54 protein-coding genes and 1 pseudogene (2 of these 55 cut by a window edge) are annotated in these 57226 nt (G+C 64.1%); 31 read left to right on the plus strand and 24 right to left on the minus strand.

Features of this window, described 5'->3' with window-relative positions; genetic code table 11:
- The 10 genes from RFM68_RS00280 to phnE (RFM68_RS00325) all read left to right on the plus strand — a co-directional run.
- Positions 1 to 808, plus strand: the 3' portion of a protein-coding gene (locus tag RFM68_RS00280) for a carbon-phosphorus lyase complex subunit (protein WP_320230662.1). Its footprint begins 305 nt before the window's first position; 808 of the gene's 1113 nt are visible here — the last part of the coding sequence; its start codon lies beyond the left edge, outside the window; the stop codon is at positions 806 to 808.
- On the plus strand, positions 805 to 1785 hold the full coding sequence (locus RFM68_RS00285; protein WP_320230663.1) for an alpha-D-ribose 1-methylphosphonate 5-phosphate C-P-lyase PhnJ: 981 nt from the start codon (positions 805 to 807) through the stop codon (positions 1783 to 1785). Before RFM68_RS00280 ends, RFM68_RS00285 begins: the two co-directional genes overlap by 4 nt.
- Positions 1782 to 2558 (plus strand): phosphonate C-P lyase system protein PhnK, encoded by a 777-nt coding sequence (gene phnK, locus RFM68_RS00290; protein ID WP_320230664.1) that lies wholly within the window; start codon positions 1782 to 1784, stop codon positions 2556 to 2558. The genes RFM68_RS00285 and phnK overlap by 4 nt, the downstream gene beginning before the upstream one ends.
- 175 nt (positions 2559 to 2733) lie before the next feature.
- Positions 2734 to 3441, plus strand: a complete 708-nt coding sequence (gene phnL / locus RFM68_RS00295) for a phosphonate C-P lyase system protein PhnL (protein ID WP_320230665.1) — start codon at positions 2734 to 2736, stop codon at positions 3439 to 3441.
- Positions 3438 to 4055: a DapH/DapD/GlmU-related protein gene (locus RFM68_RS00300; RefSeq protein WP_320230666.1), complete on the plus strand. Its 618-nt coding sequence runs from the start codon at positions 3438 to 3440 to the stop codon at positions 4053 to 4055. Before phnL ends, RFM68_RS00300 begins: the two co-directional genes overlap by 4 nt.
- Before the next feature lie 103 nt (positions 4056 to 4158).
- On the plus strand, positions 4159 to 4869 hold the full coding sequence (locus RFM68_RS00305; protein WP_320230667.1) for a DUF1868 domain-containing protein: 711 nt from the start codon (positions 4159 to 4161) through the stop codon (positions 4867 to 4869).
- Between the two features lie 175 nt (positions 4870 to 5044).
- Positions 5045 to 5902 carry a phosphonate ABC transporter ATP-binding protein gene (phnC, locus tag RFM68_RS00310; protein ID WP_320230668.1) on the plus strand — a complete coding sequence of 286 codons (858 nt, stop codon included), beginning with the start codon at positions 5045 to 5047 and terminating at the stop codon, positions 5900 to 5902.
- 140 nt (positions 5903 to 6042) lie between these two features.
- Entirely contained in the window at positions 6043 to 6951 is a 909-nt protein-coding gene (gene phnD, locus RFM68_RS00315) for a phosphonate ABC transporter substrate-binding protein (RefSeq protein WP_320230669.1), read from the plus strand.
- 55 nt (positions 6952 to 7006) lie between these two features.
- Positions 7007 to 7960 (plus strand): phosphonate ABC transporter, permease protein PhnE, encoded by a 954-nt coding sequence (phnE, locus tag RFM68_RS00320; RefSeq protein ID WP_320230670.1) that lies wholly within the window; start codon positions 7007 to 7009, stop codon positions 7958 to 7960.
- 68 nt (positions 7961 to 8028) lie between these two features.
- Complete coding sequence (gene phnE / locus RFM68_RS00325) at positions 8029 to 9396, plus strand: phosphonate ABC transporter, permease protein PhnE (RefSeq protein ID WP_320230671.1); 1368 nt, start codon at positions 8029 to 8031, stop codon at positions 9394 to 9396.
- A gap of 106 nt (positions 9397 to 9502) precedes the next feature.
- Here the strand turns inward: phnE (RFM68_RS00325) and RFM68_RS00330 are convergent, their stop codons facing one another.
- The 3 genes from RFM68_RS00330 to RFM68_RS00340 form a co-directional block, all read right to left on the minus strand.
- Complete coding sequence (locus RFM68_RS00330) at positions 9503 to 10354, minus strand: sugar phosphate isomerase/epimerase family protein (protein WP_320230672.1); 852 nt, start codon at positions 10352 to 10354, stop codon at positions 9503 to 9505.
- A 217-nt stretch (positions 10355 to 10571) separates the two neighbouring features.
- Positions 10572 to 11759: a Gfo/Idh/MocA family protein gene (locus RFM68_RS00335; protein WP_320230673.1), complete on the minus strand. Its 1188-nt coding sequence runs from the start codon at positions 11757 to 11759 to the stop codon at positions 10572 to 10574.
- 148 nt (positions 11760 to 11907) lie between these two features.
- Positions 11908 to 12963, minus strand: a complete 1056-nt coding sequence (locus RFM68_RS00340) for a sugar phosphate isomerase/epimerase family protein (RefSeq protein WP_320230674.1) — start codon at positions 12961 to 12963, stop codon at positions 11908 to 11910.
- A gap of 402 nt (positions 12964 to 13365) precedes the next feature.
- On the opposite strand from RFM68_RS00340, the gene RFM68_RS00345 reads away from it, so the two are divergent.
- The 5 genes from RFM68_RS00345 to RFM68_RS00365 are packed head-to-tail and all read left to right on the plus strand — an operon-like array spanning position 13366 to position 17468.
- On the plus strand, positions 13366 to 14253 hold the full coding sequence (locus tag RFM68_RS00345) for a sugar phosphate isomerase/epimerase family protein (RefSeq protein WP_320230675.1): 888 nt from the start codon (positions 13366 to 13368) through the stop codon (positions 14251 to 14253).
- Between the two features lie 57 nt (positions 14254 to 14310).
- Positions 14311 to 15480 (plus strand): mandelate racemase/muconate lactonizing enzyme family protein, encoded by a 1170-nt coding sequence (locus tag RFM68_RS00350; protein WP_320230676.1) that lies wholly within the window; start codon positions 14311 to 14313, stop codon positions 15478 to 15480.
- 2 nt (positions 15481 to 15482) lie between these two features.
- Positions 15483 to 16199, plus strand: a complete 717-nt coding sequence (locus RFM68_RS00355) for a FadR/GntR family transcriptional regulator (RefSeq protein ID WP_140545878.1) — start codon at positions 15483 to 15485, stop codon at positions 16197 to 16199.
- Positions 16200 to 16203: 4 nt separating this feature from the next.
- Entirely contained in the window at positions 16204 to 17184 is a 981-nt protein-coding gene (locus RFM68_RS00360) for a hydroxyacid dehydrogenase (RefSeq protein WP_320230677.1), read from the plus strand.
- A gap of 41 nt (positions 17185 to 17225) precedes the next feature.
- Positions 17226 to 17468 (plus strand): hypothetical protein, encoded by a 243-nt coding sequence (locus RFM68_RS00365; protein WP_320230678.1) that lies wholly within the window; start codon positions 17226 to 17228, stop codon positions 17466 to 17468.
- Between the two features lie 163 nt (positions 17469 to 17631).
- On the opposite strand, the gene RFM68_RS00370 is transcribed toward RFM68_RS00365, so the two are convergent.
- The gene (locus tag RFM68_RS00370; RefSeq protein WP_320230679.1) at positions 17632 to 18927 is read right to left on the minus strand and encodes an amidase; all 1296 of its coding nucleotides are present in this window, start codon (positions 18925 to 18927) and stop codon (positions 17632 to 17634) included.
- 115 nt (positions 18928 to 19042) lie between these two features.
- Here RFM68_RS00370 and RFM68_RS00375 point away from each other — a divergent pair, with 115 nt between their 5' ends.
- Entirely contained in the window at positions 19043 to 19390 is a 348-nt protein-coding gene (locus RFM68_RS00375) for a GFA family protein (protein WP_320230680.1), read from the plus strand.
- 100 nt (positions 19391 to 19490) lie between these two features.
- Here RFM68_RS00375 and RFM68_RS00380 read toward each other — a convergent pair whose 3' ends face one another.
- Positions 19491 to 20705, minus strand: a complete 1215-nt coding sequence (locus RFM68_RS00380; RefSeq protein ID WP_320230681.1) for an MFS transporter — start codon at positions 20703 to 20705, stop codon at positions 19491 to 19493.
- 171 nt (positions 20706 to 20876) lie between these two features.
- Between RFM68_RS00380 and RFM68_RS00385 the strand changes: the two genes are divergently transcribed.
- Together RFM68_RS00385 and RFM68_RS00390 are read left to right on the plus strand one after the other, a co-directional pair.
- Positions 20877 to 21845: an AraC family transcriptional regulator gene (locus RFM68_RS00385; protein ID WP_320230682.1), complete on the plus strand. Its 969-nt coding sequence runs from the start codon at positions 20877 to 20879 to the stop codon at positions 21843 to 21845.
- A gap of 107 nt (positions 21846 to 21952) precedes the next feature.
- Entirely contained in the window at positions 21953 to 22384 is a 432-nt protein-coding gene (locus RFM68_RS00390; RefSeq protein WP_320230683.1) for a DUF4437 domain-containing protein, read from the plus strand.
- Between the two features lie 38 nt (positions 22385 to 22422).
- Here RFM68_RS00390 and RFM68_RS00395 read toward each other — a convergent pair.
- From RFM68_RS00395 to RFM68_RS00430, 8 genes and pseudogenes are all read right to left on the minus strand, one after another.
- Positions 22423 to 23205, minus strand: a pseudogene (locus RFM68_RS00395) (ABC transporter ATP-binding protein); the annotation flags it as partial.
- A gap of 107 nt (positions 23206 to 23312) precedes the next feature.
- On the minus strand, positions 23313 to 23753 hold the full coding sequence (locus tag RFM68_RS00400; RefSeq protein WP_320230684.1) for a hypothetical protein: 441 nt from the start codon (positions 23751 to 23753) through the stop codon (positions 23313 to 23315).
- Entirely contained in the window at positions 23750 to 24838 is a 1089-nt protein-coding gene (locus RFM68_RS00405; RefSeq protein ID WP_320230685.1) for an ABC transporter ATP-binding protein, read from the minus strand. Before RFM68_RS00405 ends, RFM68_RS00400 begins: the two co-directional genes overlap by 4 nt.
- Position 24839: 1 nt before the next feature.
- Positions 24840 to 25778: a carbohydrate ABC transporter permease gene (locus RFM68_RS00410; RefSeq protein WP_320230686.1), complete on the minus strand. Its 939-nt coding sequence runs from the start codon at positions 25776 to 25778 to the stop codon at positions 24840 to 24842.
- 3 nt (positions 25779 to 25781) lie between these two features.
- Entirely contained in the window at positions 25782 to 26843 is a 1062-nt protein-coding gene (locus RFM68_RS00415; RefSeq protein WP_320230687.1) for a carbohydrate ABC transporter permease, read from the minus strand.
- Positions 26844 to 26923: 80 nt separating this feature from the next.
- Complete coding sequence (locus tag RFM68_RS00420) at positions 26924 to 28357, minus strand: ABC transporter substrate-binding protein (RefSeq protein ID WP_320230688.1); 1434 nt, start codon at positions 28355 to 28357, stop codon at positions 26924 to 26926.
- Between the two features lie 46 nt (positions 28358 to 28403).
- A complete protein-coding gene (locus RFM68_RS00425) occupies positions 28404 to 29516 on the minus strand; it encodes an ABC transporter ATP-binding protein (protein WP_320230689.1) in 1113 nt (370 codons plus the stop codon).
- 437 nt (positions 29517 to 29953) lie between these two features.
- Positions 29954 to 30601: a TetR/AcrR family transcriptional regulator gene (locus RFM68_RS00430; protein WP_320230690.1), complete on the minus strand. Its 648-nt coding sequence runs from the start codon at positions 30599 to 30601 to the stop codon at positions 29954 to 29956.
- Between the two features lie 113 nt (positions 30602 to 30714).
- On the opposite strand from RFM68_RS00430, the gene RFM68_RS00435 reads away from it, so the two are divergent.
- From RFM68_RS00435 to RFM68_RS00445, 3 genes are read left to right on the plus strand one after another with little or no spacing between them, the layout of a single operon-like run.
- Positions 30715 to 31911 (plus strand): Tm-1-like ATP-binding domain-containing protein, encoded by a 1197-nt coding sequence (locus RFM68_RS00435; protein WP_320230691.1) that lies wholly within the window; start codon positions 30715 to 30717, stop codon positions 31909 to 31911.
- Between the two features lie 12 nt (positions 31912 to 31923).
- Complete coding sequence (locus tag RFM68_RS00440) at positions 31924 to 32763, plus strand: phosphoenolpyruvate hydrolase family protein (protein ID WP_320230692.1); 840 nt, start codon at positions 31924 to 31926, stop codon at positions 32761 to 32763.
- A gap of 4 nt (positions 32764 to 32767) precedes the next feature.
- A complete protein-coding gene (locus RFM68_RS00445; protein ID WP_320230693.1) occupies positions 32768 to 33184 on the plus strand; it encodes a cupin domain-containing protein in 417 nt (138 codons plus the stop codon).
- 51 nt (positions 33185 to 33235) lie between these two features.
- Here the strand turns inward: RFM68_RS00445 and RFM68_RS00450 are convergent, their stop codons facing one another.
- A complete protein-coding gene (locus tag RFM68_RS00450; protein ID WP_320230694.1) occupies positions 33236 to 34423 on the minus strand; it encodes a M24 family metallopeptidase in 1188 nt (395 codons plus the stop codon).
- A 332-nt stretch (positions 34424 to 34755) separates the two neighbouring features.
- On the opposite strand from RFM68_RS00450, the gene RFM68_RS00455 reads away from it, so the two are divergent.
- The 6 genes from RFM68_RS00455 (at position 34756) to RFM68_RS00480 (ending at position 40801) form a co-directional block, all read left to right on the plus strand.
- Positions 34756 to 36366 carry an ABC transporter substrate-binding protein gene (locus RFM68_RS00455; protein WP_320230695.1) on the plus strand — a complete coding sequence of 537 codons (1611 nt, stop codon included), beginning with the start codon at positions 34756 to 34758 and terminating at the stop codon, positions 36364 to 36366.
- Positions 36367 to 36645: 279 nt separating this feature from the next.
- The gene (locus RFM68_RS00460) at positions 36646 to 37632 is read left to right on the plus strand and encodes an ABC transporter permease (RefSeq protein ID WP_320230696.1); all 987 of its coding nucleotides are present in this window, start codon (positions 36646 to 36648) and stop codon (positions 37630 to 37632) included.
- Entirely contained in the window at positions 37629 to 38459 is an 831-nt protein-coding gene (locus RFM68_RS00465) for an ABC transporter permease (RefSeq protein ID WP_320230697.1), read from the plus strand. Before RFM68_RS00460 ends, RFM68_RS00465 begins: the two co-directional genes overlap by 4 nt.
- Positions 38456 to 39457 (plus strand): ABC transporter ATP-binding protein, encoded by a 1002-nt coding sequence (locus RFM68_RS00470; RefSeq protein ID WP_320230698.1) that lies wholly within the window; start codon positions 38456 to 38458, stop codon positions 39455 to 39457. Before RFM68_RS00465 ends, RFM68_RS00470 begins: the two co-directional genes overlap by 4 nt.
- Entirely contained in the window at positions 39454 to 40230 is a 777-nt protein-coding gene (locus RFM68_RS00475) for an ABC transporter ATP-binding protein (RefSeq protein WP_320230699.1), read from the plus strand. The genes RFM68_RS00470 and RFM68_RS00475 overlap by 4 nt, the downstream gene beginning before the upstream one ends.
- Before the next feature lie 64 nt (positions 40231 to 40294).
- Entirely contained in the window at positions 40295 to 40801 is a 507-nt protein-coding gene (locus RFM68_RS00480) for an L-2-amino-thiazoline-4-carboxylic acid hydrolase (protein WP_320230700.1), read from the plus strand.
- A gap of 117 nt (positions 40802 to 40918) precedes the next feature.
- Here the strand turns inward: RFM68_RS00480 and RFM68_RS00485 are convergent, their stop codons facing one another.
- From RFM68_RS00485 to RFM68_RS00520, 8 genes are all read right to left on the minus strand, one after another.
- A complete protein-coding gene (locus tag RFM68_RS00485) occupies positions 40919 to 41707 on the minus strand; it encodes a DeoR/GlpR family DNA-binding transcription regulator (RefSeq protein WP_320230701.1) in 789 nt (262 codons plus the stop codon).
- A 318-nt stretch (positions 41708 to 42025) separates the two neighbouring features.
- On the minus strand, positions 42026 to 43321 hold the full coding sequence (locus RFM68_RS00490) for an NAD(P)/FAD-dependent oxidoreductase (RefSeq protein ID WP_320231033.1): 1296 nt from the start codon (positions 43319 to 43321) through the stop codon (positions 42026 to 42028).
- Positions 43321 to 44691 carry a glutamine synthetase family protein gene (locus RFM68_RS00495; RefSeq protein WP_320230702.1) on the minus strand — a complete coding sequence of 457 codons (1371 nt, stop codon included), beginning with the start codon at positions 44689 to 44691 and terminating at the stop codon, positions 43321 to 43323. The genes RFM68_RS00490 and RFM68_RS00495 overlap by 1 nt, the downstream gene beginning before the upstream one ends.
- Before the next feature lie 844 nt (positions 44692 to 45535).
- A complete protein-coding gene (locus RFM68_RS00500) occupies positions 45536 to 46297 on the minus strand; it encodes an SDR family NAD(P)-dependent oxidoreductase (protein ID WP_320230703.1) in 762 nt (253 codons plus the stop codon).
- An 11-nt stretch (positions 46298 to 46308) separates the two neighbouring features.
- Entirely contained in the window at positions 46309 to 47121 is an 813-nt protein-coding gene (locus tag RFM68_RS00505; protein ID WP_320230704.1) for an ABC transporter permease, read from the minus strand.
- Positions 47121 to 47984, minus strand: coding sequence for an ABC transporter permease (locus RFM68_RS00510; RefSeq protein WP_320231034.1), 864 nt, complete (start codon positions 47982 to 47984; stop codon positions 47121 to 47123). The genes RFM68_RS00505 and RFM68_RS00510 overlap by 1 nt, the downstream gene beginning before the upstream one ends.
- A 77-nt stretch (positions 47985 to 48061) precedes the next feature.
- The gene (locus tag RFM68_RS00515) at positions 48062 to 49225 is read right to left on the minus strand and encodes an ABC transporter substrate-binding protein (protein WP_320230705.1); all 1164 of its coding nucleotides are present in this window, start codon (positions 49223 to 49225) and stop codon (positions 48062 to 48064) included.
- Complete coding sequence (locus tag RFM68_RS00520) at positions 49206 to 50342, minus strand: ABC transporter ATP-binding protein (RefSeq protein ID WP_320230706.1); 1137 nt, start codon at positions 50340 to 50342, stop codon at positions 49206 to 49208. Before RFM68_RS00520 ends, RFM68_RS00515 begins: the two co-directional genes overlap by 20 nt.
- A gap of 118 nt (positions 50343 to 50460) precedes the next feature.
- On the opposite strand from RFM68_RS00520, the gene RFM68_RS00525 reads away from it, so the two are divergent.
- Entirely contained in the window at positions 50461 to 51273 is an 813-nt protein-coding gene (locus RFM68_RS00525; RefSeq protein WP_320230707.1) for a helix-turn-helix transcriptional regulator, read from the plus strand.
- A 6-nt stretch (positions 51274 to 51279) separates the two neighbouring features.
- Here RFM68_RS00525 and uxuA read toward each other — a convergent pair whose 3' ends face one another.
- Entirely contained in the window at positions 51280 to 52464 is a 1185-nt protein-coding gene (gene uxuA / locus RFM68_RS00530) for a mannonate dehydratase (RefSeq protein WP_320230708.1), read from the minus strand.
- Positions 52465 to 52695: 231 nt separating this feature from the next.
- On the opposite strand from uxuA, the gene RFM68_RS00535 reads away from it, so the two are divergent.
- From RFM68_RS00535 to RFM68_RS00545, 3 genes are all read left to right on the plus strand, one after another.
- Positions 52696 to 53478, plus strand: a complete 783-nt coding sequence (locus tag RFM68_RS00535; RefSeq protein WP_320230709.1) for an SDR family NAD(P)-dependent oxidoreductase — start codon at positions 52696 to 52698, stop codon at positions 53476 to 53478.
- Between the two features lie 268 nt (positions 53479 to 53746).
- Positions 53747 to 54445: a GntR family transcriptional regulator gene (locus tag RFM68_RS00540; RefSeq protein WP_320230710.1), complete on the plus strand. Its 699-nt coding sequence runs from the start codon at positions 53747 to 53749 to the stop codon at positions 54443 to 54445.
- 234 nt (positions 54446 to 54679) lie between these two features.
- Positions 54680 to 56035 (plus strand): glutamine synthetase family protein, encoded by a 1356-nt coding sequence (locus RFM68_RS00545; protein WP_320230711.1) that lies wholly within the window; start codon positions 54680 to 54682, stop codon positions 56033 to 56035.
- A 641-nt stretch (positions 56036 to 56676) separates the two neighbouring features.
- Here RFM68_RS00545 and RFM68_RS00550 read toward each other — a convergent pair.
- On the minus strand, positions 56677 to 57226 hold the end of the coding sequence (locus RFM68_RS00550; protein ID WP_320230712.1) for an adenylate/guanylate cyclase domain-containing protein. 896 nt of this gene lie beyond the right edge of the window; only the last 550 of its 1446 coding nucleotides appear in the window; its start codon lies beyond the right edge, outside the window; it ends in the stop codon at positions 56677 to 56679.

Raw genomic sequence — 57226 nt, forward strand, 5'->3', positions numbered from 1 at the left:
GCGGCGCGTGTCGGCCACCTACAAGGACCTGCCCGGCGGGCAGGTGCTTGGCCCGACCTTCGACTACACCCACCGCCTGCTCGATCCGGACCTCGCCGCCGGCGCCGAGGTCGAGACGCCCGCGCGGCGTTCGGTCGAGGCCGAGGCCATGCCGCGCGTTTCAGCGATCCTCGCCCATGAAGGGCTGATCGAAGCCGACGGCGACATGCCGCTCGACCATGTGCCCGGCGACATCACACGCGAGCCGTTGCAGTTCCCGATGGCGCGCGACATTCGCCTGCAGGCGCTGTCGCGCGGCGACGAGGGTTTTCTCTTGGCGCTCGGTTATTCGACGCAGCGCGGCTACGCCCGCAACCACCCCTTCGTCGGCGAGGTGCGTATCGGCGAGGTCGAGCTGGAGCTAGAGGTGACGGAGCTGCCCTTCGCCGCGCCGCTCGGGTCGATCCGCGTTACCGAATGCCAGATGGTCAACCAGTTCAAGGGCTCGGCCAAGGCGCCGCCGCAATTCACCCGCGGCTACGGCCTGGTCTTCGGCCAGAGCGAACGCAAAGCGATGGCCATGGCGCTGTGCGACCGCGCGCTGCGCGCCGGCGAGCTCGGCGAGGATATCGTCGCCGCCGCGCAGGACGAGGAGTTCGTCATCTCGCATTCCGACAATGTCCAGGCGACCGGCTTCGTCGAGCATTTGAAGCTGCCGCATTATGTCGACTTCCAGGCCGAGCTCGGCCTCGTGCGCCGCATGCGCGCCGAATACGAAGCGCGCATGAATGAGGGCAAAGCCGAAGAGAAGAGGGAGGCCGCGGAATGACCGCGCAACCGACAGAGATCGCCACCTACAACTTCGCCTATCTCGACGAGCAGACCAAGCGGATGATCCGCCGCGCCATCCTGAAGGGCATCGCCATTCCCGGCTACCAGGTTCCCTTCGCCTCGCGCGAGATGCCGATGCCTTATGGCTGGGGCACCGGCGGCGTGCAGGTCACCGCTTCGATCATCGGCCCGGATGATGTTCTGAAAGTCATCGACCAGGGCGCCGACGACACCACCAACGCCGTCTCGATCCGGGCCTTCTTCAAGAAGGTCGCCAATGTCGCCGTTACCACGGAGACGGCGAAGGCAACGATCATCCAGACCCGCCACCGCATTCCCGAGCAGCCGCTGACGGCGGGCCAGGTGCTGGTCTTCCAGGTGCCGATCCCCGAGCCGCTGCGCTTCCTCGAGCCGCGCGAGACCGAGACTCGAAAAATGCATGCGCTGGAGGAATACGGCCTCATGCATGTGAAGCTCTACGAAGACATCGCCAGGCACGGCCGCATCGCCACCACCTATGCCTATCCGGTCAAGGTCGAGGGCCGCTATGTGATGGACCCTTCGCCGACGCCGAAATTCGACAATCCGAAGATGCACCGTTCGCCGGCTTTGCAGCTGTTCGGTGCCGGCCGCGAGAAGCGCATCTACGCGGTGCCGCCTTTCACCGACGTCGTCAGCCTCGATTTCGAGGATCATCCTTTCGAAGTCCAGACCTTCGACCAGCCCTGCGCGCTCTGCGGCGCCGAGAACGTCTATCTCGACGAGGTCATCCTCGATGACCATGGCGGCCACATGTTCGTCTGCTCGGACACCGACCACTGCGAGAAGCGGCGCGACAATCCTACCTCCCCCTCGCGGGGAGGTTGCGCCGAAGGCGCGGGTGGGGGGAACGGCCAATCCTCTCTTTCTTCCACCCCCACCCCGGCGCTGCGCGCCGACCCTCCCCACAAGGGGGAGGGTCGGGAGGCAAAATGACCGACGAACCGCTGCTGCGCGTCTCAGCGCTTTCCAAATTCTACGGCTCGCGTGTCGGCTGCGAGAACGTCACCTTCGACCTCTGGCCGGGCGAGGTGCTGGCGGTCGTGGGCGAATCCGGTTCCGGCAAGACGACATTGCTCAACTGCCTGTCGACAAGGTTGCTGCCCTCCTCCGGCACGGCGAGCTATCGCATGCGCGACGGCCAGCTCCGCGAGCTCTACCGCATGAGCGAGGCCGAGCGCCGCTTCCTGATGCGCACCGACTGGGGCTTTGTCCACCAGAACCCGGCAGACGGACTGCGCATGACCGTATCGGCCGGCGCCAATGTCGGCGAAAGGCTGATGGCTGTCGGCGACCGCCACTATGGCAAGATCCGCGCCACCGCCGTCGACTGGCTGTCGCGCGTCGAGATCGACGAGGACCGCATCGACGACGAGCCCCGCGCCTTCTCCGGCGGCATGCGCCAGCGCCTGCAGATCGCCCGCAACCTGGTGACAGGCCCGCGTCTGGTGTTCATGGACGAGCCGACCGGCGGCCTCGACGTCTCGGTGCAAGCGCGCCTGCTCGACCTCTTGCGCGGGCTGGTTACCGATCTTGGCCTCGCCGCGATCGTCGTCACCCACGACCTCGCGGTGGCGCGGCTTCTGTCGCAGCGCATGATGGTGATGAAGGACGGCCGCGTCGTCGAAAGCGGCCTCACCGACCGCGTGCTCGACGATCCGCGCGCGCCTTATACGCAGCTACTCGTGTCCTCGATTTTGCAGGTTTGACGATGGAACGCATTTCCCTGGCACCTACCCCCACCCCGCTGCTTCGCAGCGACCCTCCCCACAAGGGGGAGGGTAGAACGCCGGCGCCCTACCTCCCCCTTGTGGGGAGGTCGGACCGAAGGTCCGGGTGGGGGTACTTCAACCACCAGGCAAACAACGACAGGAGCACTTTCTGATGCCCACTCCGCTCGTTGTCTCGGACATCGCGAAGAGCTTCACCATGCATCTGCGCGACGGCGTCACGCTGCCGGTGGTGGCGGGCGTCTCCTTCTCGATCCGCGCCGGCGAATGCGCCGTGCTCGGCGGTCCGTCTGGCGCGGGAAAAAGCTCGATCCTGAAGATGCTCTACGGCAACTACGCCGTCGACGAAGGTCAGATCATCGTCCAGCACGCGGGCGGCCTGATCGATCTTGCCTCCGCCAGCCCGCGCACCGTGCTTTCCGTGCGCCGCCACACCATAGGCTATGTCAGTCAGTTCCTGCGCACCGTTCCGCGCGTCTCCGCGCTCGACGTCGTCGCCGAACCGCTGGTCGAGCGCGGCGACGAGAGGGAAATCGCGCGGACCAAGGCGCGTTCGCTGTTGGCGCAGCTCAACCTGCCGGAAAAACTCTGGGCCTTGCCGCCGGCGACCTTCTCGGGCGGCGAGCAACAGCGCGTCAACATCGCGCGCGGCTTCATCACCGAGCATCCGATCCTGCTGCTCGACGAGCCCACCGCCTCGCTTGACGCGAAGAACCGCGATGTCGTGGTCGAACTCATCGCCGCTAAGAAGACGGCGGGCGTTGCCTTGCTCGGCATCTTCCATGATCTCGACGTGCGTGACGCTGTCGCCGATCGCGTCATCGACGTCACCGCCTTCGCCGCTGGAAAGATTGCTGCATGAGCAAAAAACTTTCGGAGACGCCGCTGATCCATCCGACGGCGCAGGTCGAAAACTCGACGCTTGGCCGCTGGACCGAAATCGCCGAGCGCAGCCGTGTCGCCGAATGCGAGCTCGGCGACTATTCCTACATGATGCAGGATTGCGCCGTCTGGTGCGCGACTATTCGAAAGTTCTCCAACATCGCGGCAAGCGTGCGCATCAACGCCACCAATCATCCGACCTGGCGGCCGACGCTGCATCACTTCACCTACCGCGCCTCCGACTATTGGGAAGACGCCGAGCATGAGAGCGATTTCTTCGCCCAGCGCCGCGCCCGGCGCGTCACCATCGGCCACGACACCTGGCTCGGCCACGGCTCGACCATCCTGCCCGGCGTGACCGTGGGCGATGGCGCTGCGGTCGGCGCCGGTGCGGTGGTGTCGAAGGACGTTGCGCCCTACACCATCGTCGGCGGCGTGCCGGCAAAGCCTATCCGCGAGCGTTTCGACCGCAGCATCGCCGAGCGCTACCAGGCGCTCGCCTGGTGGGATTGGGACCATGCAAGGCTGCGCTCCGCGCTCGATGATTTTCGCCAGCTGGAGGCCGAGGCGTTTCTCGAAAAGCACGGCGGTTGAAGATCGTGAATGGTCAATAGTGAATGGCAACGAAGCCCTTCTTCACCATTCACAACCTTGACACACGACTCGGACACGACGCGATCTCTCCCAGGAGATTGCCATGCTCGACACAGTCAAACCCTCGCTCGCCGGATACTTCGAAGGCACCAACCCGACCCCGCCCACGCATCTCGGCACCCGCTATGACGCGTCGGGCAATTTCCTCCTCGAGCCGGGCAACACCGTCGTGTGCCATCTGGTCGAAGGCACCCCTTCCTACGATGCCGTCATCGGGGTGCGCCAACGCATGCTGGCGATGCCCGATGCCGATCGCCTCGCCTTCACGCCGATCTCCAGCCTGCACATGACCCTGTTCCAGGGCATCATCGAATACCGGCGCCGTCTTCCCTACTGGCCGTCGGACGTGCCGCTCGACACCGGCATCGACGACATGACCCGCCTTTATGTGGAGCGCCTGCAAGGCTTCGAGGAGCACGGCCCCTTCAAGGTCAAAACTGTCGAAGTCTTGCCGACCGGTCTCACCGTCGCCGGCGCCACCGAGGAAGACCGCCGGATCCTGAAAGCCTGGCGCGACGCCCTTTCAGCGCCGTTCGGCTACCGCCACCCGGACCACGACACATACGTCTTCCATATTACCTTTGCCTATCAGGTCCGCCGCCTCGCCGATGCGCGGGCCGCAGCCTGGCGGGAATTGTTCGACGACTGCCTGTCGTTCCTCGAGCGCGAGGCTCCGGTGATCGAGCTCAGGCCCCCGGCCTTCTGCAGTTTCAAGGACATGAAGCATTTCGAGGAATTGCTCGTGCTCGAATGATGGCGATGCATGTCGCTCAAAAGTGTGCAGCGGTTTTGGGACAACGACATGCATCGACAAAATTCTGGCCTGTGACTCGTAACAAAACTGACATCAATCCGACACCCCAGCTTCATCGGCCTGCGATAGCGAAGGTTAACAGACCTTCAAAACCGCGACGGACTGGAGTTTTGGTATGTCGGCATTATCGGCCACGCTGGAAATCCGCGGCGTAACCCGACGATTTGGCAAGAACACTGCCGTCAGCGACATCAACATCTCGATCCCGCGCGGCCAGATGGTCGGCATCATCGGGCGCTCGGGCGCCGGCAAGTCGACGCTTCTACGCATGATCAATCGTCTCATCGATCCCAGCCAGGGGTCGATTTTTTTTGACGGCGCCGAGGTCTCCAGCCTGCAGGGTTCGCCGCTGCGCCGCTGGCAGCGCGACTGCGCCATGATCTTTCAACAGTTCAACCTCGTGCCGCGCCTCGACGTGCTTACCAACGTCCTGCTTGGCCGCCTCAACCATCGCTCCACGATTTCCAATCTGCTTGGCATGTTCACCCGCACCGAATGTGCCGAAGCGGTGGCCGCGCTCGAACGCCTCGACATCGCGCGCACCGCGCTGCAGCCGGCTGGCACGCTGTCCGGCGGCCAGCAGCAGCGTGTCGCGATCGCCCGCGCCATGATGCAGCAGCCGAAGGTGCTTCTGGCCGACGAGCCGATCGCCTCGCTCGACCCACTCAATGCCAAGGTGGTGATGGACTCGCTGCGCGACATCAACTTGCGCGAAGGCATCACGGTCGTCACCAATCTGCACACGCTGGACACCGCCCGCGCCTATTGCACCCGCATCATCGGCATGGCCGCCGGCGAGGTCGTCTTCGACGGCGGTCCGCACGACCTCGACCGCGACGCCGTGCGCACGGTCTATGGCGCGGATGCCAGCGGTGCCGAGATCTCCGAGGCGATCACGTCGACCAGCGTCACCATCAAGCCGAAGATCACCGCATCCGCCGGACCGCTCGAACCAGCATTCCCTGGCTATTGAACCCACCCCCGGCCCCAGGCGGTCCGGGCAAATCGTGGATGTCAGCAGAGCAACCCGGATCGCCCGCCAGCGTCAAAGGCAAGACGTGAAAAATCAGAACGCCGCCGGCGCGCAGCCGGAACAACAGGAGAGAGATCAAAATGTTCAGGAAGATGGTTTTTGGGGCGGTTTCGCTGCTCGCCATGGCGGCAAGTGCCGCGCACGCCGCTGACATCAAGGAATTCCGCGTCGGCATCCTCGGCGGTGAGAACGAGACCGACCGTCTGCGCAACTACCAGTGCCTCGCCGACCACCTGAAGTCGGAATTCGGCTTCGAGAAGGTTTCGCTGTTCCCGGCCGCCGACTATGACGGCGTCATCCAGGGCCTGCTCGGCGGCACGCTCGACTTCGCCGAGCTCGGCGCGTCCGGCTATGCCAGCGTCTATCTCAAAGATCCGAAGGCTGTCACCCCGATCCTCACCACCAAGCAGACCGACGGCTCGACCGGCTATTATTCGGTTGGCCTCGCGCTCAAGACGTCCGGCATCACCGACATCAAGTCGGCCAAGGGCAAGAAGCTCGGCTACGCCGATCCGGATTCGACCTCGGGCTACCTGATCCCGCTGACCCAGATTCCGAAGGACACTGGCGCTTCCAACGAGACCTATTTCGCCTCGACCCAGTTCAATGGCGGTCATGAAAACAACGTGCTGGCCGTGCGCGACGGCAAGGTCGACATTGCCGTGGACGATTCCTCCGGCATCGGCGATTTCAAGAACGGCTACACCTCGGGCACCTTCCACAAGGAAGTCGCCAAGGGCGCCGTCGACCCGAACGACTTCGTCGAAGTCTGGCGTTCGGGCCTGATCCCGAACGGCCCGCTGGTCGTGCGCACCGCGCTCGGCGACGACATGACCGCCAAGCTGGCCGCCTTCTTCACCGCTCTGCCGGGCAAGGACAAGGCCTGCTTCGAAGGCGTCGAAGGCGGCGATTTCACTGGCTATGTTCCCGTGAAGCCGGACTTCTACAGCGTCATCGTCGAAGCCCGCAAAGCCGCTATCGGCGGCTAAAGGCATTAGAAGGGCGGCGCTGCGAAAAACGCCGCCCTTTTTGCATGTCCCGATCATGACATCAGCGACACTCCATTCCGACGCGACCCGTCAGCAGGCCGACGCCTGGCGGCGCCAGACCTCTCTGCGCCGCTTCTACACCGCACTCGGCGTCGGTCTTCTACTGGTGGCCATGTGCGCGACCATGTGGTTCGCCGACGAGGCCAATGCCGGCCACTTCTTCGACCGGCTGCCGCATATCCTCGATTTCCTGAGCTGGCTGGTCCCGAAAGATTGGAACGACGTCTGGCGGGCGCTGTTCGATATCGCCTCGCCCAACGACAAAGGCACGCAGGAATTCAACTTCCCGCTCGGCCGCGTCTACGTCTGGGGCGGCTTCTATGTCCCTGAGTATTTCGAGCTGATGCTGACCACGGTGAACGTGGCGCTGGTCTCGACCTTCATCGGCTTCGTCTTCGCCGTTCCCTTCTCCTTCATCGCCGCGCGCAACCTCACGCCGAGCCCGATGCTGCGGCTCATCGTCAAGCGCTTCATGGAATTGCTGCGCGCCTTCCCCGAGATCGTCATTGCCGGCCTGTTCGCGGCCATCGTCTCGATCGGCCCGGTCGCCGCCATCATCGCCATCGGCCTGCATTCGATCGGCGCGCTGGGCAAGCTGTTTTATGAGATCAACGAGAACATCGACATGCGCCCGGAGGAAGGCCTTCGCGCGGTCGGCGCCAATTGGTTCGAGCGCGTGCGCTTCGCCGGGCTGCCGCAGGTGCTGCCCAATTTCATGTCCTACACATTGCTTCGGATCGAGATCAACGTGCGCATCTCGACAATCATGGGCGCGGTCGGCGGTGGCGGCATCGGTGAGGAGTTGAAGCTCTCGATCTCGCGCGGCTTCGGCGCCAAGACGCTGGCGCTGGTGCTCCTACTCTTCACCACCATCTTCCTCGTCGACCAGTTTTCCGCCTGGCTGCGCCGCAAGCTCGTCGGCGAGCAGGCTTTCCTGATGAGCGCCTAGACCATGACCCCAAAAAGTGGAGACCGGTTTTTGGAAAAGATCTTGGAAAAGATCATGGTCCAAACAAAATGACCGCCATGACCGCCGACCAAGTAAGCGCTATTGAACAACGCCACCCGCAGATATTCCAGCGGCCGGCCTACAAGCGCTTCTGGCCGCTACTGCTGATCGCCGGCACGATGCTCTATCTTGCCTATGCCTTGTGGTTCTTCAGCCTGCCGCAGGTGCTGCGCGACTCGCACTGGGAACGCCTGCCGCTCTTTCTGTCCCAATGGATCAGCTACGACCTGCAGCCGGAATTCCGTCTCGACCAGCCGCAGATCACGCCGAAATATCCGCGTTTCTCGGCGCTCGGCGAGAACCCCAATCCGGACTGGGTGATCAAGAACCCCGACGGCACTTTCACGGTTCAGATCGACGGCGACGCAAAATCCGTCACCTTCGACAAGACCAGGGCGACGATCATAGCCAATGGCGTGACGGTGCCGGTATCGCTGACCAGCGGCAAGCCGGCGGTGAGCGGCCCGGTACCCGACTGGGTAACGGTCCATGACGACGAAATCGTCGCCAAAATGGGTTTTGCCGGCGAGGCGCGCATCACCGTCGACCGCGTCAAGGTGCGCAAGCGCTTCCTCGGCTGGGCGAATTTCGTCTTCGACACCCGCTCGCCCTTCTTCGGTAAACCGGCCGGCGAGGTCATCTCGCTGATCGTCTCCGGACCTGAGCTTCAGCCCGGCACGTCGAACCTCGCCCTTGCCGCCGATAATATCTGGAACAACGCCCAGTGGCAGCACGGCGACGTCTGGACGAAGCTCTTGCAGACCATCGTCATGGCGTTCCTGGGCACGCTGCTCGGCGGCATCGTCGCCTTCCCGCTTGCCTTCTTCGCCGCCCGCAACATCACGCCGAGCGGCGTGCTCAGCCAGGTGCTGAAACGCTTCTTCGATTTCATGCGCTCGGTCGACATGCTGATCTGGGCGCTGTTCTTCACCCGCGCCTTCGGTCCCGGACCGCTGGCCGGCAGTGCCGCGATCTTCTTCACCGAGATCGGCACGCTCGGCAAAACCTATTCCGAGGCGCTGGAAAACATCGACGACAAGCCGCGCGAAGGTGTGCTCTCGACCGGCGCCAACGGCCTTTTGGTGCAGCGTTATGGCGTGTTGCCGGAAGTGGTGCCGATCTTCATCAGCCAGACGCTCTACCAGTGGGAATCGAACACCCGCGGCGCCACCATCATCGGCGCCGTCGGCGCCGGCGGCATCGGCCTGAAGCTGTGGGAAGCGATGCGCACCAATTCCAACTGGGCCAACGTCTTCTACATGGTGCTGTTGACGCTGCTCGTCGTCTTCATCTTCGACAACGTCTCGAACTTCCTCCGCCGCCGGCTGAGCCGCACATTGCATGATTATAACCGGCTGCAGGCCGCGCAGGGGTAACGGACGCAGCGCCCATCACTGCCGGTGGCCAACCGCGCCTTCGTTATCCACGGGCGGAGCAAGGAGCGAAGCGACTGCGCAGACCCGAGGATGACGAAAAAAGGCGTTAGGCTGCAGCCTTCCACCCGTTCCTGATATGCGTATACCCTTCGCGATAGACCGCCTCCGGGCTCTCCGCGAAATCGCGCCACACCTTGGTCGCCGCCGCCAGGTCCTTCAGTGAGCGCCCGAAGGATTCGATGGTCAGCCAGTCGTCATAGCCGCTCTTGCGGATGGCGGAAAAAGTCTCCTTCCAGGGGATGTTGCCGCGCCCCGGCACGCCGCGATCGTTCTCCGAAATATGGATATGCACGACGTTACGGCGATGCTTCGTATAGGCGCCGATCGGGTCGGCCTCCTCGATGTTGGCGTGGAAGGTGTCGTACATCGCCTTGATGTGCGGCCGGTCGATCGCCTCGATGTGCTCGCACAGATCGTCCATCGTGTTCACCAGGTAGCATTCGAAGCGGTTGAGCGCTTCGAGCCCGATGGTGACGCCCTTCTTGCCGGCGTGATCGCCGATGGAGCGCTGCGAGGCGACCGAGCGCTTCTTCTCGGCCACCGTTGGGCCACTGCCGGAGAAGGCGCCAAGCGTCGAATGCAGCGGACCGCTCAGCCTGTCCGCGCCGAGCGCCGCGCTGCAGTCGATCGCCCATTTCATGTAGTCGATGCCGGCCTTGCGCGTCGCGGCGTCCGGCGAGATCAGGTTCATCGCCGGATCGCCCATGGCCGAGACCGCGGTGCGCTCCAGCCCGATGCGGTCGAGCATTTCGCCGAGCTTCTTGTAATCGTCAGGTAACCCGACGAAGACCGGGATCTCGACGCCGTCGAAACCGGTCGCCTTGATATCCTTCAGCAGCGCCTCGTGCCTCGTTGAGACGCTAGTCGTCCACAAGAACATGCACATGCCGATTTTCATCGACACCCCCTCCCCTTTGGCTGCTGGCCAACTCCTGCGCCAGCTACGCCGCACTCCCCTTCATCCGGCCGCTTCGCAGCCACCTTCTCCCCGGCGGGGACAAGGTGTTGGCGTCAGCGCCGGTCACCTCCTCTCCCCTCGGGGAGAGGTCGGATTGCCAGCCGAATTGCTCTTTGCAATTCGGCTGGCAATCCGGGTGAGGGGGCGCCGAGGCCGGTTACAGCTTGGTCCACGCCCCGTTCTTCTTCGATGACTTCACGCAGGCCTCGATGAAGGCCATGCCTTCAACGCCGTCGGCGATCGTCGGAAAGACCACATCCTTAGCCGGCTTGCCACCCTTCCTGCGCGCTGCCCGGATAGCCCGCGCCGCCTCCTGGTAGATGTTGGCAAAGCCTTCGAGATAGCCCTCCGGATGGCCGGACGGCACGCGGCTGACGCGCGCGGCCACCGGCATCGCGCCGGCGCCGGCACGCGTCAAGAGCTGCTTCGGCTGGCCGAACGGCGTGTACCAGAGATAGTTCGGATCGGCCTGCACCCATTCCAGCCCGCCCTTCGAGCCGTAGACGCGCAGCTTCAGCCCGTTCTCATGGCCTGGCGCCACCTGGCTGGCCCAGATCATGCCCTTGGCCGGATGCGCCTGGCCGACCGGCTTGAAGCGCAGCATGACGTTGACATTGTCGTCGAGTTGGCGGCCCGGCACAAAGGCGTCGAGATCGGCCGACAGCGTATCCAGCTCCAGCCCCGACACGAAGCGGGCAAGGTTGTAGGCATGTGTGCCAATGTCGCCCAGCGCGCCGCCGGCGCCGGCCTGCTTGGGATCGGAGCGCCACGAGGCCTGCTTCTGGCCGGTGGCGGCGAGATCCTCGGTCAGCCAGTCCTGCGGATATTCCGACTGCACGATTCGGATGTCGCCGAGCTGGCCCCTGGCCACCATCTCGCGCGCCTGCCTGATCATCGGATAGGCGGTGTAGTTGTGGGTGAGCACGAACACCTTGCCGGTCTTTTCGACCAACGCTGCCAGCTTCTTGGCCTCGGCCAGCGAGGTCGCCAGCGGCTTGTCGCAGATGACATGGATGCCGGCCTCGAGGAAGGCTTTTGCCGCCGGCACATGCACATTGTTGGGCGTGACGATCGCCACGGCCTCGATGCCGTCGGGACGCTTGGCTTCGGCCTTGGCCATCTCGGCGTAGGAACCGTAGCTGCGTGACGGATCGAGCCCGAGTTCCTCGGCCGATGCCTTCGCCCGCGCCGGGTCCGACGACAGCGCGCCGGCGACCAACATGAAGTCGTTGTCCATGCGCGCCGCGATCCGGTGCACAGCGCCGATGAAGGCGCCTTGGCCGCCACCGACCATGCCGTAGCGGATCGGTCCGCCTCCCGTTTCCGACTTCGATGCGCCGACCATTTTTTGTCCTCTCTCTTTGGCTCCTCACCCTCCCCCTTGTGGGGAGGGTCGACGCGCAGCGTCGGGGTGGGGATATAAGTGTCCGCCGCGACTTGTGATTCAACCCCACCCGGACCTGTGGTCGAACCTTCTCAGGGAAGTTCGTGGGTCAAATCCCCATCATGGCGCGCAGCAGCTTTTTGTCGCTCGTGCCGCTGGCGAAATCGTCGAATGCCCTCTCGGTCACCCGGATGATGTGGTGCTGGATGAAGGGCGCGCCTTCAGCCGCCCCGTCCTCGGGATGTTTCAGGCAGCATTCCCACTCCAGTACCGCCCAGGAATCGTAATTATACTGGGTGAGCTTGGAGAAGATGCCACTGAAATCGACCTGTCCGTCGCCCAGTGAACGGAAACGGCCTGCCCGGTTCACCCAGCCCTGGTAGCCGGAATAGACGCCTTGCCGTCCGGTCGGGTTGAACTCGGCGTCCTTGACGTGGAACGCCTTGATCCGCTCGTGGTAGATGTCGATGAATTCGAGATAGTCGAGCTGCTGCAGCAGGAAATGCGACGGGTCGTAGTTGATGTTGCAGCGCTTGTGGCCGCCGACCGCGTCGAGGAACATCTCGAAGGTCGCGCCGTCGAACACATCCTCGGAGGGGTGAATCTCGTAGCCGACGTCGACGCCATTGTCCTCGTAGACGTCGAGGATCGGCTTCCAGCGTTTGCCGAGCTCGCCGAAGGCTTCCTCGATCAGTCCCGCCGGCCGCTGCGGAAAGGGGTAGAGGTAAGGGAAAGCCAGCGAGCCGGTGAACGACACCGAAGCATTCAGCCCGAGATTGCGCGATGCCTTGGCGCCGAACTTCATCTGTTCGACAGCCCATTTCTGCCGCGCCTTGGGATCGTTGTGCACCGATGGCGGCGCGAAGCCGTCCATCTGCGCGTCATAGGCGGGATGCACCGCCACCAGTTGCCCCTGCAGATGCGTCGACAATTCGGTGATCTCGACGCCGGCATCGGCGCAGATGCCTTTCACCTCGTCGCAATAGGCCTTCGACGAAGCCGCTTTCTCGAGGTCGAACAGGCGTGCGTCCCAGGTCGGGATCTGCACGCCCTTGTAGCCGAGGCCGGCCGCCCATTTGGTTATCGAGGCCAGTGAATTGAACGGCGCGGCGTCGCCCGCGAACTGCGCCAGAAACAGGCCGGGGCCCTTCATCGTCGTCGGCATCGGCATCCTTCCTCTTTTGTTTTCGCGACCAAAGCATAGCGCCGATTGGCGTGAGGGCCAGCCTGTTTGGTCAATCCTACCGGCATCAAAGCGCTATGCCATTCTGGTATTACCAAATCCCATAGTTCGGTCAAGCGCCTGAAAACCTCGAAGAAGCAGCGAGCTTGTTGGCAGTCAGGCAAAATTACCTCATAAAATCATGGTATTGGCTGAACGATTGGGCTCCATCCGCCCACTTCTTGCTGTGCATGAAAATTTGCTGTAGAGGTCATGATAGACCCAATTGGTCGAACCAGTTTCGAGAAAAAATGCTGGCAGCGCCTTGGGGGAGGAATCGTGCGGCCGCCTCGATCGAGGCGTCGCGGAGTAAAAGTGACAGGCGAATTCTGGGGAGGATAGACCATGCATCTTTCGACACACAATTGGATGCGGGCGGAGCCGCTGGAGGTGACGCTCAAGCGCATCAAGAAATTCGGCTACGAATCGATCGAGATTTCAGGCGAGCCCGAGCAGTACAAGACCAAGGAGACGCGTGCGCTCCTGAAGGAGCACGGCATCCGCTGCTGGGGCTCGGTAACGCTGATGCTCGGCGAACGCAACCTCGCCGCCAAGGACCAGGGCCAGCGCGAGCGCTCGGTCAAATACGTCAAGGACGTGCTTACCATGGTGAGCGAGCTCGATGGCGAGATCATCACGCTGGTGCCCGCGACCGTCGGCAAGGTCGTGCCGGACGGCACCGAGGCGGAAGAATGGGGCTGGGTGGTCGACGCCACGCGTGAGTGCTTCACCCATGCCAAGAAGGTCGGCGTCAGGATCGCCGTCGAGCCGCTCAACCGCTTCGAGACCTACCTCTTCAACCGAGGCGCCCAGGCGCTCGCGCTCGCCGATGCGGTGAGCCCCGAATGCGGCGTCTGCCTCGACGCGTACCACATCCACATGGAGGAATTTAACGTCTATGACGCGATCCGCCAGGTCGGAAAGCGCCTGTTCGACTTCCATGTCGCCGACAACAACCGCTTCGCCGCCGGCCTTGGCCAGATCGACTGGCCGAAGATCGTGCGCACGCTGAAGGAAGTCGGCTATGATGGCGCGCTGACCAACGAGTTCGTGGCGCCTGTCGACCGCACACCCGCCGCGCCCTATCCGGAGATGGTCGAGCGCAATCCCGTCGACATCTCGCCCGAGCAGCTCAAATTCATCCAGGACCACGGCTCCAGCGTGCTCACGGAAAAATTCTACACCGACCAGATGCGCATTACCGCTGAAACGCTGCTGCCGCTGATCAAGTAGAACTCTGATTGAAGCATATCCCTTCCGCCCGACGGGCGGAGGGCCCCAAGGGGAAACATGCGCATCAAAAGCGTCCAGGCCTGGTGGGTCCGTGTCCCGATCGAAGTCGCGAACCAGCATCGCAGCGACTTCGGTCAGGTGACGACTTTCGACGCCGCCATTTTGCGCATCGAGACCGACGACGGCCTGGTCGGCTGGGGCGAAGGCAAGAACGCCGCCGGCAGCGCCGGCAGCTATGGCGCGCTCGTCCATATGCTCAACCACGAGATCGGCCCGCAGCTCATCGGCCGCGATCCGGCCGACATCGGCATCATCTGGGAGATGCTCTACAACGGCGTGCGGCATGAGACGGCGGCGCACGCCGGCCATGCCATGCCGCAGCTGGCGCGGCGCGGCATGAGCGTGGCGGCGGTCAGCGCCGTCGACATCGCGCTCTGGGACATCCTCGGCAAATCGCTCGGACAGCCGGTGTGGCGGCTGCTCGGCGGCCGCAAGGTCGAGCGCATGCAGGCCTATGCCTCGGGCGGCTGGGCCGCCGCCGACGCCATCGGCGAGCAGTTGAAATCCTACATCGCCAAAGGCGGCTTCAAGGCGCTGAAGATGCGCGTCGGCGCCATGGACGGCGCCGCGCATATTTCGGCCGCGCGCGTGCGTGCCGCAAGGCAGGCGATCGGGCCGGATGTCGAACTGATGGTCGACGCGCACGGCACCTACACCGTCGCCGAGGCCAAGCGCTTCATCAAACTCACCGCCGATCTCGACCTTGCCTGGTTCGAGGAGCCGGTGATCGCCGACGACAAATCGGGCATGGCCGAAGTGCGCGCCTCGGGCTCGACGCCGATCGCCACCGGCGAAAGCGAGGCGACGCGCTACGCCTTCCGCGATCTGGCGGTGCTTAAATCGGCCGACATCTTCCAGCCGGATCCCGCCTTCTGCGGCGGCATCAGCGAGGCGATGAAGATCGGCACCATCGCCAGCGCCTTCAACCTGCGCTTCGCGCCGCATTTGTGGGCTGGCGCGCCTTGCTTCTTTGCCGGGCTGCATGTGTGTGCCGCCTCGCCCGCCAGCTTCATCATCGAATATTCGCTCGGCGCCAATCCGATGATCCACGACCTTGTCGAGGAGACTGTCGAAGCGAGGAACGGTATGATAGCGATCCCTGAAAAACCTGGATTGGGATTCACCATCTCTGAGCGATTCCTGGAGGCGCACGCGCAACGCATTTGACGATGAAAGAAAAAAACCTTCTAGCGGAACTCGCCGCCTATCTCTTCTCCAACTCGGACAAGGAGTCCGGCCGCACGCCGTCGGAGCGCGAGCTGGCGGAGCATTTCGGCGTCAGCCGCGGCCAGATCCGCGAAGCGCTGGCCATCCTCGAGGCCATGCGCATCGTCGAGCGGCGCGCCAAATCCGGCATTTATATCGACACCAAGCAGGCGAGCGTCGAGGCGCTGGCCCTGTTCGCCCGCGCCGGCCTGCCGCTCGATCCGGTGCAGATTTACGAAACTGTCGAGTTGCGCAAGATCCACGAGATCAAGGCGGCCGAGCTTGCCTGCTCGCGCGCCACCGAGGAAAACTTCGAGCGGCTGCGCGAGATCCTGAAGGCTTCCGAAGAGCGCATCGCCGCAGGCGAAGGCCTCGCCAAGGAGGACCGCGAGTTCCACCTCGAGATCGTGCGCGCAACCAAGAACAGCGTCTTTCACAACATCTGCAGCGTCTATTACCTGATGGGCGAGCAGCGCCTGCCGATTTACTTCAACGACCCCGAGCGCAGCGTCCGCTCGCATGCCGAGCACATCCAGATTTACGAGGCGCTGTTGCGCCGCGACGGCAATCTTGCCCAGGCCTTGATGAATGCCCATTTGCAGGGCGCCGAGAGCTACTGGAAGGGGATCATCGAAGGCCGCGGAATGGAGCCGAAAAGCGCGGCGCTCGAAAAGGCTTGAGCTGATGCGCAAGATCCTGTCGACGCATCCGCTGCACCCCCGCGCCACGAAAATGCTGGCCGGCGCCGGTCGGCTTGCCATCGCATCCGCGCTCGATCCCAAGACGCTGACCGCTGAGGCCCGCGACGCCGACATCGTCATCGTGCGCGCGCCGCTGCCGCCGGAGCTGTTTGCGGGCGCGACGAGCCTGCGCGCCGCGATCCGGCACGGTGCCGGGCTGGATATGATCCCGGTCGAGGCCGCGACGGCCGCCGGCGTGCTGGTCGCGAATGTGCCGGCAGTCAATGCCCGTTCGGTCGCCGAGCATGTAATGTTCGCGGCGCTCGCGCTCTCGCGGCGCTTCCGCATCATGGACCGCGACCTGCGCGCCAAGGGCTGGCTTGCCGGGCGCGAGCACGCCAACTCAACCAGCGAGCTTGCCGGCAAGACGATCGGTATTGTCGGCCTCGGCGCGGTCGGCCAGGCCGTCGGCCATATTGCCGCTCACGGCTTCGATCTCAATGTCGTAGCGACGACGCGCAGCCTGCGCCCGGTGCCCGAGCGTGTCGGCTTCCTGTCGATCGACGCGCTGGTCGAGCAGAGCGACATCATCGTGCTGTGCTGCCCGCTAACCGATGAGACGCGCGGCCTGATCAGCCGCGAGCGCATCGCCCGCATGAAGCCCAACGCGCTGCTGATCAATGTCTCGCGCGGTCCGGTGGTTGACGACGAAGCGCTGATCGAAGCCCTGCAAAAGGGCCGCATCGGCGGTGCCGCGCTCGACGTCTTTTCCACGCAACCGCTGCCGTCGAACCATCCCTATTTCGGCTTCGACAATGTCATCGTCACCCCGCATATGGCCGGCATCACCGAGGAATCGATGATGCGCATGGGCGTCGGCGCCGCCGGCGAGGCGTTGCTGGTGCTCGCCGGCAAACTGCCCGTCAATCTGCGCAATCCGGACGTGATCGAGCACTACCGGCGGCGCTTCCCGATCAACGGTTAGACCATCGCGGTTTTGCCCCAATTCTCGGCGACGTTGCAACCATGCCCGGTCGCCGCATCACATCTCTGGCTTTCATAGCCGTATCGTTCTGCACCGTTCCGGCATCCGCTGCTGCCGAAAGCAGCTACGTGCCGTGCGACAACGGCCTGCGCTGCGTGATGGCGCCCTGCCCTTCTAACAGTGCGCTCGACCTGGCCTCCGGCAAGATCGTCAAGGGTGTGTCGATCGACATCGACGGTCTGCCGCAACAGGACAAGGCGCTCGACCTGTCGGACAAGCTTTAAGCCGGCAAGGTTGTCGTCACCGGCATGATCGAGAACCGGCCGCATGCCTTCAACGGTAAGCAATATAGCCTGCCGACGTTGGTGGCGACCGGCATCGAGCGGGCGGCAAAGGAAAGCGAACGCGGGCACTGCTCGGCGCGTTGAGTTCGTCGCCGGCCAAATCTCAGACTTTCAGCAAAGCCTCGACCGCGGCCGCGATGCCGAGAAGTCGACGATCGTGCCCGTGCTTGCCCACCAGCATCAACCCGGCCGGCAGCTTCGTGCCGGGCATCGGCAGCGAGATCGCGCACAGGTCGAACTGGTTGGCGACCTGCGTGTTGCGCAGCAGCAGGCCTTCCGTCTTGTCGCGCAATGCTTCGTCGCCGGCCATGGCGGCAATGGGCGGCGCGACCATCGGCACGGTCGGCAATGCCAGCACGTCGATCGCCTCCAGCCGTTCCGCCATGGCCGCCACAAGCTCACCGCGGCGACGGATCGTGCGGATATAGGCCGAGGCGGGAACGGACAGCGCACGCGATAATGGCCCCGTGACATGTGGATCGACCGGCACCGACGTGCCGCTCGCCAGCCAGTCGGCATGCACTTCGGCACCTTCCATCGACGCGATCGTGCCGCGCCTGATTGCCAGGCGCATTTCGGCGATGAGATCGTCGATCGGCAAATCGGCGACACGCGCGCCAGCCTGCCCGATCCTGTCGATGCAGGCCTCGAAAGCCGCGGCGACCTCGGCTTGCGTCTCGCCGAACAGCACGCCGCGTGGAATGCCGATGCGCAGGCCGGCGAGCGAGGCCGGCTGAAGCGCAACCGGCTCTTCTCCCGCCATGATCGCATCGGTGAACGCGCAGTCGGCAACACTGCGGGCGAGCGGCCCGATCGAATCGAGCGTCATCGACAGTGGAAAAGCGCCCGTTAAAGGCACGCGCCCCGCCGTAGGCTTGAAGCCGACGACACCGTTGAGCGAGGCTGGGATGCGCACCGAGCCGCCTGTATCCGAACCGATCGAGATTTCGCTTGTGCCCTCGCCGACCGCAACGCCCGCTCCCGACGACGAGCCGCCGGGGATCAGGCTGCCATCGGCGGCATTGCCCGGCGTGCCGTAATGCGGATTGTCGCCGATGGCGGTGAAGGCGAACTCGGTCATGTTGGTCTTGCCGAGGATGACGGCGCCCGCCCGGCGCAACCTTTGAACGATCGCCGCGTCGCGCGTAGCCGGCGCGGCGCCGGCGTGGATCAGCGACCCTGCCGTCGTCGGCTCGCTGGCGACATCGAAGAGGTCCTTGATCGAGACGATGCGCCCGTCGAGCGGGCCGAGGCTCACACCGGCCTTGCGGCGGGCATCGGACGCATCGGCGGCCGCGCGCGCGGCCTCGGCGTAGAGCTTCGTATAGGCCTTCTCGTCCCCCGCGCGATTGGCAAGACGTGACAGGATGATTTCGAGACGGTCGCGGATGGATTGCATGTCGATGTCGGACTCCGCAAGCTTGTAGCGTCTTCAAGGCAGCAGCGATTGAGCTGACGAAACGGATAACCCGGCAAGCGTGCCTTTGCACCCTGCCAGCGATAGGAAGATGCTGATGCTGTACAAAGGCAGCTGCCACTGCGGCAAGGTGGCGTTCGAGATCAAGGGCGAGATCGGCGGCTCGGTGCGCTGCAACTGCTCGATCTGCTCACGCAAGGGCGCGCTGTTGTGGGCCGTGCCGCATCAGAAGCTAAACCTGGTCGCCTGGGGCGACGACCTCGGCCGCTACACCTTCGGCCGGGGCGCGATCGCGCACCGGTTTTGCCGCACCTGCGGCATCCATCCGTTTGCCGAGGATGTCAGCCAGGGCAGCGAACGGTCCGCCTATATCAACATCAACTGCCTGGACGATGTCGACCTTACGACCATCGAAGTCTTCGCGTTCGACGGCCGCTCGGCCTGAAGCGCTGCGGGCAGCCAGCCGTGTCGGCTATCGCGACGACATCGGCCCGGCGCTCGTGAGAGCCGCCGGGCCGATGCCTGAGAAGGCGAGCGGGCTTGGCTTACTCGGCCTGCTTCGGTCCCATCAGGAAGGCCACCAGTGCTGCGAGCAAGGTCGCCACGCCACTATAGGCGAAGGCGGTGGCGACACCCGCATGATCGACCAGAAGGCCGCCGACGATGGCGCCCAGCGCGATCGCCACCTGGAAGGTCGCGACCATCAGGCCGCCGGCGCTCTCGGCCTGGTCGGGCGCGGCCTGCACCAGCCAGGTCTGCAGTCCGACCGGCACGGCGCCGAAGGCGAAGCCCCAGGCGGTGACGGCGACCGCCGCCGTTATCGGTGAGGCGCCAAACACGAGCAACGCCACCGCCGACAAGGCGATCAGCAGCGGCGCCAGGCCGACGGCCATCTTGAGATTGCGCTCAGCCAGGAACGCCCCGGCGAAATTGCCGAAGAAGCCGCCTATGCCATAAGCGAGCAGCACCAGCGAGATGGTCCCGATCGGCATCGCCGGAACCGTCTCGAGGAACGGCCGCACATAGGTGAAGCCGGCGAACTGTCCGGACGCGACCAGCAGCACCACCAGCAGCGCCACGCGGATCATCGGCCGCTTCAGCACCGCGAGCAGGGCGCGGAAGCTTGCAACGGTTGCGGGCGGCAGGCTGGGAAGGGTGGCAAGTTGCACCAGCAGCGCCAGCGCGCCGACGACCGACGCGATCATGAAGGCGGTGCGCCAGCCCCAGATATCGCCGACATAGGCGCCGACGGGCGCCGCGGTGACGGTGGCGACCGAAACGCCGGTCAGGATGATCGACATGGCGCGCGGCATCAGCCGCATCGGTACCAGCCGCAGCGCCATGGCGGCCGACATAGACCAGAAGCCGCCAAGTGCCACGCCCAGCACGACGCGGGCGAGAAGCAGCATGGTGAGCGACGACGCGAAGGCGGCGAGCAGGTTGGAGACAATCAAGAGCACGGAGAGGATCCACATCACCAGCCGGCGGTCGAGCCGTTTGGTGATGATCGCCATGGTCGGTGCGGCGATCGCGCCGACGACGGCCGTCGCCGTCACCGCCTGGCCGGCCGCGCCCTCGCTGACGCCGAGGTCCTGCGCCAGTCGCGTCAGCAGGCTGGCGGGCAGGAACTCGGCAGTCACCAGGCCGAAGACGCCGAGCGCCAGCGACACCACCGCGCCCCACGCCGGCTCCGTTCGTTCCTCCGGTTCGGTTCTGTCGAGAACGGCGGCGTCGATGGCGCCCGTGGCGGGTTCGGTCATGGCAAATTCTCCGATTTGGTTGCGGCGCTGCGTAGGGGATGGCCAGCCTGGGCTCCACCCGTCACATGCCTGGTGGGCGGCTCGTCAGTCCGGTCTGGTTGCGGCGCAACATTTGGCTGCAGTGCAACATAGGGAGTGACGACCTGGAGTTTCCATGCTAGAAACGCCGAAATGAATTACAATTCGTCCAAAACCGTTCTGCCGGCTTCCGGTGACCCGCTCACCGACATGCTGCGCGGTTTGCGCCTCGACGGCGTCGATTACGGCCGTTGCGTGCTGGGCGAGCCCTGGGCCGTTTCCTTCCCCGCGCAGAAGGCGGCGCGGTTTCATTTTATCGGTCAGCAGGGCTGCTGGCTGTTCTCGCCGGCCAGGGAATGGATAGAGCTCTCGGTGGGCGACGCGCTGCTGATCCCGCGCGGCGCCGAGCATGTGCTGGCGAGCGCACCCGGCGTGCCTCCCGTGCCGATCGGCCGCTACACCATCGAGCCGGTGTGCGAGAACATCTACGACGTCTCCAATGGCTGTGACGGCTGCAAGACCTTGCTGTTTTGCGGCAGCATGCATTTCAACCTCGACGGCTCGCACCCGCTGCTGGAGATGATGCCCGACCTGATGCAGGCGCATAAGCTGATGGCGAACGCGCCCGGCATCCAGCATCTGCTCGACGCGATGGCCGGCGAGGTGACGATGGACCGTGTCGGCTCCGGCGGCATCCTCGCCCGCCTGGCGGACGTGCTCGCGGCCACCATCATCCGCTCCTGGGTGGAAAATGGCTGCGGCGACGCCACCGGATGGATCGCCGCCGTGCGCAACCCGGATGTCGGCAAGGTGCTCGCCGCCATTCACCTGCAGCCCGAGCGCGACTGGACGGTCGAGACGCTGGCCAGGATGATGGGCGCCTCGCGCTCCGCCTTTGCGCAGCGCTTCGCCACCGTGGTCGGCGAGACGCCGGCTAAATACGTGCTGCGCGTCCGCATGCACCAGGCGCGGCAATGGCTTACCCGCGACGGCATGAGGGTTTCGGTGGCGGCATCGAGGTTGGGCTACGATTCCGAAGCCTCCTTCAGCCGCGCGTTCAAGCGGGTGATGGGCGTGGCGCCGAGCCATTTTCGCAACACCGCCGGCGACGAACAAGCCTAGGCACCGGCATTCCCGGCCACCGGGCGGAGGAACTGCCAAGCCTTTTGGACGCCGCGCCATTCCCCGCCGGCCGGCACGGCATAAGCTCAATGGCGGAGGAAACCGCCATGCCCAATCATCTCGCAACGCTTGCGCTGGCCGCGGCCGTCATCCTGCCGGGCCGGGCTTTCGCGCTCGAAGACAGCTACCTGCCCGCCGACAAGATCCCCTACGCCGTCGAGGCGCCGGGCCAGCCGCAGCGCCTTGGTCCGCTTTGGGGCGAGCGGGCGAAAGGCCCGGCCGGAACGCTGGTCAAAGTTCCCGGCAACTGGCGCGCCCCCGTCCACGCCCACACCGCCGACTACCGCGCCGTGGTGATCAAGGGCCTATGGGCGCATTGGCAGATGCAGGGCGGCGAAGCGACCAAGGTGGTATTGCCGGCCGGTTCCTACTGGACCCAGAAGGCCGACGAGATGCATGACGATGCCTGCCTGTCGGATACCGAATGCGTGATCCTGCTGATCAACGAGACCCCTTACGAGACCTACCTGCCGAAGTAGCTGCACGCCGACAACGAACAGCCGGCCACGCTGGACGCCTATCCGGCGTGCCGCAGGCTGACGCCGCTGCCCTTGTCGAACATCACGACCTTGTCGGGATTCCAGGCGAAGCGCACCGGCTGCTCGATGGCGACGGCGGTTCGCGCCGGCACGGTGGCCCGCAGCATCGTGTCGCCGACCCTGAGCGTCACGATTTTCTCGACGCCGTGGTTCTCGACATCGTGGACCTGCGCCTCGACCGGCGCGCCGCTTTCCAGATAGACGTCCTCCGGACGGATGCCGAAGACGAGCGGGCGACCATCGGCCGCTCCACTCGCCTTGGCTCCCCCAAAAGTCTTCGCCCCAATTGACAGCGGCAGTTCGAAATTCATCGGCGCCATCACCGCGCGATTTTCGACCAGCCTGCCGTCGATGAGGTTCATCGGCGGCGAGCCGACGAAGCTCGCGACATAGGTGTCGCGCGGATTGTTGTAGATCTCCTGCGGCGTGCCGGTCTGGACGATGCGGCCATGGTTGAGCACGCCCACCTTGTCGCCCATCGACATCGCCTCGATCTGGTCGTGGGTGACGAACAGGAAGGTGGCGCCGAGCTGCATCTGCAGGTTCTTCAGCTCCGTGCGCAGCGCCTCGCGCAGCTTGGCGTCGAGCGCCGACAGCGGCTCGTCCATCAGGAACACGCGCGGCTTGCGCACGATGGCGCGGCCGATCGAGACGCGCTGCATCTCGCCGCCGGAAAGCCGGTCGGTCTTGCGGTCGAGCAGATGCTCGATCCTGAGCGTGCGGGCGGCGCGCGCGACGCGGTCCTTGATCTCGGGATCGGGTCCCCCGGTCAAGCCGGAGGATGACGGCGTGAGAGTTGAGAGGGCAACGCACACCGACCGTCGCGGACCGGCGCGAGCGCGACCAGCCGGATAGCGTCAGCTGCTGATCATCGCGCTGTCTTGTTGAGAGCGGTGACGACCAGCGCGAGAATCACCGCCGCGGCGGTGATTTCCCACACGAAAGCCTGCTTGTAGAAAGGCGGCGTGGCGAGCTGCGCCTTGCCGGCGAGAGTGTTGGGGTCCGGTGGATTGAGGAAGAAGACGCCGTAGAGATGCGCCGCCGTGATCGAAACCAGCAGCGCAATGCAGAAGACCAGCGCCACGACCAGCGCTACGGTCACCACACTGCGCACCTTGACGCCCGGCTGGGCCAACGGCAGCAGGTTGTTGATGAGTCCGGCAAGCACCACGAGACCGCTGCCGACCGCGTACAAGCTGATGGAAAAGGGTTGGAAGATCAGCACCAGCGCCATGACGCCGAGGCCAATGATGAAGACCTCGAGGCAGAACGCGCCGGCGCGGCTCATGCCGGAAGAACTGTCGCTCATGACCGTACCGCCTTTCCGGCGCCATCGAAGACATGGGTTTGCCTGGGATCGGGGCGTAGATTCAGCGCCTCGCCGACCTTGACCCGCTGGCTTCTCGTCACCACGACGCGGATGTCGGCGCCTGCCGCCGTGCGGGCATGAATAAGGGTTTCGGCGCCCATGGGCTCGATGAGCTCGGCCCGGGCGGAGATGGTGCCACGGTCCCCCGTATCGGTCGCGGTGAAGGCGCGGGGGCGGACACCGATCGTCACCTTGCCGGGCTGCAGGCGCGCGACCGCCGCGTCCGTGCGGATCGCCAGACTAATGCCGGCCACGGTCATCTCCGCCGTGCCATCGGCGAAGGTCTTGAGGTCGGCCTCGAGAAGATTCATCTGCGGCGTGCCGATGAAGCTCGCCACGAAAGCATTGTCGGGCTTGGCAAAAACCTCGTGCGGTGAGCCGACTTGCTCGATCAGGCCGTCCTTCATGATGGCGATGCGGTCGGCCATGGTGAGCGCTTCGAGCTGGTCATGGGTCACGATCACGGTCGCTTTGGAGAGGCCCTGCAGCACTTCCTTGATCTGGCCACGCATGCTCTGGCGTAGTTCGACATCGAGACGCGACAAGGGCTCGTCGAAGAGGAAGCAATTGGGGTCGCGGACGATGGCGCGGGCCATGGCGGCGCGCTGCTTTTCGCCCTCGGATATCTGGTTCGGCAGCCGGTCGAGAACGTGCTCCAAGTGGAGGATCGCGGCGACGCGGTTGACGCGGGCAGTCCGCTCAGCCCCCGAAATGCCGTCATGATAGAGCGGGAAGGCGATGTTCTCGCCGACCGATGCCGACGGGTAGAGCGCGTAGAACTGGAACACCATGGCGATGTCGCGCTTTTCGGGCGGCAGGTTGTTCATCACCTTGCCGGCGATGACGACCTCGCCGTCAGTGACGCTTTCCAGCCCGGCGATGACGCGCAGGGTCGTCGTCTTGCCACAGCCGGACGGGCCGAGAAGGCAGACGACCTCACCGGCGGCCACCGACAGGTCAACGTCTTTGACCGCGGTGAAGGAGCCGAAACGCTTGGTGACTTTGCGGAGTTCGATGGTTGACATCTCAGCGCTTCACGGTGCCGAAGGTTACGCCGCGCAACAGATGGTTTTGCAAGAAGAAGGTGACCAGGAAGACTGGGACGAGGAACAGGGTTTCGATGGCGGCAAGCAAAGTCCAGTCGGTGCCGCGTCCACCCGACGACACGGCCTGGTTCATGGCGACCGGGACCGTCCTCGTGTCGGGCCCCGAGAGCAACAGGGCGAAGAGGAACTCGTTCCAGGTGAGGATCAGGCCGAACACGAACGTGGCGGCGAGCCCGGCGATGACCTGGGGCAGGCAAATCTTGAAGAACACCCGCATTCCGGACGATCCGTCGATGCGGGCGGCATCCTCGACGTCTGGCGACAATTCATCGAAGAAGCTCTTCATCATCCAGATGGTGAAGGCCAGGTTGAAGGCGGTGTAGAGCATGATGATGCCGAGATACGAGCCCGACAGGCCCGCTACGCGGAACATCAGGATCACCGGAATGATCACCACAATCGCCGGCAGCATGCGCGTGGTCAGGATGATGAACAGGTAGGTGTCATTGCCTTTCAGCGGATAGCGCGAGAAGCCGAAGGCCGCCAGGGTGCCGATGACCAGCGCCAGCAGCACCGACGCCGAGGCGATGAAGATCGAGTTGAAGAAATAACGGTCGAATCCTGTCGCTTCCGGGGCACCGTCCGGCGTCATCGAGCGGGAAAAGACGGACCCAAAATTTTCGAGCGTGGGCTTGAACACAAAATGATCCGGAATCAAGCCGAACAGCGACGTGGGCGACAGCGTCGGAGGCACTAGGAGCGCGTCGCCCTGCGGTTTGAAGGCGGTGAATATTATGAACAGCACCGGCAGAAAATAGATAAAGGCGACGACGGCCACGGCGAGCGTCCGCCCCCAGCCGGCCCTGTCTACTCCGCTGGCCCTGCCGAAGCCGAGCTTTCCCAATATCGATTCGGCCACGGGTCAGGCTCCCTGCGTACGGCGGTTTGCGAGGTACAGGTAGAGGTTCGTGAGAACGATCACCATGAACAGCATCAGATAGGAGATCGCCGCGCCCTCACTCGTCTTGTTCTGCTCGTTGGCGATGCGGATCAAGTGATAGGAGATCGTCAGTGTGTCGTTGCCGCCCTTGGTGAGGAGGATGACGAGATCCGCCAGCTTGAATGCCTCGATGGTGCGGAAGAGAAGGGCCAACATCAGAAGGCCGCGGATGTAGGGAAAGGTGATCATCCAGAATTGCCGCCAGCTGGAAATACGGTCGATGGCAGCGGCCTCGTAAAGGTATTTCGGCACCGAGACGAGGCCCGCTAGCACAAGGAGCATGACGAAGGGCGACCACATCCATGCGTCGGCGAAAACGATTCCCGCCACGGCACCGACTTTGTTGCTCATCAGGATGAACTGGTTGCCGGAGATGGAATTGATGACGTAGCTGAGAATCCCGAATGTCGGGTCATAGTAGTAGGTGAAGAACACGCCAGAGGCGACAACCGAAAGCATCATCGGTGTCAGCACCAGGATCAACAAATACTTGCGCAGCGGAAATTGCTTGGCGAACAGGATGGCCAGCAGAAAGCCGACGATCATCTGCGCGGAGACGGTGAACACGACGAACATGGCGGTATTGATCAGCGCGCCCCAAGTCGCGTGAGCAGCGAGATCGTTGGTAAGGATCCGGACGTAGTTCCCGAGTCCGACGAAGCGGATCGTCTGCTGGTTTGCCTGGTAGGCGAAGAACGAAAGGCCCAGCGACCACAGCAGGGGGAAGATATTCATCACAAACAGAACGGCGATTGCCGGAGCTACCAGCAGGGCGCCGAAGTAGTGGCGGCGATACGCGTTGACGGTAAATGCGGCAGCGACCAACGCAGCCGCGGCGCCCACCACCCAGAAGGAGACAGCCGCCGGCAAGCCCGCCATTGATATGGCCGACACGACGACAGCGACAGCGATGGCGAGTTTCCAGTTGTGGGCAACAACCGCGGTAAGGCGTGGTGTCAGCAGCGTGTTTGAAACAGCGGTCATGGGAGTCCGAAATATGGAGCGCCTGACGTGGCAATGATGGGGAGCGGCTTTTGCCCGCTCCCCGCAGCTATGTCGGAAGGTTACTGGATAAGGCCAGCGTTCTTCAGGAGGTCCTCCTGGAACTTGGCAATGTTATCCAGGGTGGTCTTGGCGTCCTGCTTGCCAGTGATGGCTAGGTCGTACTGGTCCTGCTGCTGGGTGAGCAGTTCGAAGAACTGCGGCACGTGCCACATGTCCTTCTGCCAGTCGAGCGAGTTCGCCCAGGCGCGGTCCCACGGACGATAGGTCGCGTATTTCGGATCGCTGTAGACCGACTTGATCGCGGACTGGCCGCCGCCGGCGGCGAACTGGTGCTGGATATCGGGCGAGAGCCACCACTTCACGAAGCCCACCGCTTCCTTGATTTGCTCAGGCGTCGTCCAGGTGGTGAGAACGAAAGGCTGTCCGCCGATCTGTGACGTACGATTCACCTTGCCGTCGGGGCCGCGCAGGCCTGGCGCCAATCCGAACACCAGCTTGTCGGCAACCTTCGACGTCTTGGGATCGAGCGAGGCTTCGCCGAGACCGATCCAGTCGATGTTCATGGCCACCTTGCCTTCACGGAACAACTGGTCCGAGACGAAGATGTCCATGGTGCCGGTCTTGACCACCGGCGGCATGTACTTCAGCAATTTGAGGAAATGCTCCATGCCCTCGATGGACTTCGGGGAGTTTACGACGCCTTCGGCATGTCCGGTCGGGGCCTTGGTTTCATCCCAGATGCCGCCGCCATGCTGCCAGACGAACGTGTGGACCGAGCTCGTCGAGAAGTCGTAGCCTTTGCCTGCCTGATAGGCGATGCCGTAGAAATCGTCATCCAGCACCTGGCCGGCGAGCTTGTCGCCCTTCTTGCGCTGGAAGAATTCGCCAACATGCTCGAACGTGTTCCAGTCCATGGCGTCAATTTCTTCGCCGGTGCAGGGCAGCTTCTCATTGTACTTCGCCTTGAAGGCGGCCTGCTCGTCGTCGTTGCAGAGCACATCCTTGCGGCCGTAGGTGACCAACACGTCCGGGAACTGCGGGAAGCCGTAATAGTTCGGCGTGCTGTTGGGATAGGTCGAGTAGGCGTTGAGCACGGCGGGATGCATCGACTCCATCGTCGCCTTGAGTTCCGGGTCGGCATCGATGAGATCGTTGATCTTGCGGAAATAGCCGCCTTCGACGAAGGCGCCCAGCCATTGCGAGTCCGACACGATGAAGTTGTACTTCTTTTCGCCCGAGGTCAACGAGGCGTTGACGCGGGTGTAGAAATCCGGCCACGGAATGAAGTCGACATCGAGCTTCACGGTATTGCCAGACTTGGGCTTGTACTGCTCGTCGAAGAACTTCTTCATAATGCGGGTCGGGGGCCAATCCGGCACCGCCATCGTCAACGTCACTTCTTCGGCAGAGGCATAGGTCACGCCTCCCACCAGTAGCGTGGCAGCGAAGCTTGCTGCTGTCGCTAGCCTTTTCACTTTGGTCACCGGCGTCATTCGCGTTTCCTCCCTTGGTTAACCGGATTGCTTCTCGCCGTTCGCGTCAGGTCATTGCCTGGCCGCTCGCGGCGCGGAAGACGTGGATTTTCCTGTTATCGATGGCGATCGATGCCGAATCGCCGGTCCTGATGCTGGCGGCGATCGCTTCCGGCAGCACCATGCGCAACATCTCGCCGCCGGCCACGACCGAGACGATCGTGATGTCGCCGAGCGGTTCGACCAGATGCACCTTCGAGGCAACCCCGGCTTCGCCCTTGGCGGCGAGCCGAATGTCGCTCGGGCGAATGCCGATCAGCGCGGCCTCGCCGGCATCGGCAGTCTTTGGCGCCGTCGCCGGAACCAGAGTCCCGAGCGGCGTGTCGAAAGACCTGGTGTCGGCGCGCACCGAGGCCGTGAACAGATTCATGTGCGGCGAGCCGATCTTGCTGGCGACATAGGTATGGATCGGCTGCTCGTAAAGCTCGTCCGGCGTGCCGATCTGGACGATGCCGCCATCGCGCATGACGGCGATCGCCTCGCCCATCGAGAGAGCCTCGAGCTCGTCGGGCGTGGCATAGATCACGGTCATGCCGAACTGGCGGTGCAGCCGCTTCAGCTCGGCGCGCGTCTCGTGCCGAAGCTTGGCGTCGAGATTGGTGAGCGGCTCATCGAGGAGAAGAATCTTTGGCCGGCGGATCAGGGAGCGGCCGAGCGCGACGCGCTGCTGCTCTCCGCCGGACAGGGTTGCCGGCTTGGCCTTCAGGCGGTGTGTCAGCTTCAGGATCTCGGCGGTCTCTTTCACCCGCTTGTCGATCTCGGCGCGCGCGGCTTTCTCCTCGCGCAGCGGATAGGCGAGATTGTCATAGACCGTGAGGTGGGGGTAAAGCGCGAAAGACTGGAAGACCATCGAGATGCCGCGGCCGGCGATCGGCGCATGGGTCATGTCGCGGCCGCCGATCTCAAGCGTGCCGGAGTCGGCCTGGACGAGGCCGGCGATAGTGCGCAGCGTCGTCGTCTTGCCAACCGAGCTCGGCCCGAAGAGTACGAAGAAGCGGCCTTCGTCGACGGCGAAGCTCAGGTCGTTGATGGCGCGTACGGATCCATAGGCCTTGCTGAGCCCATCGAGGCGCAGCGCAATCCCCTTGCCGGCACTGGCGCGAGGCGACGTCTGCGTCACGATGCGCCACCTCGTGCGGACGGAACACGCGCCATCCGTATGATCCCCCTCGCCCTGCCGAAATGGACTGCGGCTGTCATTCCCGATCCGCCTTTTCTTTCATAATCTGGTATTACCAATTTAAGATGCCCGTCAAGCGCTTTCTTGAAATTCGCCATCACCAAAATAAGCTGAAAACGTCCGCTATATGTTCGTATTTCCTTCATTTTTGGCAGTTCTCCACCTTCATCCCGTTCGCAAAACGCCAATCCCCAAAATTACTGAAATCGCCGACCTTCAAATCTGGTCGAACCAGATTCGCTCCGAGCTACCGCGACGACCGCCCCGGATTGCCCTCGACGACCCCCCAATCGGTCCGCATCGGGAGAAGTCTCGTATCCTGCATCCGCCTTCGTCCAGCCCTCCTCCATGCCCAACTCACGCCGCCACCACCCTTGTCAGGATGGCGTCCGGAGTCGCGCCTGCCGCACCAGTGCTGAGGCCGCCCACTGGGCGACGGCCAGGGTCTCGCCGCTGTCCAGGCCCCAGATGTCCTTCAGCACAATCAGCAGTTCGACGCCGAAAATCAGCGACAGCGCCTGCGCCAGACGCTCGAATTCGCGCGGCGGCAGCTCGCCCCTCAGTGGCGCAAGCGCATCCTCCAGCAGGTCCATGCGATGGCCACGGGTGAAGGGTGGCTCGCCGCCCAGCGTGCCTGCCTGCCCGCGCGCCCATTGGTCCAGCGACAATTTCAGCGCTGCCTTGAACGTTGCCTCGAAGGCCTCGATGCGCGGCATCGCGCTGTCTATCAACTCCGCCACGCGGCGTTCGGCATCTGACGAATCGGATCCCCACTCCAGTATCGGGCCGAGCCCCTCGTCGACCACTGCCTGCACCAGGGCTGCCTGGCTGGGGAAATAGCGATAGGCGGTGGCGCGCGACACTTCGGCCGCTTCCGCGACTTCGCTGACCGAGGGCGTGACGCCCGCCTGCATCAGCCGAGTCGCCGTCTCCAGCATCAGCCGTTTTGTGCGGGCCCGGGGGCCGCGTTCGGCTGGCCCATTGACGTCGTCATTCAGCGCGGCTTGTTGACGTGAGACATCCATGTCAGTACGATACGCGCGTCTCAAAAAATTGCAATGGCCTTTGCTTTCCGAAGGACCAAGCAAAAAGAGCGGCTGGCGGCCCAGCGCCGGTCAGCCGATGGCGGAGAAACGCGATGAAGCGCATCTATGTGGTCGGCACCGCCGACACCAAAGGTGAGGAACTCGCCTTCCTGGCCAATGCCGTCGCCAGGGCCGGCGGCGCGGTCGCTCGTGTCGATATCGGCACGCGCGGCGCGACTGTCCCCGTCGATGTCCCCGCCAGTGAGGTCGCCGCGCATCATCCAAAGGGAGTCAGCGCGGTTCTCGGCATCGACGATCGCGGCGCCGCCGTTGCCGGCATGGCCGCCGCCTTCGCCAACTTTATCCAGTCGCGCGACGATATCGCCGGCGTGATCGGCATCGGCGGCGGCGGCGGCACCTCGATCGTCACCGCCGGCATGCGCGCGCTGCCCCTCGGCCTGCCGAAGCTCATGGTCTCCACCCTCGCGTCGGGCGACACCGCGCCTTACGTCGACGTCTCCGACATCATCATGATGCCGTCGGTGACCGACATGGCCGGGCTAAACCGGCTGTCGCGCGTCGTGCTGCACAATGCCGCCCGGGCGATCGCAGGCATGGCGGCGAAGCCAGCGCCATCAGCCGCCGGCAAGGCTGCGCTGGGGCTTACCATGTTCGGCGTCACCACGCCCTGCGTGACGGCGATCGTCGAGCAATTGCGAGCCGACCATGACTGCATGGTCTTCCACGCCACCGGCACCGGCGGCCGCTCGATGGAGAAGCTCGCCGATTCGGGCCTGCTTGCCGGCGTCCTCGACATCACCACCACCGAGGTCTGCGATTTGCTGTTCGGCGGCGTGCTGCCGGCGACCGAGGACCGGTTCGGCGCGATTGCCCGCACGAAGCTGCCTTACGTCGGCTCGGTCGGCGCGCTCGACATGGTGAACTTTTGGGCGCCGCCGACGATCCCCGAGCGCTATCGCGGACGCCTGTTTTACGAACACAATCCCAACGTCACGCTGATGCGCACCACGGCTGACGAATGCCGCCAGATCGGCGAATGGATCGGCGGCCGCCTCGCCCGATGCGAGGGCCCGGTCCGCTTCCTGATCCCGCAAAAGGGCGTCTCGGCGCTCGATATCGAAGGCGGCGCTTTCTCCGACACGGAGGCCGATCAGGTGCTGTTCGACGCCATCGAGCGCACGATCAAGCCGACCAGGAACCGCATCGTGACGCGCCTGCCGCTGCACATCAACGACCCCGCATTCGCCAAGGCCGCAGCCGAGGCTTTCCTCGACATCGTCAAGAAGTGAGACACGACAAGCATGGCCGCCATTCCGCGCAAGGAAATCCTGGAGAAATTCCGCAAGATGATCGCCGAGGGGGTGCCGATCGTCGGCGGCGGCGCCGGCACCGGCCTGTCCGCCAAGGCCGAAGAGGCCGGCGGCATCGACCTGATCATCATCTACAATTCCGGCCGCTACCGCATGGCCGGGCGCGGCTCGGCTGCCGGCCTGCTCGCTTATGGCAACGCCAACGAGATCGTCAAGGAAATGGCCTATGAGGTGCTGCCGGTGGTGAAGAAGACGCCGGTGCTGGCCGGCGTCAACGGCACCGACCCTTTCGTCATCATGCCGCTGCTGCTGGCCGAGCTGAAGACGATGGCCTTTTCCGGCGTGCAGAATTTTCCGACCGTCGGCCTGTTCGACGGCACCATGCGCCAGAGCTTCGAGGAGACCGGCATGGGCTTCGGCCTCGAGGTCGACATGATCGCCGAGGCGCACAAGCTCGACCTCCTGACCACGCCCTACGTCTTCAATCCCGACGAGGCACGCGCCATGACGAGGGCCGGCGCCGACATCGTCGTCGCCCATATGGGCGTCACCACCGGCGGCTCGATCGGCGCCACCTCGGCGAAAACGCTCGACGGCTGCGTGAAGGAGATCGACGCCATTGCCGATGCCGCGCGCTCGCTGCGCAAGGACGTCATCCTGCTTTGCCATGGCGGGCCGATCTCGATGCCCGACGACGCGCGCTACATTCTCGAGCGCTGCGACGGCCTGCATGGCTTCTATGGCGCAAGCTCGATGGAGCGGCTGCCAGCAGAGGCGGCGATCGCCAGGCAGACGGCGGATTTCAAGGCGATCACGAAAAGGAAGGGATGAGGCAATGGCCGACAGGGAGAAAGTGTTCGTCTATCCGGAGGACGTCAGCGCCTTCGGCTTCGACTGGGGGAGAATGGCCCTCACCGTTGCCCCGGAAGTGAACGGCGCCGAACGCTTTTCCGGCGGCGTCGTCGACCTGCCGCCGGGCAAGGGTCACACCCGCCACAATCATCCCGGCGCCGAAGAGATCATCTTCGTCATCTCCGGCAATGGCGAGCAGATGGTCGAGGGCGAGAGGGGCAACCCGGTGGTGGCGAAAGTCGGTCCCGGCTGCACCATCTACGTGCCGGAAAGCCGCTTCCACTCGACGCTCAACACCGGCGACCTGCCGATGCAGCTCTTCGTCGTCTACTCGCCGGCTGGCCCGGAGCTGGCGCTACGGGAGCTACCGGATTTCAAGCTGCTGCCGGCGGGCAAATAAGGCTGTCGCCATTCTGTCTCGGCGCCATGCGCCGAGACATCGGACTCGAACTCAGAGTCCGCCTCTGTTCCAGCCCCTGCCCCGGTCGCCGAACATCACATAGCCGGCGTCGGTCACCGCGACGGTGTCTTCCAGCTTGATGAAGCCGCGTGTCGGGTGAAGCATGGTCGTCTCGACCGAGAGCACCATGTTTTTTTCCAGCGGCTTTGCCGCATAGGTGCCTTCATAGGCGACCGGATGATTGGTCATCAGGAACGGCGCCTCGTGTGTGATCAGCCCCATGCCGTGCGCGAAGAAATCAGTAAAGGCCGCAACCTTGGAGGCTTTCAGCACGCTCTCCGCATGGGCGATCATGTCGCCGCCGAGAGTGCCGGCCTTCACCTTGGAAAAGGCCGCCTGCTGCACGGTTTCGACTTCCGCCAGCAGATCCTTCAGTTCGGCATCCGGTTCGCCAAGCACGCCCATGCGGCAGAGGTCGCCGATATAGCCGTGGTAATTGCCGCCGGAATCGATCGACATCACCTCGCCCTTCTTCCACGCCTGGCTTGAGGCGGCGCGGTTGTGGCTGGATCCCAGCGTCAGCAGGCAATATTCGAAATGCGCGCCGCGATTGGTCTCTTGGCGCCTGAGCTCCTCGATGATGTCTGTCTTGCTCGTGCCCTCCCGCGCCCAGGCGATCGTCGCCAGCATGGAATCGGTGATCAGTTCGGAGGCGATGCGCAGTTGTTCCAGTTCGGCCCCGGTCTTGATGGCGCGCATGCGCTCCAGCATATCGGTCGCGTCGATCAGCTTGGCATCCGGCAGCGCCTTGTGGATCAGCGTATAGGCGTCCGACGGCAAGAAACCTGGTTCGATGCCGATGCGAGCAGCCGACTTGCCGATCTTCCGCAGATGCTCGACGGCAAGATTGGCGGCATCGAGCGTGCCCCAGCAGGCCGTATGCAAGGTCGGCGTCCAGAACGGATGGTTCTGATGCTCGCCGCCTTCCATCTTGTTGCCGATATAGGCGGCGTGCTCCGGCCCGCCCTTCTCATAGAGAACGATCGGCAGGTAGCGGCTGTGGCCGATCGCATCCATGGCGGCAAAGAAGATGAACTTGTAGCCGCCGAGCAGATATTGGGTGTTGTGCTTTGAGGTGGCGAACAGCACGTCGATGCCGGCCTCCTCCATCAGCCTATCCACCCGCGCCTGGTCGAACGGAATGCTGCTGACCTCGGTTTTGCCCGGAGCGATGTTCATCTGCCTCTCCCTATTTTTCATCGGCCGCAGGAGCGCCGAACGTCACGATCTTTGGCTGTCAGCCAAATCTGCATCATCTCGGCCACTCTGGTCCAGCCAGAATTGATCACTTTAGCACCGAATGCCCTTTCCACCCCGAGTCTTGATCCGACTGGGCATCATCTGGTCCTACCAAATAGCGGCAGGATGACTCTTCGGCTGGCTGGTCCAGCGGACGGAAATTTCAAAGCCAAGCCATGATGCGCCAAATCCGTCTCTGGCGAAACCTTTGCCAAGCGCCATAATCAGCGGATTGCCGCGCCTGCCACGGCGCGAAGACGGGAGTTTGAGCGATGTCGGAATTGACGATTTCACGCCGCGGCCTGCTGGCCGGCTCGGCGCTGCTTCTGGCCTCGACCGCGCTGCCGACCATCGGTTTCGCGCAGACGCCGAAGAAGGGTGGCCGGCTGATCGTCGCCGCCGATTCCGAGCCACGCAACCTCAACCCGGCAATCGTCGCCTCCAACGGCGTCTTCTTCATTTCGAGCAAAATCGTCGAGACGCTGGCCGAGGCCTCCTTCGACGGCAAGGATGGATTGCAGCCGCGCCTGGCGCTCTCTTGGGAAGGTGCGGCCGACGGTCTGTCGGTGACCTTCAAATTGCGCGACGGCGTCAAATGGCACGACGGCAAGCCCTTCACTTCCGCCGACGTCGCCTTCTCGGCGCTGCAGATCTGGAAGCCGCTGCAGAATCTCGGCCGCACCGTGTTCAAGGACCTTGAGGCCGTCGACACGCCGGACGAGCTGACGGCGATCTTCAAATTCGCCAAGCCGACGCCGTTCCAGCTGATCCGCAACGCGCTGCCGGCGCTGACGAGCGTCGTGCCGAAGCACGTCTATGAGAACGGCAAGATCGAGGACAATTCGGCCAACAACGCGCCGATCGGCACCGGCCCGTTCAAATTCGCCGAATACAAGGCCGGGCAATATTACCGGCTTGCGAAGAACGACGCCTACTGGGGCAAGGACGAACCTTATCTCGACGAGATCGTCTACCAGGTGCTGCTGGACCGCACGTCCGCAGCCGCGGCACTCGAAGCCGAAGAGATCCAGCTCGCCGCCTTCTCCGCCGTGCCGCTCGCCGATCTCGACCGCATCTCGAAGGTGCCCGGACTGAAGGTCATCACCAAGGGCTATGAGGGGCTGACCTATCAATTGGTCGTCGAGATCAATCACCGCCGCAAGGAACTGGCCGACCTCAAGGTGCGGCAGGCGATCGCGCATGCCATCGACAAGGATTTCGTCGTCAAGACGATCTTCCTCGGCTACGCGGCGACCGCGACCGGCCCGGTGCCGAAGAACGATCCGCAATTCTACACCGCCGACGTGCCGACCTATCCCTTCGACGTCGCCAAGGCCAATGCGCTGCTGGACGAAGCCGGCTACAAGCGCGCTGACGACGGCAAGCGCTTTGCGCTGAAGCTGCTGCCGGCGCCCTACTTCAACGAGACAAAGCAGTTCGGCGACTATCTGCGCCAGGCACTCGCCGCTATCGGCATCGACGCCGAGATCGTCAACAACGACTCGGCCGCCCACATCAAGGCTGTCTACACCGACCACGCCTTCGACCTCGCCGTCGGCCCGCCGGTGTTCCGCGGCGACCCGGCGATCTCGACCACCATCCTGGTTCAGAGCGGCATTCCCGATGGCGTGCCCTTCTCCAACCAGGGCGGCTACAAGAACGCCGACCTCGACGCACTGATTGCGAAGGCTTCAGAGACGCTCGACACCGCCGCCCGCACCGAGCTCTACAAGGAGTTCCAGAAAAAGGTTGCGGCCGACCTGCCGCTGATCAACGTCGCCGAATGGAGCTTCATCAGCGTCGCAAGCGACAAGGTTGGGAATATAGCCAACAACCCGCGCTGGGCAGTGTCTAACTGGGCGGACACCTATTTGGAATCGTGACACACTCGCGCGGATGAAGGTTTGCGGCGAAATCGTCGTAGATGCACGGACATACGTCGAGCTCTACGATACCCCCCTCTGTCCTGCCGGACATCTCCCCCTCAAGGGGGGAGATCAGCAGCTTGTCTGTCTCGCCAATTCTGCAACGATGGGGATTGGCGAAGCCATTGGTGACAGCCAATCTCCCCCCTTGAGGGGGAGATGTCCGGCAGGACAGAGGGGGGTGCCTGGGCGCGGCATTTCCTTTAGTCGGCTGAGCACAAAGTCTCCGAGACGCGCATGACCCGCGCCCTCACTCTCCTCCGCCGTCGCCTGGTCGGCAGCGTCTTCGTGCTGCTGATCGTCGTCATCGGCAGCTTCCTCCTCCTCGAAGCCGCCCCAGGCGACGCGGTGGACGCCTATATCGTCTCGACTGGCGGCGATGCCGGCATGATCGAATTGCTGCGCCACCGCTGGGGTCTCGACCAATCCGAGCTGACACGCCTCGCCAACTATCTCTGGGCGTTGCTGCATCTCGATCTCGGCCAATCCGTCACCTTCTCGCGGCCGATCCGCGATGTGATCCTCGAACGCCTGCCGACCACGCTGATCCTGATGGGCAGCGCCACCGCGCTTTCCTTCGGCCTCGGCTCGGCGCTCGGCGTCTATGCCGGCGCCAGACCCGGCAGCTTTCGCGACCACTTGCTGTCGATCGGCTCGCTGGCGCTTTATGCCGTGCCCGGCTTCTGGCTCGGGCTGGTGCTGATCGTAGTCTTTGCCGTCGACCTGCGCTGGCTGCCGATCGGCGGCATCGAGACCATAGCCTCGGGCAAGACCGGCCTGGCGCGGGCCGCCGACATCGCCACCCACCTCGTGCTGCCGGTCTCGGCGCTCGGTTTCATTTATCTGGCACTCTATCTGCGCATGATGCGCACCGGCATGGCCGAGGCCTGGCGGCAGGATTTCGTGCTTGCCGCCCGCGCCAGGGGTCTGACGCGCCGCCGCATCGTGCTTGCCCATGTCGCCCGCAACGCGCTTCTGCCATTGGTCACCATGCTCGGCCTACAATCGGCGCAGATGCTCGGCGGCAGCGTCGTCATCGAAAGCGTCTTTGCCGTGCCGGGCCTCGGCCGGCTGGCGCAGGAAGCCGTTGCCGGGCGTGACACGCCGCTGCTGCTCGGCATCATCCTGGTCAGCGCCGTCCTCGTCGTCGTCATCAACCTTCTGGTCGATCTCGCCTACGCCTTCCTCGATCCGCGCGTCGGCGCTAGCGAGGCCGGCGCATGAGCCGCCTGCGTCGTTTCTTCGGCACGCCGGACGCGATCGCCGGCGCCTTCGTCCTCGCCTTGCTCGTCGCAATGGCGTTGGCGGCACCGCTGCTCTTTCCCAGCGACCCGCAGGCAATCGCCGGTCCGGCGCTGCTGCCGCCGTTCCAGGACTGGTCGCTGCCGCTTGGCACCGATCGGCTCGGCCGCGACGTGCTGGCCGAGCTCTTTCACGGCGCCCGCACCTCGCTGGCGGTCGGGCTGGCGGCCGCCGCCGCGGCGCTCCTGATCGGCGCCGTTGTCGGTACTTTAGCCGGCTTTGCCGGGGGCCTGATCGACGAAGTGCTGATGCGCATCACCGACGCCTTCCAGACCGTTCCGAGCTTCCTGCTCGCGCTCGCCTTCGTCAGCATTGTCGGGCCTTCGCTCGGCGTCGTCGTCGCGGCAATAGCGCTTGGCGCATGGACAGGCCCGGCACGCGTGGCGCGTGCGGAAGTGCTGTCGATCCGTGAGCGCGACTATGTCGCCGGCGCCCGCGTCATCGGCATGCATCCGCTGGAGATCGCCTTTCGCGAAGTGCTGCCCAATGCCCTGCCGCCGGTGCTGGCGCTGTCCTCGGTGATCGTCGCGGCGGCAATCCTGACCGAAGCCGCGCTCTCCTTCCTCGGCCTCGGCGACCCCAACCGCGTCACCTGGGGCGGCATGATCGCCGAAGGCCGCGCCGTTTTACGCACTGCGCCATTCCTGTCGATTGTCCCCGGCATCGCGTTGGTGCTGACCGTGCTCGGCGTCTATCTCGCCGGCGAGGGCGTGGTGGAAAGCACCGCGGTACGCAGGAGTCTGTTGTGACCGCCCTGCTCTCGATCCGCGACCTTTCGGTGCGCTACCGTCGCGATGGTGTGGCGGCGGTGAAAGGCATCAGCCTCGACGTCGGGGGCGGCGAGCGCCTGGCGGTCATTGGCGAAAGCGGCTCGGGCAAGAGCACGCTGGCGCTGGCGATCGCGGGGTTGTTGCCTGGGGGCGCCAAGATTGGCGGGCGCGTGGACTGGTTCCTGCCGGAAAGCGCTGGCGCCAAGGCCTCCCTCTCTGTCCTGCCGGACATCTCCCCCTCAAGGGGGGAGATTGGCAGTTCCGTCGCCGGCCTTCTTTTTGCGACCTCGAAAATCGGCGAAGGCAGAGATCACGAGCTAATCTCCCCCCTAGAGGGGGAGATGTCCGGCAGGACAGAGGGGGGCGCGACAGAACGCCGGCCAAGCGAGATTGGCATCGCCCAAACTCCCCACCTCGGCCGCGACATCGGCTTCGTCTTCCAGGACCCCTCCGCCAGCCTAGATCCCGTGATGCCGGTCGGCAAGCAGATCGCGGAAGTCGCGCATACGCATCTCGGCCTCGACTGGCCCCAATCCCTGGCACGAGCCACAACGCTCCTTGAGCGCGTCCACCTGCCTGACCCGCAGGCCATCCTCCGCGCCTACCCGCACCAGCTTTCCGGCGGCCAGAAGCAACGCGTGGCCATCGCCGCGGCAATCGCTGCCGGGCCAAAGCTCTTGATCGCCGACGAGGCGACCAGCGCGCTCGACACCATCGTCCAGGCCGAGATCGTCACCCTGATCAGCCGGCTGGTGGCCGAGGACGGCATGACGCTGCTCTTCATCAGCCACGACATCGCGCTTGCCGCCGCGCTTGCGGATCGCATCGGAGTGCTGCGCCATGGCGAACTGGTCGAACTTGGCGAGACCCGTCAAATCATCGAAGAGCCACGCCACCCTTATACGCGCTCGCTGGTCGATGCTCATCTCGGCCTCGACGCGAAGCCTCTTCTTGACCGGCAAGGCGCCTCGGCATGACCGTGCTCACTGTCTCCAACCTTACTAAGCGCTACCATCGCGGCGGCAAGCCTTTCGCGGCAGTCGACGACGTGTCCTTCGAGATCGGTCCGGCGGAGACGCTGGCGCTCGCCGGGCCGTCCGGCAGCGGCAAATCGACGATCGCGCGGCTGGTGCTGCGGCTGATCGAGCCCGATGCCGGCCGCATCGACTTCGAAAGCGCGGACTTCCTCGCCTTGTCAGGCGCCGCGCTGCGCGCGCGCCGTGCCCGCCTGCAGATGGTGTTCCAGGACCCGCTCGCAGCCTTCAATCCGCGCGCCACGGTCGCGCGCGTGCTGGACGATCCCTTGCGCATCCATGACATCGCCTCACGCACCGAGCGCCCCCGCCGTATCGCGGCATTGCTGGAGCGGGTCGGCCTGGACGCCGGCCTTGCCGCGCGCGCCATCCACGAGATTTCCGGCGGCCAGCGGCAGCGCGTCGCCATCGCCCGCGCCATCGCCACACGGCCGTCGCTGATCGTGCTCGATGAAGCCGTGTCGGCGCTCGACGTTTCGGTGCGCGGGCAGATCCTGGAATTGCTGCTCGACCTGCAAAGGCAGGAACGGATTGCCTATCTCTTCATTTCCCATGATCTCGGCGTCATCCGTGCCGTGGCGCATCGCGTCATCGTCCTCGATGCCGGCCGGATCGCCGAGTGCGGCGACGCCCGCGCCGTCGTCGCCAATCCGCAATCGGCGATCGGCAAGGCGCTGGTGGCGGCGATGCCGAGACTGAATAGGAACAGGCCATGATCCCGCATAGTGGCAACCGGTTTGCGGGCAAGATCATGGTCAAACAACAAAATCAGGACGCATCATGACCGATCCCGAAGCAGCCAGAGCCGAAAAACTGTCGCGCGAGCTCGATTCCGCTTTCCGCAACAGGGCCGACCTCTATCGCCTCTTCCTTGATGAACTGACCGCCGAGCTCGGCGCGGAGAAGGCCGAGGCAGTGATGATCCGCACCATCGAAAAGCGCGGCCGGGAGGTCGCGGCGGCGGCTTTCGCCGATTTCGGCCCCAACGACGCGCCGGCAATCGGCGAGGCGTTCCTCGCCGTCAGCCCGGATGACGGGCGCATGTACCCCACCGATGTCGAACGCGGACCCGACCACATCGCCTTCAAGGTGAGCCGCTGCCCGCTGAAGGATGCCTGGGTCGAGGCTGGCGTCGGCGAGGAAAATCTCGCCACGCTCTGCCGCATCGCCGGCGCCTTCGACCGCGGCCTGTTCGAGGCCACCGGTGTGCGATTCGCCAACGTCACCTGGACGCCGGACAATGGGTCCGGCTGCTGCCACATCGCGCTGACCAACCGCGACGCTTAATGCATGTCGCCCAAAAGTGCGCAGCGGTTTTGGGATTACGACATGCATCAAAACAAAGACTTTAAAGCGCGTCGCCTGAATCCGTTTCATCGCGACGCGCTTTAGCCGGACAATTATTCAGCTCTCGGCAAAGACGTGCAGCTCGCCGCCCGCTTCGTTGATCGCGGCGCGCAGCTCCGCCGCCGGCTCGCTGTCGGTGACGACATCGGAAATCTCGCTCAGCGCGCAGACACGCTCCAGGCCGCTGCGGCCAAACTTGTCGTTGGTGACGACCAGCATGGTCGACAGCGATCGCGCCATCATCGCGCGCTTCACCGCGGCCGCGCCCGAGATCATGTCGCTCGGCCCTTCGGCGTTCAGCGCCGAGGCGCCGATGATGGCGACGTCGGCATTGTAGCGGCGCACGAATTCGACCGTGTCCTCGCCGAGCACCGCGGCCTCTCGGCTGTCATAGGTGCCGGGGCAAAGGATGACGCGGAAGCTGGGATTGGCGCCGGCAACCGAGGCGACGCCGACGGAGTTGGTGATGATCGTCAGGTCCCGGCTGAGCTGCGAGAGGCTGCGCGCGACCTCGTAGGTGGTCGATCCGCCATCGATCATCACGATGCTGCCTTTCTCGATCAGCCCAGCCGCGCCACGCCCGACGCGGGCTCGCTCCTCGACCATGGTGAGACCGCGTTCGGCGATCACAGGTTCCGACGTCACCAGCGAAATGGTCGCGCCGCCATAGGTGCGGTTGAGAAGCCCCGCCTCGCCCAGCTCGATGAGATCGCGGCGGATGGTCTCGCCAGCGACGCCGATGCGGCGCGCAAGCTTCGAGATGCGGATCGATGCCGAGCGCCGGACCTCCGACAGGATCAGCTCATGTCGCTCCTTCTTCGTCAGTCGGCCCGGCTCGATGTTCATCGGTCTTCCTTGGTTGCGGCCGTGGACTGCCTTTGTCGAGTACGCTGGCCGCGCCGTAGATTCGTCCCCAGCGCCGCCAGACATTAGTCACGCCGTGTAAAGGAAGCCAGCCGGGGTCCGTCGAGATTCAGGTCAGGCCGAGCCGAAAATGGTGGCTTCCGAGAACCGGCCTACGCCGACCGTAGCCTTCATAGAGCGGGGACACTTATGAGGGCTTCGGCCGGCGAAGGCCGGAGCGGAGCGTACTTAAAGTACGTGAGCACCGGAAGCGCAGGAAGCCGCCATTTGCAGGCCGGCCTCACCTGAATATCGACAGACCTAGTGCCTGAGCCGGTCGCGCATGGCGTACCACAACATGCCGAGCACATAGAGCGGGCCACGCAGTGTCGTGCCGCCCGGGAACGGCAGCGGCGTCAGCGTCGAGAACAGGTCGAGCCGCGAGGCATCACCCGTGATCGCTTCCGCCAAGAGCTTGCCCGACAGCGTCGACAGGATGACGCCCTTGCCGGAATAGCCATGCGCGAAATAGACCTCGCCGTAATGCCCGACATGCGGCAGGCGCGACGTCGTCACCGATACCAACCCACCCCAGGCATGGTCGATGCGGCAGCCGCGCAATTGCGGGAAGGTCTTTTGCATATGCGGCCGCACGAAGCCGGCAATGTCGGCCGGCGGCGACGGCGTGTAGCGCTCGCCGCCGCCGAACAGCAGACGGCCGTCCGCCGACATGCGGTAGTAATTGACGACGAACAGCGTGTCCGACACGGCGACATTGGCCGGAATGACACTGCGCTCGCCCAAGGGCTCGGTGGCCACGATATAGTTGCCGACCGGCATGATGCGGCTGTTGACGCGTGGCTCCAACCCTTTCAGCAACGCGTCGCCGGCCAGCACCACATGCCTGGCGCGGACTGACCCTTTGTCGGTGAACACTCGGATGGACGGTTCGCGCTCCAGCCGGATGGCAACCGAGTTCTCATGGATGACGACGCCGGCGCCGACCGCCGCTCGGGCGAGCCCAAGCGTGTAGTTCAGAGGATGCATGTGGCCGCCGAGCCTCTCGAAGACAGCCCCCTGATAGGGCGTGTCCACCATCTGCCGCGCCTGCGCCGCCGATAGGATCTCGACATCGGTGAACTTCATCACCTTGGCAAGGCATTTGGCTTCGTCCTCGAAGTCGCGTATGTCGGAACTGTTGACGGCGCCGACCAGATGGCCGGTCTGGCGCAAGTCGCATTCGATGCCGTTGCGCTCGATGATGTCGAGCACCAGCCCGCGCGCCTCGAAGGCCAGATCGAACAGCGCCTTTGCCCGCTCCGGCCCGAAGCTTTTGACCAAGCCCCTGGCACCCTTGCGCAGGCCTGGGATCATCTGGCCGCCATTGCGCCCGGAGGCGCCCCAGCCGATCTTGCCACCTTCGAGCAGCACCACTTTGAGACCACGCTCGGCCGCGTGCAGCGCCGCCGACAGGCCCGTGCAGCCACCGCCCACCACCACCAGATCGGCCTCGACATCGCTGGCTAAAGCCGGATGGTCAGGCGCCGGATTGGCGGTGGCGACATAATAGGACTTGCCGATATCGAGATCGGAATTGAAACCCGTTGAACCCATGATCACACCTTGAGCAACAGATGGTCGCGTTCCCAGGACGTCACGACGCTCTGGAACAGGTCGAGCTCGACGCTCTTCACGCGCAGGTAAGTCTGGAAGAAATCCTCGCCGAGCAGCGCCCGCACGGGCTCGCAGGCGGCAAAGCGGTCCAGCGCCTCCTCCATGGTTTTCGGCAGCGTGCTTTGGCTGCGATAGGCGTTGCCGAAGGCTTCCGGCGAGCGGGCAAGCTTCTCCTCGATGCCGAGATAGCCGGCGATCAGCGAGCCGGCCATGGCAAGGTAGGGATTGGCGTCGGCCCCCGGCAGCCGGTTTTCGATCCGCCGCGCGGCGCGCCCGCCCATCGGCACGCGCAGGCCGCAGGAGCGGTTGTCATGCGACCATTCGATGTTGGCCGGCGCGCTGTGGTTCGGCCGGATGCGCCGGTACGAGTTCACGTTGGGCGCGAACAGCGGCATGATTTCGGGGATGTATTTCTGCAGGCCGCCGATGAAATGCGCGAACATCCCGGTGTCCTCGCCGTCTTTGCCGGCAAACAAGGGCTCGCCCGCCTCGTCGACGATCGACATGTGCAGATGCATCGAACTGCCGGCCTGTGCGGCGATCGGCTTCGCCATGAAGGTGGCGTGCATGCCGCTCGCCTGCGCCGCCTGGCGCGCCAGGCGTTTGAACAACAGCACCTTGTCGGCAAGCGCCAGCGGATCGCCATGCAGGAGATTGATCTCGAGCTGCGCCGTGCCGGATTCGTGGATCAGCGTCTCGACCGGCAAGCCGGCGATAGCGGCATATTCGTAGAGCCGCCGCGTCACCGCCTCGAATTCCTCCAGCGCCTGCATGTCGTAGGGATGCTGCACGCTTTCAGGCCGGCCGTTGCGTCCAACCGGCGCGGTCAAAGGCTGGTCGGGGTTGGGGTTGGGCGCCGTGAGATAGAACTCGAGTTCCGGCGCCATCACCGCGCGCCAGCCACGCCGGCGGTAGAGATCGAGCACGGTTCTCAGCACGTGGCGCGGCGAAGCCATCCATGGCCGATCGTCCATGTGGAACGTGTCGGCAAAAACATAGGCTCTGCCGGCACTGCCGGGCGCAAGACACAAGCTCGAAACGTCCGGCACCATCCGCATGTCGGGATCCTGATAGGCGAAGCCCTCGTCGATGGAGCCGGAATAGCGGCCATCTATGGCGACCAGGAAGGCGCTGCTCGGCAAATAGAGCGCGCGGTCGTCGAGCGACTTCAGGAACTTGGCCGCCGGCAATGTCTTGCCGCGCAGCACGCCGTTGACGTCGGGTACCAGGCACTCGACCTCGCTGATCGCATGCGTTTTCAGCCAGCTTTGCGTGTCCGCGCCGGGGATTGAGGAGTTCAGATTGTCAGGCATTGGTCATGTCCGTACGAAGGAGAGATCGCTTCGGCGGGCATGTCCGTTCCGGGTAGAGCGTTATCTAAGCTGCGTTATCCGAGGACGGACGCCCGCCTGATGGCCGGCCAAAGGCCGGATGCAGAGTGCCTGCACCCCTTCGGTCCAGCCGTCACGAACGACATGCGAGCCGACCTTGGTCTCCTCCGCGCGCTGCAGGTTCTCGTGGCGGCAGCAGCGCATGATCAGTGGCAGCCTGTCGAGACGCGCTTCTTCGCCGCCGGAACGGAACCCGGCCGGGTGCGGAAAGGCGTTTTTGCTGCTTGCATGACAAGCCTCATCGAGGAACCTGGCCTATGGTTTGACCGATCGTCGCGTCCGGCGCAAGCCCAAGCGATGAACGGCTGCCCACCTTTGCCGCGAATTTGCGGCGCACGATCCGACTTACGGAAATCCCGGCGACCGGTAGTTCCTCAACACAGTGATTTTGAAAGACTGCAGGGTTGTCAGTCGGGGCTATCAACGCCCGTTGGGGTAGTCAGCGCAAACGCTGGCGATAAGCTGAAGGCTCCTGAACCTCGTCATTCTAGGGCGGAGCAAGGAGCGTAGCGACGCGCGCAGACCCTAGAATCCATGCCGTTACCTACACCGAGGTGTGCAACGGTGCAGAATTTCTGGACCGCCGCGGCGCTTCCAAGTCACGGCATGGATCCTCGGGTCTGCGCGCGTCGCTACGCTCCTTGCTGCGCCCGTGGATGACGATCGCGATAGGCGTCTCGGCCAATCGCCAAGGCATGCCAACGCACACATAGCCAACCGGTCAAAACTTCTGTGTTAAGGGACCAGCGGGGCTCACCAAAGCACCTCAGCCGACGCTCTCGCCGCCATCCACGACCAAGGCCTGTCCGGTCATGAAGGACGAGCGGTCGGAGACGAGGAACAGGATCGCTTCGGCGATCTCCTCCGCGCTCGCCCAGCGCCCCATCGGGATCTTCGTCCGCACGTAGTTTTCGATCGCTTCACGGCCGCCCATCTGAGCGATGAACGGCTCGTTGAACGGCGTGTCGACCCAGCCCGGGCAGAGCGCGTTGATGCGCACATTGTGTTTTGCGTAGTCGAGCGACATCTGCCGGGTCATCGCAACCACGGCATGCTTGGAGGTGGCATAGGCGATCATCTCGCGATCGTAGAAGACGCCGGAATTGGACGCCGTGTTGAGGATGACGCCACCGCCTTGGGCGATCATCGCCGGCATGACGGCCTTCGCCGCAAGGAACTGCGCCCGCACATTGATCCGCCACGAGGCATCCATCCCGTCCGCGCCCACTTCCGTCAGCATGCCGCCGACCTGGATGCCGGCGTGGCTGTGCAGGATGTCGATGCGGCCATGCCTGCCGAGCGTTCCCTCTATCAGCCCCTCGACGGCGATATCATTGCCGACATCGGTGGCAACCGCGTCGGCGCGGCCGCCGGCTTCGCGGATGTCGCACGCCGTCGCCTCACCCGCCGCCGGATCGCGATCGGCGATAATCACGACAGCCCCTTCCCTGGCCATGATCATCGCCCCGGCGCGGCCGATGCCCGACCCGGCGCCCGTCACCACGGCGATACGATCTTTCAAAATCATGGATTTGTCTTTCAAGGCGATGGCTTTCGCCGGCCGAGTTGCCATTGCGCGAGCACGACGAGCAGGACCGACGCGGCAAGCACGATCGTCGCGATGGCGTTGATCTCCGGCGTCACGCCGCGCCGGATCGAGGCGAAGACGTAGATCGGCAGCGTCGTCTGTGCGCCGGCAACGAAGAAAGCGATGATGAAGTCGTCGAAGGAGAAGGTGAAGGCGAGCAGAAAGCCGGCGATCACCGCCGGCATGATCTGCGGCAGCACGATCGAGCGGAAGGTGGTCAGTGGCGTGGCGTAGAGATCGCTCGAGGCCTCGACCAGGTTGCGGTCGAGGCTGCTGAGCCGCGTGCCGACGATCATCGTCACCAGCGCCATCGAAAACAGGCCATGCGCGGCGATGATCGAGCCGTAGCCGAGTGAAAGCCGCGGCGGCTGGTCCGTCGGCCACAGCGAAGCGAGGAACGGATTGACGACGGCGAAGAGCTGCACCAGCGCCACCAACGTCGAAATGCCGATGACGACGCCCGGAACGACGATCGCCGCGCCCAGCAGCGCGTCGAAGAGAGCCCGCGTCCGCACGCCGACGCGCTGCAGCCCAAGCGCGGCGGCCGTGCCGCAGAAGGCCGCGAGCAGCGCGCTGGTGGTCGCGATGAACAGGCTGTTCTTCAATGCCTCGACCAGGAACGGATTGGACAGCGCCTTGCCGTACCATTGCACGGAGAAGCCGGTGAACTCGCTGGCATGATGGCCGGCGTTGAAGGAGAACAGCACGACCAGCGCTATCGGCAGATAAAGGAAGGCAAAGACGGCCACGACGAAGGCGCGCATCAGATCAAGTCCACCCGGCGTGCGCCCGAAAGCCGGGTCGAGATGCGGTTGGCGACGATCAGCACCACCACTGAGACCAGCACAAGCGTGATGGCGATGGCCGATCCGAACGGCCAGTTGCGCGATTGCAGGAACAGATCGACCAGCGCGTTGCCGATGAAGAACACCTTGCCGCCGCCGAGCAGCGTCGGGATCAGATATTCGCCGAGCAGCAGGATCATCACCAGCGAGAAGCCGGTCATGACGCCGGGCAGCGACAGCCTGAGCGTCACGCTAAGGAAAGTCGATAAGGGCGTCGCGCCGAGATCGGCGGAGGCCTCGATCAGCCGGCGGTCAAGCCGCTCCAGGCTGACATAGATCGGCAGGATCATCAGCGGCAGATAGCCGTAGACGATGCCGAGCAGCACCGCGCCCGGGGTGTTGATCAGCCTGAGATCCTCTATGCCGATATAGGCGAGCAGGGCCGGGATGCCGCGCCCGCCGAGGATGTACATCCAGGCATAGGTGCGCATCAGAAGGCTGGTCCAGAACGGGATGACGATCAGCGCGAGCAGGATCAGCCGCCAGCGCTGCGGCGCGCGCAGCGCCAGATAGTAGGCGACCGGATAGGCGACGAACAGGCAGGCTAAAGCGCCGGCCGGCGCCAGCACCATCGTGTTCCAGAAAGCGGTCGCCCGCGCCGGCAGGTTGGCGTATTGCGCGAAGGTCAGCGCTGCCTGATAGCCGCCTTCCGGCGCCCGCTCGCCGACGCTGAATATGGCAATGGCGATAAACGGCAGCACCAGGAATACGACGAGCCACAGCGTCGCCGGGGCGAGCAGCAGCGCCGTCACGAGATTTTTGCGAAAGAGACTGCCGCGCATCGGGAAAGCCGGTTGGGCGCCGGCGGACTTTCGTCCGCCGGTGACATTGTCTTGATCGGGTTTGTCGCCGGTCTTGCTCAAGCCGACTTGAAGCGCGCCATCAGCTCGGCGCGGCCCGGATCGGTCAGCGTCGCGGCGGCGCCGAACTCGAGCGGCTTCAAAAGGTCGGCCGCCGGATAGAGGATCGGGTTGTCGAGCACTTCCTTAGGCAGCAGCGCATTGACCCGCGCGTCGGTCGAGGGCGCGCCATTGGCCAGATGCTCCTTCACCGCGACCTTCGGGTTCATCAGATAGTTGAGCAGCGCATAGCCGGCCGGCTTGTTCGGCGCATCCTTCGGGATGGCGTAGAAGTCGGTCCAGATCTCGCCGCCTTCCTTGCCGAGCACATAGGCGATCTCGGGAATGTCGCGATGGAGCTGGGCGCCGTCATTGGTCCAGCACATCGTCATCCAGGCATCGCCGGCGCGCATTCCCGGCTGGTAGTCGCTCGACACCGCGAATAGATGCGGCTTGACCTTGAGCAGCAGCTCCTCGGCCTTGGCGAGCTCGTCCTGCTTCAGCGAATTGAAGGAATAGCCGTAATATTTCAGCGCGTTGCCGATCGTGGTCAGCTGGTAGTCATGCACCATGGTGCGGCCGTCGCCTTCGGCCATGGCGATATCCCAGAACTCCTTCCAGCTCGACATCGGCTTGGCGAGCTTCTTGGTGTTGACGGCAAAGCCGGTCGTGCCCCAGTTCTTCGGCACCGCGTAGATCGTCCCGTCGATCGTGCCTTCGGCGGTGAAGCGCGCATCTTCCTTGGTGCCGTCGAAATTGCCGAGCTTGGCCATGTCCAACGGCTCGATGATGCCGAGCTTCTTGTAGGTCGAGATGGTGTAATTGGTCGGCACGAACAGGCTCCAGCCCGAGCCGCCGGCCTGCAGCTTGGCCAGCATCTCCTCATTCGACCCGAAGACGTTGACCTCGACGGCCACGCCCGTATCGGCCTTGAAGCTCTCGAAGGTCTGCGGGTCGTGGTAGTTCGGCCACGTGGCGATCGACATCCGGTCGCCGAGGTTCTCGGCGGCAAAGGCCGGCGTCGGCATGATACCGAGCTCGCGCGCCATGACCGCGGTGGCGACACCAAGGCCGGTGAGGCCGAGGAAGTCGCGGCGGCTGATCGAGCCGCGCTTCAAGCGCATCAACTGATCGACGAATTTATCAGGGCTTATCGGCAGTCCGTCACGATAGGATTTCGGCATGTTGGTCTTCCCTCTGGTTGGTCCCGTTGTTCTTGGCTCCCGGAAACGCCAGCGGCGCTCCGGCGGCAAAGCCGATGGCGACGGGTTCGCCCGGCTTGAAGAGATTGCCTTGGCCGATCACGTGGTCGGCCTTGGCGAGCAGCGATCCGATGCCCTGGACCTCGATCGCGTATTCCGCTGTCGAGCCCAGGAAAATCCGGTTGCGCACGATGCCTTTCAAGGCGCCGCCCCCCGGCGCCGACAGGCTGAGCGATTCCGGCCGCAGGCTGACGGAAACGGCCTCGCCGCGGTTGAGCGGCACCCGCTTGCGCGCCGAAATCACCGTGCCGTCGGCAAGCGCGACATAGACGAGGTCGCCAGAGAGCCCGGCTACCTTGCCGCCGAGCAGATTGGTCTTGCCGACGAAGTCGGCCACGAAAAGGTCCGCCGGCTCGTCATAGATCTCGCTCGGCTGTCCCAGTTGCACCACGCGGCCGCCATTCATGACGCAGACGAAGTCGCTCATCGACAGCGCCTCTTCCTGGTCGTGGGTGACCAGCACGAAGGTGATGCCGATCTCGCGCTGCAGGTTCTGCAGCTCGATCTGCATGTCGGTGCGCAGCTTCTTGTCGAGCGCGGCGAGCGGCTCGTCGAGCAACAGCACCGCCGGCTTGTTGACCAGCGCCCGCGCCAGAGCGACGCGCTGCTGCTGGCCCCCTGAAAGCTCGTGGATCTTGCGGCGGCCGTAGCCGGCGAGCTGCACCATCGAAAGCGCCTCGCCCGCCCTTGAGGAGATCTCGCGCGACGACAGCCGCGGTCTCGCCTGGCGCAGCCCGTAGGAAATGTTGTCCTCGACATCGAGATGCGGGAACAGCGCATATTGCTGGAACACCATGTTGACCGGACGCCGGTAGGGCGGCGTTCCAGCCATGTCGCGGCCGCGGATCAGCACCCGGCCTTCGCTCGGCTGCTCGAAGCCGCCAATCATGCGCAGGCAGGTCGTCTTGCCGCACCCCGACGGTCCGAGCAAAGCGACGAAGGCGGATGGCGGAACGGCAAGGTCGATGCCGCTGACCGCGGTGACGGCCCCGTAGCGCTTGGTGACCGCGCGAAACTCGATATCGGGCACAGCAGACAAGCCACGGGCTCCAGCGACAGCGTGAGGCAATATCGTGACGCTAGCAGAGCCAATGCCGGCTAGTATATACCTCGCGGGTGGTATATTTAGCTGATTTTATCATTTAGAGGGGTATGGATTGGCCGCCTCCCGCAGTGACGACTACAACGCTTTAGCCGCCGTCATCACCGTGGCGCGGGAGACCGGAGGCGATCATTTCGGTAAGGCGATCGTCGGCTGGCTGCGCGGACACGTCCGTTTCGACCACTGCGTGATCTTCGGCTATCGGGGTGCGGCGCGGCCGCCGCTCTTGTTCGAGACCTTCTCGCCGGCCGAAAGCCACATCTTCGTCGCGCTCTACCAGGAAGGGCCCTATCTGCTCGACCCGTTCCATCACGCCGCTGTCGAGCGCAAGGAAGGTTTCTGGCGCATGCGCGAGCTTGCGCCGGACCGCTTCTATGCCAGCGAATACTACCGTTCCTATTACAGCCAGACCCGGCTCGCCGAGGAGGTGGGCTTCTTCGTGCCGCTGGCCGGCAAGGACGCGCTGGTGCTGTCGCTGATGCGGCTGCGCGCCACGGGACCGTTCGGAACCGCCGACGCCCGGCTGCTGCGCGACATGGCGCCGGCGGTGATCGGCTTCTGCAAGCAGCACTGGCCGTCCCTGTCCGCCGAAGAGGTTGCGACCCCGCCATCGGACGAAACCGTCACGATGGCCAACGAGCTCGATCGTGCTCACATCTGGAAGAGCCTGTCGCTGACTTCACGCGAAAAGCAGGTGGTCGACCTCGTGCTTCAGGGCCATTCCACGGAATCGATCGCCCGGGCGCTGCGCATCGTGCCGGGAACCGTCAAGGTCCACCGCCGCAACATCTATCGCAAGCTCAAGATCAAGTCGCAGGCCGGCCTCTTCGCGCGCTTCGTCGAGATCATCGACGCGCGCATCGGATAGCCGGCCTCAAGCCAACTGAAACCGCTCCACGGCGCGCATGATGCCACGCAGCTCGGCAAGGCCCTTGAGCCTGCCGATCAGCGAATAGCCGGGATTGATTTTGGTCTTGCCGATGTCGTCGGCAAGCAGGTGGCCGTGGTCCGGGCGCATTGGAATGCGCCAGTTGCTCCGGCCTTCTTTGCGGCGGCGCGCCTCTTCCTTCATCAGCGCCAGGATGACTTCGGCCATGTCGGTCGAGCCTTCCAGATGCTCCGCCTCGTAGAAGGAGCCGTCCTTTTCGCGCGTCACGTTGCGCAGATGCGCGAAATGGATTCTGGGCCCGAATTCCTCGATCATCGCGACCAGGTCGTTGTCGGCGCGCACGCCGTAGGAGCCGGTGCAGAAGGTCAACCCGTTCGACGGGCTGTCGACCGTCCCCAGGATGAAGCGCGCGTCATCGGCCGTGGAGACCACCCGCGGCAGCCCGTAGAGCGAAAAGGGCGGATCGTCGGGATGGATGCACATGCGCGCGCCGACTTCCTCGGCGGCAGGGATGATCTCCTTCAGGAACCAGGCGAGGTTGGCGCGCAGTTCGGCCGGGCCGATCGCGGCATAGTCGGCGAGCGCATCGCGCATCGTCTCGCGATTGTAGGAGCGCTCCGTCGCCGGCAGGCCGGCGATCAGATTGCGCTCTATTCTGTCGATATCTTCGGTGCTCAAGGTCTTGAGCCGCGCTTCCGCTTCCTCGAGGCGCGCCGGGCTATAGTTTGCCTCGGCATTCGTCCGCTTCAGCACGAAGACGTCATAGGCGGCGAAGTCGAGCGCATCGAAGCGCAGCGCGTAGCCGGTGGTCGGCAACCGGTACATGAGATCGGTGCGGGTCCAGTCGACGACCGGCATGAAATTGTAGCAGATCGTGGAGATACCGGCCTTGGCCAACGCCCGGATCGTGTCCTTGTACCAGCCGGCGTAACGCTCCCGTTCCGGCGTGCCGGTCTTGATCGAGTTGTGGACGGGAATGCTTTCCACCACCGACCACGTCAGCCCGGCCGCCTCGATGATGCGCTTGCGCTCGAGGATAGCGTCGACCGGCCAGGCGCTGCCGTCATAGATGTTGTGCAGCGCAGTCACGATACCCGCAGCACCGGCCTGCCTGATGTTGTCGAGCGTGACCGGATCGTTCGGGCCATACCAACGCCAGCATTGTTCCATGACTGCCTCTCAAAGCATGTCTCCCGAAAGTGGGAACCGGTTTCGGGGCAAAGACATGCGCAAAATCAAAACCTAAAGCGCACCGGGCGAATCTGAAAGACCGCGATGCGCTTTGGTGTGGTTGCGATCGACCATATTGTCGGATGACAATGGCCGTCAAATCGGATGATTGCGGCGCTTCCGATGAACCACCGGCTGGTGCTTTCGTCCAGCATTGCAGGAGTTTTGTCCATGAACGATTTCGACGGCAAGGTCGCCCTGGTGACGGGAACGACCGGCATCGGCGAGGCAACCGCGCGCCGCCTTGCCGAAGGGGGAGCCGCAATCATCGCGCTCGGCATCGATGCCGGCGCCAACGCGATGCTGCAGGCCGAGCTCAATCGCGCGGGCGCCGCGGCACTCGTGCAGGCCACGGATGTTTCCGTGCCCGACCAGGTGGAGAAGGCAATCGCCGCCGGCGTCCAAGAATTCGGTGGGCTGGATGTCATCGTCAATTCGGCGGCCGTACATCCTTACGGCACGGCGACGACGACGGATTTCGAGACCTGGAACCGCGCGATGTCGGTCAATGTCGGGTCGATTTACCTCACCGCTCGTTTCGGCATTCCCGAAATGATCAAGCGCGGCGGCGGCGCCATCGTCAACGTTGCCTCGGTACAAGGCACTGCCTGCCAGGAGAATGTCGCTGCCTACGCCACCACCAAGGGCGCGATCCACACGCTGACGCGCTCGCTGGCGCTCGACTATGCCCGACAGGGCATCCGCGTGAACTCTGTCAGCCCGGGATCCGTCCGCACCCCGATCCTCGAACGCGCCGCGCGCGCCGATGATCCCAACGCGGATATCGAAGCGGCCTTCAGGCGTTTCGGCGAAGCGCATCCGCTTGGCCGCATCGGCGAGCCGGAAGAGGTGGCGGAGCTGATTGCATTCCTCTGCTCATCCAAGGCAAGCTTCTGCACCGGTTCAGATTACAGAATTGACGGCGGCCTCCTGGCGGGCATTGGAGTGAGGTGACTGTATCGACCGGCCGCTCTAATCGCGTTTGGCGATCTTAGAACCTTAACCCAAGGGCGATGCTTAAGTAGCGGTGGAGTCGATCCCCAACAAGTATTGGGCGAAGCGACATGTGCCCAAGCGACTCTGGCTTGGACAGCGCCGGCGCGAGGCTTGCAGCGGCGCGCGTTAACCGTCTATCGTGCGTCTCGAATGCCACTGGAAAGTATCCCCGCGGCGGATCGAGCGACGAAACAAATTTCAGGACGAATGAAGTAACGCATAGCCAATGGCCGACAAACCGCAATTCGGACTGACCGCTGTCGATACCGTTCCACTGCATGAGAAAGTCTATCTGGAGCTCGTGCGCGCCCTTATGTCTGGCCAGTTGCAGCCCGGCCAGAAGCTGACCTCGCGCAAGCTGGCCAAGGAGCTCGGCACCAGCGATATGCCGGTACGCAGCGCCTTCACGCGGCTGCAGGCGCTTAGGGCCCTGAGCCCGATGCCGAACGGCAGCGTCGAGGTCCCGATGATCTCCGCCGAGCGCTTTTCGCAATTGACCGCGGTGCGAACGATCCTGGAAGGCACGGCAACCGAGCTCGCGACAAAACGCATCAACGGCAACAATCTGCGTGCCATCCGCCGTCATTGCACCGAGCTCACCCAAGCCGCGCGCAGCGGCGATATCGAGAACTATCTGCGCAAGAACCACGACTTCAAATTCTCGATCTACCGCCATTGCGGCAACGAGCAGATGATCTTCCTGATCGAGACGGTGTGGATGCAGGTCGGTCCGTTCCTGCGCAACCTGCGTATCGGCTTCGAGGACGATCTCGCCGGCATTCTGGGCATCGATTACCATGAGGAGGTCGTGGCGGCGATCGAGGCCGGCGACGGCGAGCGGGCGCGTGCGGCGATCATGCGCGACATCGACGAGGGCGCCACGCACATCCTCGGTCAGGTGAAGTTTCCGGAACTGCGCCACTGACAGGCCGGAACGAAGACGCGCCGAATCCAGTTGGCTTTCATCAATCCGGCCGCTATGTTGCGATCGCAGATCGCAGAAATGGATCCAAAATGCCGCCCGATATCCCAGCTAGTGAGCTGAAAAAATGAAGAAAACCTACTCGGCGTCAGCCGCGTTGGCCTTCACAAACTCACAAGCAGGAAATTGGATATCGTAGCCGATAGGCTACAGCACCTCAAAAACAGGGGCTGGAAATTGAGCGATGCGATTGCGGACGTTTTGAACTGGCTGGAAAGCAGGAAAGACATCCAGAGCCTGCGGGCTGCGGTATGCGACCTGAACGGCATCATGCGCGGCAAGCGCATTCCGGTCGAGCAGGCGCGCAAGGCGCTTGAAGGCAAGCTGCGCATGCCTTACTCGGCCATCGGCCTCGACATCTGGGGCGAGGACATCGAAGGCAACGCCCAGGTGTTCTCGACCGGTGACGCCGACGGACTTTGCCACTGGACCGGACGCGGCATACTGCCGGTCGACTGGACGGCACATCCAACAGCGCTTTTGCCGCTCTGGCTGGCGGACGACACCGGTGCGCCCTATCTCGGCGACCCGCGTCGGGCGCTCGCCCGCATTCTCGACCGTTACGCCGCGCTCGGACTGACGCCCGTCACCGCGACCGAGCTAGAATTCTATCTCGTCGACCCGACATCGCAGCGACCTGTCGGTCCCGTCTCGCCGGTCACCGGCAGGCGCCTCGATTCCGACGCAGCACTCTCGATCGACGAGGTCGACGATTTCGAGGCCTTCATCCACGATATCTACGAAGCCTGCCGCATGCAGGACATCCCGGTCGACACCGCGATCGCCGAGAACGGCGTCGGCCAGTTCGAAATCAACCTCAATCATGTGCCGGACGCCTTGCGCGCCGCGGATGACGCGGTGCTCTTCAAGCGTACCGTCAAGGGGATTGCCCGCAAGCATGGCTTCGCCGCCTGCTTCATGGCCAAGCCTTATGGCGAGCGTGCCGGCAACGGTTTCCACGTTCATTTCAGCGTTCTCGACAAGGACGGCCGCAACATCTTCGACGACGGCAGCGACCAGGGCTCGGACACCATGCGCCACGCGGTCGGCGGCCTGCTTGCCGCGATGGCGCAAAGCACGCTGGTATTCGCGCCGCATTTCAATTCCTACCGCCGGCTACGGCCAAGGTCCTACGCGCCGACCGCCGTCGCCTGGGGCTACGAAAACCGCATGGTGGCGATTCGCATTCCGGGCGGCCCGTCGGCCGCGCGCCGCATCGAGCATCGCGTCTCCGGCGCCGATGCCAACCCCTATCTGGTGCTGGCGGCGATCCTGGGCGCGGCGTTGATCGGCATCGAGCGCCAGCTCTCGCCCGGCGAGCCCACCGGCGGCGAGGGCCAGGGGCTGACACTCGCCAAGCTGCCGCCCGACTGGGCCTCGGCGATCGCCGCCTTCGAGGCAGGCCCGCGCGTTGCCGAGATTTTTCCGGCCGTGCTGCGCGATGCCTTCACCGCCTGCAAGCGCCAGGAGCTGAACACTTTCGCGCTCAATGTCAGCGACTTCGAGATCGAGACCTATCTGGAGAGCGTTTGAAGTCGGCCGGTCAGGAGCCCGGCGGGGGCGCGTTGACCGGCCGACAGGACAACTGTCCACGGCATCCGTCGAATGGATTCGCGTCGCGGCACACAAATGAAAACGGCCCGCTCGAGGCGGGCCGTTTTTGTGTTTGGTTGCGGGGACAGGCAACCACCGGTACCGACACTCGCTGATCGTGGCTGTTTGAGCATCGCCCGCTAACAAGATGAGCCTCCGGTAGACCGGAGGGTCCACGACAGCGGGTACGAGCGCGCTGAAAAGTCAGCGAACTGTCCGTTAATCTCCGCGGAGATCATCGGACATCGTGCTATGAAGCTAGCATCCGTTCTGATGCGTTGCGCATCCCTTTTGGTCAATCTCGATAGGTCCAATCGGTGACGGCAGCGATCTGCCTGAATATGCTATCGACGCCGTTGACCGTGGGATCGGCGCGCTCAAGCCAATTTTCGCCCCACGCAATCCCTTCGGCAACACTCCGTCCCTCGATCTCAGTAGACGGGTCGACGGCACGATCGCGAGCTCTTGTCGAAAGCGGAACGCGGTGCTTAGAGGGCGCAATCGAACTAACTGCGCTCACCAGACGGACGCCAGAAGCTCCGGTTCTTGACAGTGCGAAAGGAGTTGGCACGCAATCGTGTCTATCGGCGCATAATGCGATAGACAGTTGCATCGCCCTCCACACCTCGAAGAGGCGCGTCAAAAGCCAGGACACGATGGCCGGCAAGCATTTCGCTAACCCCGGGCGCGGAATGGAGCGCCTCGGAAATGCAGACCTGTCCGGCTTCTGCCATGGACTGCACGCGCGCGGCGACATTCACGGTCTGGCCGAAATAGTCGAGGTTGTCGTTGAGCGTCACGGCGATCGACGGTCCACAGTGGGCACCGATCTTGAGGATGATCCCCGGCCCGTCATGGTCACCGTTGAAGCGATCGATTTCTTCAAAGATGTGGAGTGCAGCCGAAATCGCATCCGACGGCTGCGAGAATGCAGCCATCACCGCATCCCCAATCGTCTTGACCACCGCCCCGGAATGTTGCTGAACCGCCGCGCTGACTAGAGCGAAATGCTCGCGGACCAAAGCATAGGCGTTGAGGTCACCCAGGCGCTCATACATGGCGGTCGAACCCTTGAGGTCCGTGAACAGGAAGGTGATCTGCCGGATGCCGAGCCCCTCCTTCTCGTCGACA

The organism is Mesorhizobium montanum, from assembly GCF_033977145.1.
In the GTDB taxonomy this organism is placed as follows: domain Bacteria; phylum Pseudomonadota; class Alphaproteobacteria; order Rhizobiales; family Rhizobiaceae; genus Mesorhizobium; species Mesorhizobium montanum.

Coding starts and splice junctions, on each gene's coding strand:
- RFM68_RS00285 (WP_320230663.1), top strand. CDS start 805: ATGACCGCGCAACCGACAGAGATCGCCACCTACAACTTCGCCTATCTC.
- phnK (WP_320230664.1), top strand. CDS start 1,782: ATGACCGACGAACCGCTGCTGCGCGTCTCAGCGCTTTCCAAATTCTAC.
- phnL (WP_320230665.1), top strand. CDS start 2,734: ATGCCCACTCCGCTCGTTGTCTCGGACATCGCGAAGAGCTTCACCATG.
- RFM68_RS00300 (WP_320230666.1), top strand. CDS start 3,438: ATGAGCAAAAAACTTTCGGAGACGCCGCTGATCCATCCGACGGCGCAG.
- RFM68_RS00305 (WP_320230667.1), top strand. CDS start 4,159: ATGCTCGACACAGTCAAACCCTCGCTCGCCGGATACTTCGAAGGCACC.
- phnC (WP_320230668.1), top strand. CDS start 5,045: ATGTCGGCATTATCGGCCACGCTGGAAATCCGCGGCGTAACCCGACGA.
- phnD (WP_320230669.1), top strand. CDS start 6,043: ATGTTCAGGAAGATGGTTTTTGGGGCGGTTTCGCTGCTCGCCATGGCG.
- phnE (WP_320230670.1), top strand. CDS start 7,007: ATGACATCAGCGACACTCCATTCCGACGCGACCCGTCAGCAGGCCGAC.
- phnE (WP_320230671.1), top strand. CDS start 8,029: ATGACCGCCATGACCGCCGACCAAGTAAGCGCTATTGAACAACGCCAC.
- RFM68_RS00330 (WP_320230672.1), bottom strand. CDS start 10,354: ATGAAAATCGGCATGTGCATGTTCTTGTGGACGACTAGCGTCTCAACG.
- RFM68_RS00335 (WP_320230673.1), bottom strand. CDS start 11,759: ATGGTCGGCGCATCGAAGTCGGAAACGGGAGGCGGACCGATCCGCTAC.
- RFM68_RS00340 (WP_320230674.1), bottom strand. CDS start 12,963: ATGCCGACGACGATGAAGGGCCCCGGCCTGTTTCTGGCGCAGTTCGCG.
- RFM68_RS00345 (WP_320230675.1), top strand. CDS start 13,366: ATGCATCTTTCGACACACAATTGGATGCGGGCGGAGCCGCTGGAGGTG.
- RFM68_RS00350 (WP_320230676.1), top strand. CDS start 14,311: ATGCGCATCAAAAGCGTCCAGGCCTGGTGGGTCCGTGTCCCGATCGAA.
- RFM68_RS00355 (WP_140545878.1), top strand. CDS start 15,483: ATGAAAGAAAAAAACCTTCTAGCGGAACTCGCCGCCTATCTCTTCTCC.
- RFM68_RS00360 (WP_320230677.1), top strand. CDS start 16,204: ATGCGCAAGATCCTGTCGACGCATCCGCTGCACCCCCGCGCCACGAAA.
- RFM68_RS00365 (WP_320230678.1), top strand. CDS start 17,226: ATGCCCGGTCGCCGCATCACATCTCTGGCTTTCATAGCCGTATCGTTC.
- RFM68_RS00370 (WP_320230679.1), bottom strand. CDS start 18,927: ATGCAATCCATCCGCGACCGTCTCGAAATCATCCTGTCACGTCTTGCC.
- RFM68_RS00375 (WP_320230680.1), top strand. CDS start 19,043: ATGCTGTACAAAGGCAGCTGCCACTGCGGCAAGGTGGCGTTCGAGATC.
- RFM68_RS00380 (WP_320230681.1), bottom strand. CDS start 20,705: ATGACCGAACCCGCCACGGGCGCCATCGACGCCGCCGTTCTCGACAGA.
- RFM68_RS00385 (WP_320230682.1), top strand. CDS start 20,877: ATGAATTACAATTCGTCCAAAACCGTTCTGCCGGCTTCCGGTGACCCG.
- RFM68_RS00390 (WP_320230683.1), top strand. CDS start 21,953: ATGCCCAATCATCTCGCAACGCTTGCGCTGGCCGCGGCCGTCATCCTG.
- RFM68_RS00400 (WP_320230684.1), bottom strand. CDS start 23,753: ATGAGCGACAGTTCTTCCGGCATGAGCCGCGCCGGCGCGTTCTGCCTC.
- RFM68_RS00405 (WP_320230685.1), bottom strand. CDS start 24,838: ATGTCAACCATCGAACTCCGCAAAGTCACCAAGCGTTTCGGCTCCTTC.
- RFM68_RS00415 (WP_320230687.1), bottom strand. CDS start 26,843: ATGACCGCTGTTTCAAACACGCTGCTGACACCACGCCTTACCGCGGTT.
- RFM68_RS00420 (WP_320230688.1), bottom strand. CDS start 28,357: ATGACGCCGGTGACCAAAGTGAAAAGGCTAGCGACAGCAGCAAGCTTC.
- RFM68_RS00430 (WP_320230690.1), bottom strand. CDS start 30,601: ATGGATGTCTCACGTCAACAAGCCGCGCTGAATGACGACGTCAATGGG.
- RFM68_RS00435 (WP_320230691.1), top strand. CDS start 30,715: ATGAAGCGCATCTATGTGGTCGGCACCGCCGACACCAAAGGTGAGGAA.
- RFM68_RS00440 (WP_320230692.1), top strand. CDS start 31,924: ATGGCCGCCATTCCGCGCAAGGAAATCCTGGAGAAATTCCGCAAGATG.
- RFM68_RS00445 (WP_320230693.1), top strand. CDS start 32,768: ATGGCCGACAGGGAGAAAGTGTTCGTCTATCCGGAGGACGTCAGCGCC.
- RFM68_RS00450 (WP_320230694.1), bottom strand. CDS start 34,423: ATGAACATCGCTCCGGGCAAAACCGAGGTCAGCAGCATTCCGTTCGAC.
- RFM68_RS00455 (WP_320230695.1), top strand. CDS start 34,756: ATGTCGGAATTGACGATTTCACGCCGCGGCCTGCTGGCCGGCTCGGCG.
- RFM68_RS00460 (WP_320230696.1), top strand. CDS start 36,646: ATGACCCGCGCCCTCACTCTCCTCCGCCGTCGCCTGGTCGGCAGCGTC.
- RFM68_RS00465 (WP_320230697.1), top strand. CDS start 37,629: ATGAGCCGCCTGCGTCGTTTCTTCGGCACGCCGGACGCGATCGCCGGC.
- RFM68_RS00475 (WP_320230699.1), top strand. CDS start 39,454: ATGACCGTGCTCACTGTCTCCAACCTTACTAAGCGCTACCATCGCGGC.
- RFM68_RS00480 (WP_320230700.1), top strand. CDS start 40,295: ATGACCGATCCCGAAGCAGCCAGAGCCGAAAAACTGTCGCGCGAGCTC.
- RFM68_RS00485 (WP_320230701.1), bottom strand. CDS start 41,707: ATGAACATCGAGCCGGGCCGACTGACGAAGAAGGAGCGACATGAGCTG.
- RFM68_RS00495 (WP_320230702.1), bottom strand. CDS start 44,691: ATGCCTGACAATCTGAACTCCTCAATCCCCGGCGCGGACACGCAAAGC.
- RFM68_RS00500 (WP_320230703.1), bottom strand. CDS start 46,297: ATGATTTTGAAAGATCGTATCGCCGTGGTGACGGGCGCCGGGTCGGGC.
- RFM68_RS00505 (WP_320230704.1), bottom strand. CDS start 47,121: ATGCGCGCCTTCGTCGTGGCCGTCTTTGCCTTCCTTTATCTGCCGATA.
- RFM68_RS00510 (WP_320231034.1), bottom strand. CDS start 47,984: ATGCGCGGCAGTCTCTTTCGCAAAAATCTCGTGACGGCGCTGCTGCTC.
- RFM68_RS00515 (WP_320230705.1), bottom strand. CDS start 49,225: ATGCCGAAATCCTATCGTGACGGACTGCCGATAAGCCCTGATAAATTC.
- uxuA (WP_320230708.1), bottom strand. CDS start 52,464: ATGGAACAATGCTGGCGTTGGTATGGCCCGAACGATCCGGTCACGCTC.
- RFM68_RS00535 (WP_320230709.1), top strand. CDS start 52,696: ATGAACGATTTCGACGGCAAGGTCGCCCTGGTGACGGGAACGACCGGC.
- RFM68_RS00540 (WP_320230710.1), top strand. CDS start 53,747: ATGGCCGACAAACCGCAATTCGGACTGACCGCTGTCGATACCGTTCCA.